Genomic DNA, 57671 nt, shown 5'->3' on the forward strand with positions numbered 1-57671 from the left:
GATGGTGCGGGAGGCTATTACGATCTACAACCAAGAGCGGCCGCACCTTTCCTTAAAATACAAAACGCCCGATGCGGTGCATCGGGCGTTGGGGTGAATAGGTGTAAACCTATTTCAGGACTAGACACGGTGTTATCGAGATTGCAAGCACCCTGAAAAGCCCCTCACCCTAGCCCTCTCCCACAGGGAGAGGGGACCGATCCGGGATTATTGCCGGAATACACCGACCTGCACGTCCTGCTTTGAATCCATAACCGCCAGGATCGTTCAGGTCGATGCATGGCGCCAGACATCTCGGTCGGCCCCCTCTCCCACAGGGAGAGGGCTGGGGTGAGGGGCTTTTGATCTTTCGCGCAGAACCCCAGACACAACAAAGCCCGCACAAGGCGGGCTCTGTTCTGACTCGATCCAGCTTAGAAGCGGAACACTTCCATATCTGTCCGAATCGGCGATGCCATCGGAATCTTCGGTTGTTTCTCTGATTCCGCCGCCGGCGCTGCCGGTTTTGGTGCCGCTTTACGCGGTGCCTCGGCCACCGGTGGCTGATTGGCCAACGGCTTGAGCGCTACCGACAATTGCTCGGCCAGACGCTGCAGCAAAATGCCCTGGGCCTGAACCTGCGAAGCGGTACTGCCGGCATGCAGTTCTTGCAGATGAACGATGCGGTTATCGCGCACCTGACCACGACGATCGATCAGACGCCATTGAGCATCGAGAATCGCCGGTTGTTTCTGGCCAGAGTCCAGACGCGTGATGGTCAGCAACACCTGCACATCCGGAGTGAACCCCGTAGTGGCCGGTGCCAGCACTACACGCTGGCTGTCCAGATGGCCAGCAACCTGACGCATCAGCAACTGATCGATATCCGACGAAAGGCTGCCAGCCCAACGACCGTCTGTCGCTGCCTGCAGACTGCCATCGGGTTGACGTTGCAGCAATGTCTCACGTTGCAGGTAATCGGCTACGACTACCGGACCCAAAAGAACCGCCATGCCCGCGCTTTGCGCAGGCTGAACCGGACTTCCGCTGTCCAGTTGATACAGCGACACCGGCTGGTGAACGCTGCAACCCGCCAGGCCCAAAACGCCGGCGAGCAGGAAAATAAGGGGGCGCAGAGCAGTCATCATCCCGTCCAGGTGGCCGCCACAAGGCTGACCACAGTGAAAATACTCAATAAATATGAAGAACGCTCGGCCACGCCGGCGCTTGGAAAGGCCATATCATCCGTGAATATGCGTTCCGACTCCAGCGCCAAAGCGTCGATCTACGCGTTAAATCGTAGATCCAACGCTCTAGGGCGCCTAATTGAGGTTTTCGACGAGCAGCGCATCCACTCTCTGGAAGCCCCTCGGCAGCTTATTGCCACGACGCCCACGCTCACCTTTGTAGTGTTCGAGGTCATCGGCCTTCAGCGACAGGGTCCGTTTTCCGGCCTGCAGCACCAACGTGGCGCCTTCCGGAAGGACGGCGATGTCCGTGACATATTCTTCGCGACTGGCCACACGCTCACCGGAAATACCGATGATCTTGTTGCCTTTGCCCTTACCTAATTGTGGCAGATCGCTGATTTTGAAGATCAGCAGGCGACCTTCGGTCGTGACCGACGCCAGCCAGTTGTGCTCACGATCGGCCACCGGACGCGGCGCGATGACTTTGGCGTTGTTCGGCAGACTCAACAGGGCTTTACCGGCCTTGTTCTTGGCTTGCAGGTCTTCGCCCTTGACCACAAAACCGTAACCGGCGTCGGAAGCGATCACGTACAACGCGTCGTCTTCCGGCATCAGCACGCATTCGAAGCTCGCACCGGGCGGTGGTGTCAGACGACCGGTCAACGGCTCGCCCTGGCCCCGAGCCGATGGCAGGGTGTGCGCGGCCACCGAGTAGCTGCGGCCGGTCGAGTCGATAAACACCGCAAACTGGTTGGAGCGCCCCGCTGCCGAGGTCTTGAAGCCGTCGCCGGCCTTGTACGACAGGCCGGTGGCGTCGATGTCATGACCTTTGGCCGAACGGATCCAGCCTTTTTCCGACAGCACCACGGTGACTTTTTCGTTCGGCAGCAGATCGTGTTCGGTCAGCGCCTTGGCTTCAGCGCGCTCGACGATTGGCGACCGACGGTCATCGCCGTAGGTTTCGGCGTCTTTCAACAGTTCAGTGCGCACCAGCTTCTTCAGCTTGGCTTCACTGCCCAGCAGGGCTTGCAGCTTGGCTTGCTCCTTGAGCAGTTCGTCCTGCTCGTCGCGCAGCTTCATCTCTTCCAGTCGCGCCAACTGACGCAGACGGGTGTCGAGGATGTAGTCGGCCTGAATCTCACTGAGGGCGAAACGCTCGATCAGCTTGGCCTTCGGATGCTCCTCGGTACGGATGATGTGGATCACTTCATCCAGGTTGAGGTAGGCGATCAGCAAACCGTCCAACAGGTGCAGACGACGCTCGACCTTGTCGAGGCGGAATTGCAGGCGGCGACGTACGGTCAGCACGCGGAATTCCAGCCACTCGACCAGCAGCGCTCGCAGGTTTTTCAGCTGCGGCTTGCCGTCCAGACCGATGATGTTGACGTTGACCCGGTAGGTCGACTCCAACTCGGTGCTGGCGAATAAGTGCTGCATCAGCGCTTCATGATCGACGCGGCTGTTGACCGGAATGATCACGATGCGGCACGGATTTTCGTGGTCGGATTCGTCGCGCAGGTCAGCGATCTGCGGGGCTTTCGACGGCTTGGCCTGCATCAGCGCGGCGATCTGTTCCAGTACCTTGGCACCGGACACCTGATGCGGCAGCGCGGTGACGATGATGTCGCCGTCCTCGACGTGGTACACGGCGCGCATGCGCACCGAGCCCTTGCCGGTTTCGTACATCTTCAGCAAGTCGGCGCGCGGCGTGATGATTTCCGCTTCGGTCGGATAATCCGGGCCCTGAATGTGTTCGCAGAGCTGCTCGACCGTGGCTTTCGGCTCATCGAGCAAGCGCACGCAAGCGGTGGCGACTTCGCGCAGGTTATGCGGCGGCACGTCGGTGGCCATGCCCACGGCAATGCCGGTGGTGCCGTTGAGCAGGATGTTCGGCAGGCGCGCCGGCAGCACCAGCGGCTCTTGTAAGGTGCCGTCGAAGTTCGGGCCCCAGTCGGCAGTGCCCTGGCCCAGTTCGCTGAGCAGTACTTCGGAATATCGCGACAGACGTGCTTCGGTGTAACGCATGGCGGCGAAGGACTTCGGATCGTCCGGCGCACCCCAGTTACCCTGACCGTCGACCAGCGTGTAGCGATAGCTGAATGGCTGGGCCATCAGCACCATCGCTTCGTAGCACGCCGAGTCACCGTGCGGGTGGAATTTACCGAGCACGTCACCGACGGTACGTGCCGATTTCTTGTGCTTGGAGTCGGCATCCAGGCCCAACTCGCTCATGGCGTAGACGATACGCCGCTGTACCGGTTTCAGGCCGTCGCCGATATGCGGCAGTGCACGGTCCATGATCACGTACATGGAGTAGTTGAGGTAGGCACTTTCGGTGAAGTCGGCCAGCGAGCGGCGTTCTACACCGTCCAGGCTGAGATCAAGGGGGTTGCTCATGCAGGCCTCATCGGTTCGTTGTCTGGCGCAGCAGCATGGTGCCACCGCGCTGAGTAAATTCAAGTTTGTTCAGGGCGCTCATGCCGAGCAGTACCTGATCGCCATGCAGCCCCGGCGCCACCAGTGCGCGGACGTCGCGCAGCACGATGTCACCGAGTTGCAGGCGGTCGATTTTGGTTCGATAGCCCTGGCTCAGGCCATTGGCCGTGCTCAGGGTCACACCGAAACCTTCTTCCAGCTTCAAACGCTTGGCCAGATCCGCCGGGATCGCCACATCGGTTGCGCCGGTGTCGAGCATGAACTCGACCGGTTCGCCGTTGATCTGACCGCTGGCGACAAAATGCCCTTGGGCATTGCCGGCCAGCTTCACCTCGATAAACCCTTCGCCCTGCTCCGAACTGACCACGACGTTCGGATTCTGCTGGCGTTGCTCCCACTGGCCAAAAAACCGCGTCGCCAGAAACAGCGCCGCACACCAGGCCAGAATCATCAGCACCCGACCGGCGCGCTTGCCCGGGGGTTGTTGTCGTTGTTCACCCATACTCATTGAATCCAGCCGCCCTCAGGCGCTGCAAAGCGCCACACAATTGGGCGAGACTCGCCATCGGCGCGGGTTGCAAAATTGTTGTCGACGCCAATCCACGCGCCTTGCGCGTCGACCAGCAACGCCTCGGTCAGTCCGTGTTCGGACGCATATTGACGATTCGGAACCAGTGCATCCGTAGCGAATGACCAGCAGCGTTCCTGTTTACCCGTCAACATTTCATGCCGACAGATTTTGAAAGCGTTGCGATCCAGGAGAAACAGTTTGTTATTGAATAGAGCAATATCCGAAAAATCCTTCTCTACCGGTTTGGAGCCTGGAAATTGCGGCGGTTGCGGCGCCAGTCCTCCCTCGGTCATGAGCACACAAATGGAAAAACAGTACCATTTGTTATCAAGGGGAGGAGTCAGTAGCCGCCTGATTTTGACCAACCCTCTTTTTTGCCGCTCTGCAGCCAGCCAGATTTCACTGCCAAGAATGCCGGAAACCGCCAAGCCTTCAAACAACGCATTGGCGTGCGTAGCCAGCCCAGCCTCTCGCGCCATAGTCAGCACCTGCGACGAGATGCGCAACCAGGCCAGTTCTCCACTGGGTGAGATCTTGAGAATGGCTGAATACGTTTCACTGAGAATGTAGCGATTCTGGCTAGCGTCGCAGGTGATCCCTTCAAAGTCCAACGCACCGTTACCCGCAAGCGACCTGAAAAAGCTCTGGGTTTTCATGGCCAACGTCCGGCCGGGATCTTCAGGCACCGGTGGAACATTAATCAAAACAGCCTCGGCCTTCCACACCTTGTCTTGCTTATCGAGCCGGTAGATCCGGTCGTCGTCACGATCCGACACCGTCCACAACTGCTCGCCACACTTGGCCAGCCCGGACAGATTGCCTCCGCGCATCCCCTCCACCGGATGCTCAGAAAGCAACCGCAGTTCCGGGTCGGCGGCCAGTCCCAGCGAACTCCAGACAAGCAAAAAACCCGCAATAAAGAGGTTGAGTTTCATCATTGAATCTCCCGCAGTCGGCGTTTCAAGTTTCCCCGAGCCTTGCACGACATGTCGGAATTCAACGATCACACTACTTTCTCGACAGCATTGCTTCAGAGCTTCATTGTCTGCACTTCATGGCTCGCTGTTCAATCAGCGGCCAGCGCAGCAAACCTGTAAATCATCCAGCGCGCCTTGCTTCCGGCACACCCTCCAAAACCTGCGCGAGTGAGCCACCTCAAGCGTTCTCACTCACAACGGCCAGGGCCGTCCCGATTGGAGTATTGCAGCAGTTTCCTGATCTGCTCACAGATCGGCAAATACCCGTCAGCAATACTCGGACGCAGTACGCTAAGGCTTGGCGCTCCAGCCACCGTCAGGCGCTGCGAAGCGCCAGACGATCGGCCGAACCTCACCGTCGGCCCGCGGGCCGAAATTATTGTCGACGCCGACCCACGCACCATCAGCGTCAACGATCAGCGCCTCTTCCAGCCCGAAGTTCTGCGAATAACGGCGGTTGGCCTGCAACAGTTCAGCGGCGTACGACCAGCAACGCTCGACCTTGGCGGTCTGCGCATCGCGCCGACAAATCTGAAAGGCGTTGCGCTCAAGGGTAAACAATTTGCCGTTAAACAATGAAAGGTCGGAAAAGTCCCGGTCGACCGCTCTGGCCTTCGGGAACTGCGGCGGCTGCATTTCCTTGCCGCCCTCGCTGAGCAGCACGCAACGACCGTCGCAATCCCACACCGTCTGCTGGCGCTTGATCAGCAGCAAGCCACGGCTTTGCCGTTCGGCAGCCAGCCACATCTGATCGCCCGCCGGATTGATCGCCAAGCCCTCGAAGATCGCATTGAAATGCAGGAGCATGCCGCTGGCCCGTGCTTCGCGAACCATCATCGGCGAGATCTTCAGCCAGTTGACCGGGCCGCTGACGGGCACCTGCAAGACTGCCGCATGGCCCTCGCTGACAATGTAGCGATTGCCGGCACTGTCGCAACTGATGCCTTCGAAATCCAGGTCGCCACCGCGCACGAACGATGCGGCCCAGTTGCGCGAGCGCAACCCCCACGGCAGACCGGTCTCCGGCACCAGGGGCACGTCGATGTGCAAGGCTTCGGCCTGCCAGACCTGATCGGCGGTATTGAGCCGATAGATCTGATCGTCATCGCGGTCCGACACCGTCCACAACTCGCTGCCGCACATGGCCAGCCCCGACAGGTTGCCGCCGCGCATGCCGTCGACCGGGTGCTCGGAGAGCACGCGCAATTCCTGCAACGGCTCGGCCGACACGCCCATCGCACTCAGCAGCAACGCACCCGCCAAGGCCCAGCCAAACCGCATCAGGCCAGCACCTCGGCGAGGTTGCCTTTGGATTCGAGCCAGGTCTTGCGGTCACCGGCGCGTTTCTTCGCCAGCAGCATGTCCATCATTTCCGAGGTTTCGGCGAAGTCTTCACCCAGTGTCAGTTGCACCAGGCGCCGAGTATTCGGGTCCATGGTGGTTTCACGCAACTGCGGCGGGTTCATTTCACCCAGACCTTTGAATCGGGTGACCTGGGGTTTGCCGCGTTTCTTCTCGGCGACCAGACGGTCGAGAATGCCGTCGCGCTCGGCTTCGTCGAGGGCGTAGTAGATTTCTTTGCCCAGGTCGATGCGGTACAGCGGCGGCATCGCCACGTAGACGTGACCGGCATCCACCAGCGGGCGGAAATGCTGGACGAACAATGCGCAGAGCAGCGTGGCAATGTGCAGACCGTCGGAGTCGGCGTCGGCGAGGATGCAGATCTTGCCGTAGCGCAGCTGGCTCATGTCCGCCGCACCCGGATCGACACCGATGGCCACGGCGATGTTGTGCACTTCCTGGCTGGCGAGTACTTCGCTGCCGTCGACTTCCCAGGTGTTGAGGATCTTGCCGCGCAACGGCAGGATCGCCTGGAACTCTTTGTCCCGCGCTTGCTTGGCGGAACCACCAGCGGAATCACCTTCGACCAGGAACAGCTCGGAACGCATCGGGTCCTGCCCGGCGCAGTCCGCCAGTTTGCCCGGCAACGCTGGCCCCTGAGTCACACGTTTACGCTCGACTTTCTTGCTTGCCTTAAGACGACGACCGGCGTTGTTGATCGCCAGTTCCGCCAGGGCCAGACCGGTTTCCGGGTTGGCGTTGAGCCACAGGCTGAACGCGTCCTTGACCACACCAGAGACGAACGCCGCCGCTTCACGGGACGACAGTCGCTCTTTGGTCTGGCCGGAGAATTGCGGCTCCTGCATCTTCATCGACAGGACGAACGCGATGCGCTCCCAGACGTCTTCCGGCGCCAGCTTGACGCCGCGCGGCAGCAGGCTGCGGAATTCGCAGAACTCGCGCATCGCATCAAGCAGGCCCTGACGCAGACCGTTGACGTGAGTACCGCCCTGCGCCGTCGGGATCAGGTTGACGTAGCTTTCCTGCACCGCGTCGCCACCTTCCGGCAACCACAGCAGCGCCCAGTCGACCGCTTCTTTATTACCGGCGAAAGCGCCGCAGAACGGCTCGTCCGGCAGGCGTTCGAATTCGCTGACGGCGTCGACCAGATAGGAACGCAGACCGTCTTCGTAATGCCACTCGACTTTCTCGCCGGTGCCTTTGTCTTCGAAGCTGACCAGCAGCCCCGGGCACAGCACAGCCTTGGCCTTGAGCACATGTTTGAGGCGGCTGATGGAGAATTTCGGTGAATCGAAGTATTTCGGGTCCGGCGCGAAGTACACGCTGGTGCCGGTGTTGCGCTTGCCGACGGTGCCGACGATTTCCAGTTCCGAGGCTTTGAAACCGTCGTTGAAGGTCATCTGGTATTCGTTGCCGTCACGTTTTACGCGCACACGGACTTCGGTCGACAAGGCGTTGACCACGGAAATACCCACGCCGTGCAGACCGCCGGAGAACTGGTAGTTCTTGTTGGAAAACTTGCCGCCCGCGTGGAGCTTGGTGAGGATCAGCTCGACACCCGACACGCCCTCTTCCGGGTGAATGTCGACCGGCATGCCGCGACCGTCGTCGCTGACTTCCAGCGAGTGGTCGGCATGGAGGATGACCTGTACCGATTTGGCGTGACCCGCCAGGGCTTCGTCGACACTGTTGTCGATCACTTCCTGGGCGAGGTGGTTCGGCCGACTGGTGTCGGTGTACATGCCGGGGCGTTTGCGCACCGGGTCGAGGCCCGAGAGGACTTCGATGGCGTCGGCGTTATAAGAGCTAGCGCTGGGAGTGGCCATAAGGTCTCGTCGTCAATGTTCGGTGAAAAAAGAATTCATGGGGCCACAGCTCACAATGCGGAGAAATCGATGGCCTGATACAAATCGGCGCCAATGCCGGCAAAACTCAGCAACGCCGGCAATTGCCCGGCGAAACCCTGAAAACTGTGGTCGCCGCCGGCCTGAATACGCAAGGCGCAGGCGCGGTAATACTGCTGGGCGAGGCGATAGTCCAGTGTTTCATCGCCGGTCTGCAACCACACCTGATAACGCTGCGCATCCTGCGGCGCCGGCACTTCCAGTTCAGCCAGGGCCGTGACGTGGTCGTGGGTCAAATCCCAGGTTTCATCGGTATACAGGTTTTTCTGCGTGCCCAGATAGCCGTCGAACATCCGGTGCGGGCTGACCGCCGGGTTGACCAGCAGGGCTTTCAGGCCATGGCGCTCGGCCAGGTGAGTCGCATAGTAGCCGCCGAGTGAGCTTCCCACCAGCAGCGGGCTGCCCAGTTCGGCAATCGCTTGTTCCAACTGACCGATGGCTTCGCGCGGGTGATGATGCAGGGCCGGGACACGCAATTTGTCGCTCAAACCCAGCTGCTCCATCACGGAGACCAGCTGACAGGCCTTTTTCGAGGCCGGAGCGCTGTTGAAACCGTGGATATAGAGGATCGAACCGGACATTTGAGCTCCCTGGGTGTCGGCGAAAGATAGCGGAGTTTACAGGGAGAAAGCCCCTCACCCTAGCCCTCTCCCAAAGGGAGAGGGGACTGAATGGGAGGTATTCAAGAGCTACACCGACTTGAGCGAGCTTCAGCGAATCCATAATCGACACATTCTTTCAGGTCGATGGATGACACAATACACCTCGGTCGGCTCCCTCTCCCTCCGGGAAAGGGCTGGGCGGGCGGCGTTCCGATGAGGGCTATGATTTGTCGCTCAATAGCCGTTGGAACCGTAATCAACCGTGAAGGCAAAATCGCTGACGCGTTCAACCCCGGTCTCCAACCGCCCATCCGGCAACAACCGCAACCAGCGATACCCCGGCGCCTGCTCACCCACCTTAAAGTCCACACTCCCCGGCTCAAACTGAATGCACGTCGACGGCGAAGCCAACAAACGTACGCCGTTGCGAGCGCAGTCAATCTCCTGATGCACATGCCCCCACAACACCGCCCGGGCCTGCGGAAAACGATCCAGCACTTCGAAAAATGCCTCGGGATTGCGCAAACCGATCGGCTCCATCCACGCACAACCAATCGACACCGGATGATGGTGAAAGCACACCAGATGATGGCGCTCCGGCGCTTCGCTCAGCGAGCGGACCAGCAGTTGCAATTGATCGTCCTGCAGAAACCCCGGCACCGAACCCGGCACCGCCGAATCCAGCAAAGTCACCCGCCAGTTACCGATATCGACCACTGGCTCCAGCAGCGTACTTTGCACGGCGGCCTGGGCCATGATCATCGGCTCATCATGATTACCGGGAATCCAGCGCGCCGGGGCAGTGATTTGGGCGCTCATCTGGCGAAACTGCTGATACGACTCCAGCGTGCCGTCCTGCGAAATATCGCCAGTGGCCAGAATCAGATCGATCTGCGGCTGCTGCCCCAGTACCAATTCAATGACCTTTTGCAGGCTCTCGCGAGTGTTCATGCCCAGCAGCGTGCCGTCCGCTTCAGCGAACAAGTGGCTGTCGGACAACTGCACCAGCAGCGCCGTATCGGCGGAGGTCAACGTGGATACGCTCGGCAAGGCGCTCTCCCAAGGCAAAAGCACGGAATCGATCAAGTGCCGCAATTATGCTGGGGGATCAGTGAAAGAGGAAACCGCCGAACCGGACGCAGTTCACAACTAGCGTACGACTTCGTACTCATGCCCCAACGCCAGACAGTGACTCAGCCATTCCCCCAGGAACAGATTGAGCTGAGCCTTTTCATCCGGCTGATGCATCGCCGCGTTCGGGTAAGGATAGATGCCGCGAAAGCGTCGTGCGTGTTCGGCGCTGATCACTTCGGCCATGCGCGCATCGTGGTAGACCTGGACTTCCAGTTGCGGCACCGGCAGCCATGGCAGGCTGTGTTCCTGACGCACCTGCAAAGTGGTGGTGTACGGGCAGGTTTGCAGCACTTCGAGGGCCAGCACGCCGAGCATCTGCTCGCCCTGAGTGACGGCGATGCGCCGCGCCTCGGGTTCGTTGCGCATGTCCGGAACTAGTCGCATCAGGCGCGCGTAGTTGGCCTCGCAGGCGGCTTGCAGCCCCACGAGGTCGACTCGATAACGATCGCGCAGCTTGTTTACGACCATAACCCCCTCACTTCGGCGCGGTTCAGCGCCAGCCATTGCAAGGCGATGATGCTCGCCGCGTTGGCAATGCGACCGTCACGGACGGCCTGCAAGGCATCTTCGAAAGCCCAGACCGTGACGCGGATATCTTCTGCCTCTTCTTCCAGGCCATGTAGGCCGCCAACGCCTTCGGTGCTGCAACGCCCCAGATACAAATGCACAAACTCGTTGCTGCCGCCCGGCGACGGAAAATATTTGGTCATCGGCCACAGGGCCTTGATGTCCAGCCCAGCTTCCTCCTGCGCCTCGCGGTGAGCAACTTCTTCCGGTTGCTCATCCTTGTCGATCAGACCAGCGACCAGTTCGACCAGCCACGGATTGTCGGTCTTGCCCATGGCGCCGACGCGGAACTGCTCAATCAACACCACTTCGTCGCGCTGTGGATCGTAGGGCAACATGCACACCGCATCGTGACGCACAAACACTTCACGGTTGATCTCGCGGCTCATGCCACCGGCGAACAATTCATGGCGCAGGTGCAAACGATCGAGTTTGTAAAAACCCTCGTAGCAGCGCTCGCGTCGCACGACGTCGACGGTGGTCGGAATGGCGTTGGCAAAATCAGTCATGAGCATCCTCTTTACTGCAGATCCATTACGAGGTTGCAGTTGGTGACTGGCAACCTCGACTTCGCGCCATCCTAACGCGCCCGAACGGTTTGATGCAGCCCCTTTACCGTCAGCGGGATGGACGGTGGAGGCGAAACCCACTCTAATTAGCTTAGTGGCGAACTGACTGCTTCTGCGAGAGTCGAAGCGGATATCTTTTTGCCTTCCCCTGCTTTCGAAAGGACGCCCATGTCGCTTTTCAAAATTGCCTCCGTGGCCGCCATCGCCCTGACCCTCGGCGCGTGCGCAAGCCTGTTCCAGCCCAACTACCGCACACCGCTGGAAACCACCCGCGATGCGTCGGAACAACTTAAGCCTGGATGTTCCAACCCTGATTGCCCGCTGGTGAACATCGACACCCTGCGCTTCCCGGCCGAACCTGCGCTGGACGGCATTATCGAAAAACGCCTGCTGCAAATGACCCGCACCGAGAAAAACACCCCGGTTGCGCCAACCCTGGCGGCCTACCGCGAGCAGTTTCTGGCCAGCGCCGGCCCACGCAACAGCAGCTACCTGCAAGCGAAAGTACGTGAGCAGCATGACGGCTTGGTGATCATCGAACTATCGAGCTACCTCGACACCGGCGGTGCGCATGGCACACCGGGTCGCGGTTTCATCAACTATTCGCGCCAGCAGCACAAAGTACTGAACCTGTCCGACATGTTGATGCCGGGTCAGGAAGAGGCATTCTGGAAAGCGGCACAAGTCGCGCACAACAGCTGGTTGATCAGCACCAAGCTCGACCAGGAAGCGGACTTTGTGAAGAGCTGGCCGTTCGTGAAAACCCCGAACGTGGCGCTGACCTATGGCGGTGTGATCCTCAAGTACGACGTGAGCACCATTGCGCCTTACGCACTGGGCCACGTCGAACTGAAGATTCCTTACCCGCGTCTGAACGGCATTCTCAAGCCCGAGCTGTTTCCCGGCCGTAACTGAAGGCCCGGCCCAGCACGAGCTGCAACAGCCCTGCCAGCACCAGCGCCGGCAGGGTTGCGCCGACATCCGGATACAGATTCGCCAGCAAGTGGTAGGTGCTCACGCCGCCCAGCCACGCCAACAACGCCGGCCAGCGCAACGCGGCTGACGCGACCTGAGCACTACGCTTGCGCAGGATGAAGTGATCGACCAGCACCACGCCGAACAGCGGCGCAAACACCGAACCGATCAGCAACAGGAAATTCTGGTACTGGGCCAATGGCGCCAGCAGGGCGATCAGCGTGCAGATCACGCCGATGGCCAAGGCCAGATGTTCGACTTTCAGGCGCAACAGAATCCCGCTCGATACCGCTGCCGAATGAATGTCGGCGAAGGCGTTTTCCGACTCATCGAGCAGAATCAGCAGCAGCGGAATGCCCAGACCGGCGCCAGCCAGAGCCAGCAACAGCGCGTTGACTTCACCGCTTGGCGCAAAGGCCAGGGTGTAGGCGACGCCAAGGCTCATCAGCCAGAAGTTACCGATGAAGAAACCGACCGCAGTGCCACCAAACACATTCTTCGCGCGCTTGCCGAAACGCGAGTAATCGGCGATCAGCGGCAGCCACGACAGCGGCATCGCGATAGCAATGTCGAAGCCCACGGCGAACGGCATCGAACCGTCACCGGCACGCGACCAGAGATCGGCCAGATCGGCTTTGGCGAACAGGTTCCAGGTCAGCCAGAGGCACGCCGCCAGCAACAGCCAGATGCCCCACTTGCGCAGGATCTGCCGGACGAAAGTCAGCGGGCCGCTGACCGCGAGCAACGTCGCCAACGCACCGAAAAACAGTGTCCACAACAGCGGGTTCGACCACAACGAACCTTCGCTGAACGCGCGGGTACCGAGCAGGCTGGCCGCATCGCGCATGACGATGATTTCGAACGAGCCCCAACCGATCAGTTGCAGCAAATTCAGCAGCGCCGGCAGGCTCGCGCCCTTGCTGCCGAGGCTGAGTTTCAGCGCGGCCATCGATGACAGGCCGGTGTCGCTGCCGATCACGCCGACGGCGGCCAGCAACAGTACGCCGACCAGCGTGCCGAGGAAAATCGCCAGCAGTGAACCGGACAAGCCCAGGCCAGGCGCGAGCAATGCGCCGGTTTGCAAAACCATCAGGCCGATGCCGAGGGAGAACCACAGGGAAAACAGATCGCGACCGCCGAATACTCGCTTGTCGGCGGGTACGGCGAGGTCGGGGGAATAGGTGCTGGGTTGAATGCTCAAGGGTGTTATCTCAGAGGGACATTTGTTGTTGTGTTGATCGCATTCGCGAGCAAGCTCGCTCCCACACTTGAATGCATTCCAAAGTGGGAGCGAGCCTGCTCGCGAAGGGGCCCTTGCAGGCCCACCCTTTCAGGTCAGATCAAACCTTCTTGTACAGCTGACTGCCTTCCTTCTTGAACCGCTCGGCCTGTTCCGCCAGGCCTTTGGCGACGTCCACGTCGACCGCGTCGATCCGCTGGTTGGCCGCGTATTCGCGGACTTCCTGAGTGATCTTCATCGAGCAGAATTTCGGCCCGCACATCGAACAGAAGTGCGCGACCTTGGCCGAATCCTTCGGCAGGGTTTCATCGTGATACGAACGCGCGGTGTCCGGGTCCAGACCGAGGTTGAACTGGTCTTCCCAACGGAACTCAAAGCGCGCCTTGCTCAAGGCGTTGTCGCGAATCTGTGCACCCGGATGCCCTTTGGCCAAGTCCGCTGCGTGTGCGGCGATCTTGTAGGTGATGATCCCGGTCTTCACGTCATCCTTGTTCGGCAGGCCCAGGTGTTCCTTAGGCGTCACGTAGCAGAGCATGGCGCAACCGAACCAGCCAATCATTGCCGCACCGATACCCGAGGTGATGTGGTCATAGCCCGGCGCGATGTCGGTGGTCAGTGGGCCGAGGGTGTAGAACGGCGCCTCGTCGCAGCACTCCAGCTGCTTGTCCATGTTCTCTTTGATCAACTGCATCGGCACGTGGCCCGGGCCTTCGATCATGGTTTGCACGTCGTGCTTCCAGGCGATCTTGGTCAGTTCGCCGAGGGTTTCCAGTTCGCCGAATTGCGCGGCATCGTTGGCGTCGGCAATCGAACCCGGACGCAAGCCATCGCCCAGCGAGAAGCTGACGTCATAGGCTTTCATGATTTCGCAGATTTCTTCGAAATGCGTGTAGGCGAAGTTTTCCTTGTGATGCGCCAGGCACCACTTGGCCATGATCGAACCACCACGGGAAACGATACCGGTCACGCGTTTGGCGGTCAGCGGCACGTAGCGCAGCAACACGCCGGCGTGAATGGTGAAGTAGTCGACGCCCTGCTCGGCCTGCTCGATCAGCGTGTCGCGGAACAGCTCCCAGGTCAGGTCTTCAGCCGCGCCGCCAACTTTTTCCAGCGCCTGATAGATCGGCACCGTGCCGATCGGCACCGGCGAGTTGCGGATGATCCACTCGCGGGTTTCGTGAATGTGCTTGCCGGTGGACAAGTCCATGATGTTGTCCGCGCCCCAGCGAATGCCCCAGGTCAGTTTTGCCACTTCTTCTTCGATGGACGAACCCAGTGCGCTGTTGCCGATGTTGCCGTTGATCTTCACCAGGAAGTTACGGCCGATGATCATCGGTTCCAGTTCGGTGTGGTTGATGTTGGCCGGAATGATTGCGCGGCCACGGGCGATCTCTTCACGGACAAATTCCGGGGTGATGATTTTCGGCACGCTGGCGCCGAAGCTGTGCCCCGGGTGTTGCTGATCCAGCAGGCCGGCGTCGCGGGCCACCTCAAGCTTCATGTTTTCGCGGATGGCGACGAATTCCATCTCGGGCGTGATGATGCCCTGACGCGCGTAGTGCATCTGCGTGACATTGCCACCGGCCTTGGCGCGGCGCGGGTTGTTGACGTGGGCAAAACGCAGTTTGGTCAATTCCGGATCAGCGAGGCGCTCGCGACCGAAGTTGGAACTCAGGCCCGCCAGGCGCTCGGTGTCGCCACGGTCATCGATCCACGCCGAACGCACATCGGCCAGGCCTTTGCGCACGTCGATCACCACGTTCGGATCGGTGTAGGGGCCCGAGGTATCGTAAACGGTCACCGGCGCGTTGATTTCGCCGCCGAAATCGGTCGGCGTCACGTCGAGGGTGATTTCGCGCATCGGCACGCGGATGTCCGGGCGAGAGCCCTGAACGTAGACTTTTTGCGAACGGGTGAACGGTTTGACCGATTGTTCATCGACCTTGGCCGAGTCACTCAGGTTGATCGCGTTTTTTGATTTTGTAGTCGTCATCACGGGCTCTCCAGACAGCATCCAGGCAGTGGATTGTCGGAGCAGAACCTGAAAGGCACGGACGCACCAGGACCGGTGCTGTGCCTCGTCGTCGAGCGTTCGATTGTCGAACAATTTCCCGGACGAAGCACAAGAGGACTCGCCGGGTGACGAGAAATCTTGTTCCCTACGCAGGCGCTAACCTGATCAGGTTCAACGGGATCCGAAATTATTCGATCTCAGCCTCATAGCAAGGCACCCCGACAAGAACCCGGCCAGTCTAGACACAACCGGCAAAGAACGCCAACACCGCAGCAAACACCATGATGAATGGCATAAATACAGGGGCTTGGCTGATTGTTGTGAGGCAAATGCGCAACTACACTCGCTTTGCCCCGCCACGCCTTGACGCTGTGGGGCCTGCGCCTTACCTTTGGCGCCCGGATTACTTCCATAATATTAATGCTAGGGATCGCCTCATGCTGCGCAAACTCTCACTGGCTCTTGCCGTGTCTTGTGCGTCCAACGCAATGGCCTGGGCAGCAGAAGCGCCCTTGTCGACCAAAACCGATCTGGTCAGCGTCTATCAGGAGGCGGTCGACAACAACGCCGACCTCGCCGCCGCCCGCGCGCAGTACGGCGCACAGAAAGAAGTGGTGCCACAGGCCCGCGCCGGTCTGCTGCCGAACCTGTCAGGCGGCGCTGAGGTGGCCAATGTGCGGACGTCGATCGATCAGCCCTCGGCCACTGCCAACCGCAGCGCTCACTCCTACCAGGCGACTCTGGCCCAGCCGTTGTTCCGCGCCGATCGCTGGTTCCAGTACCAGGCGGCCAAGGACGTCAACGAGCAAGCAGCGCTGCAACTGTCGGCGACCGAACAGAACCTGATCCTGCAATCGGCCGAAAGCTATTTCAACGTGCTGCGCAGCCAGGACAACCTCGCGTCGACCAAGGCCGAAGAAGCGGCGTTCAAGCGCCAGCTCGACCAATCCAACGAACGCTTCGATGTCGGCCTGTCGGATAAGACCGACGTGCTGCAATCGCAAGCCAGCTACGACACCGCACGGGCCAACCGCATCGTTGCCCAGCGTCAGGTCGATGATGCCTTCGAAGCGCTGATCACCCTGACCAACCGCCAGTACAACTCGATTCAGGGCATCGTCCACACGTTGCCGATCCTGCCGCCGGCGCCGAACGACGCCAAGGCGTGGGTCGATACTGCGGCGAAACAGAACCTCAATCTGCTGGCGAGCAACTTCGCCGTCAGCTCCGCCGAGCAGACCCTCAAGCAGCGCAAGGCCGGCCACTTGCCGACCCTCGATGCCGTGGCCAAATACGAAAAGGGTGACAACGACGCCCTCGGCTTTTCCAACCCGAACGCTTTCGGTGTGCCGTATCGCGACAACGTCGAACAGAGCACGGTCGGCCTGCAATTGAACATCCCGATCTACAGCGGCGGACTGACCAGCTCGCAAGTGCGCCAGTCGTATGAGCAACTGAATCAGAGCGAACAACAGCGCGAATCCCTGCGCCGGCAAATCGTCGAGAACACCCGCAACCTGCATCGCGCGGTGAACACCGACGTCGAGCAAGTGCAGGCGCGTCGCCAGTCGATCATCTCCAACCAGAGCGCGGTGGAAGCCACGGAAATCGGTTATCAGGTCGGTACGCGCAACATCGTCGACGTGCTCGATGCGCAGCGCCAGCTGTACACCTCGGTGCGCAACTACAACAACACGCGTTATGACTACATCCTCGACAACCTGCGCTTGAAGCAGGCGGCGGGAACGTTGAATCCTGGGGATCTGGAAGATCTACGGCGTTATCTGAAAGCCGACTACAACCCGGACAAGGATTTCCTCCCGCCGGATCTGGCCAAAGCGGCCGAGGCGCAGCTCAAGGCCCGGCCTTAAGCCTTAAAAACAAAAGATCGCAGCCTTCGGCAGCTCCTACAGGAAACGTATTCCAATGTAGGAGCAGCCGAAGGCTGCGATCTTTTTTGCTTTACTTGATCAGTCGGCCCAAACCATCCAGCAAACGCTGCAACGCGCCCTGATTTCGGCGCATCACCGCCAGCCCGGCGTCGGCCATACGCTGCGCATCGCGCGGCAACTCAAACAGGCGCTGCACTTCCACCGCCAGTCCTTCGGCATCATCGACCTCGGCCAACGCTCCGGCTTCGCGCAATTGCGCGGCGATGTCGAGGAAGTTGAACAGGTGCGGGCCGCTGATCACCGGTTTGGCCAAGGCTGCCGGCTCCAGCAGATTGTGCCCACCATTGGCCACCAGGCTGCCGCCGACAAACGCGCTGTCCGCCAAGGCATAAAGAAACAGCAACTCGCCCATGGTGTCGCCGAGCAGCACCGACGTCTGCGCATCGACATTGGCCCCAGTCGAACGCCGAACCGTGGCGAAGCCTTCGCGCTGGCACAGTTCGAACACCGAGTTGAAACGTTCCGGGTGACGCGGCACCAGAATCAGCAACGCATCCGGGTGATTGGTCAGCAAGCGCCGATGGGCGTCGAGGATCACTTCGTCCTCGCCTTCATGGGTGCTGGCGGCAATCCACACCGGACGCTCCAGCGCCTGCCATTGGCCACGCAAGTCAGCTGCCCGTTGCAGCAGTTGCGGATCGATGGTCAGGTCGAACTTGATCGAGCCGGTGACCTCAACGGTTTCCGGGCGCGCACCGAGATCGCGGAAGCGCTGGGCTTCGGCTTCGGTCTGCACGGCGAACAAACTCATTTCGGCGAGCATCGGCGCGGTCAGTTTGCCGAAGCGGCCATAGCCTTTGGCGGAACGCTCGGACAAGCGTCCATTGGCCAATGCCACGGCAATTCCGCGCTTGGCGCACTGATGAATGTGATTGGGCCACAGCTCGGTTTCCATGATCACTGCGAGCTTGGGCTGAATGCGATCAAGAAAACGCGCCGCCGCACACGGCAAGTCGTACGGCAGATAACAATGCTGGATGCGCGCCTCGTTAGCGAACAGCGCCTGAATCCGCTCCGAACCGGTCGGGGTCATGCAGGTCACGGTGATCGGCAGTTGTGGATAACGTTGCAGCAAAGCGCGAATCATCGGCGCGGCGGCAATGCTTTCGCCCACCGACACTGCGTGCACCCAGATGCCGCCGGGTTGCAGCGTCGGCATGCCGTAGGAGAAACGTTCGCCAATCCGCCTGGCATACGCCGGTGCCTTGCGCGCACGCAGCCATAGCCGAATCGCCACCAATGGCAGCCCCAGGTAAAACAGCGCGGTGTAGAGAGTTCTATTCATGGCGGCGGAGTTTATCGACTTTTGTCGCCGATCGCCCGCAAGTGCACGGCAAAACGTTCGGCCAGCCAGCGCGCGGCCGGGCCGAGCGGTTCGTCGCGGCGCCAGACCAGTTCCACCACCAGTGCCGGCGGGGTCCATTCGCTGTCGAGTTCGACCATCAAGCCCTGATACGCGGAGTATTGCACCACATGCCGGGGCAACCAGGCCCAGCCGAGGTCGCGCACCAGCCATTCGGACATCACGTAAAAACTGTCGGCGCGCCATACCTGCGGGCTGGCCGGCTCGTTGCCGGGATAGACACTGGTTTGCGTCGACATCAACAATTGCCGGTGCTGCGCCAGTTGCTGGCAGGTCACGTAAGACTGCTTCGCCAGCGGATGATTGATGCCGCAGACCGTGACCATTTCCACACTGCCCAGTACGCGGCGTTCCAGTGCTTCGGGGATTTCATCGTGATAGAACAGCAGACCGAGGTCGGCACGACGCTCAACCAGCTTGCGCGCGACTTCGCCTTGCGCGGCGCTGGTCAGTTGCACTTCAAGACTGGGAAACTGCTCGGCCAGTTCACCGAAACTTTCCACCAGCGCCTGATAGGGCATCGCCTCATCCTGAGCCACGCGCAGTTGTGCTTCCTGGCCGCGCAGCATCGCCATCGCCCGGCCATTCAGGCGCTCGCATTGACGCAGGACTTCACGTGCCTCTTCCAACAGCGCTTCGCCCGCCTCGGTGAGCGTTGGCTGACGGCCGCTGCTACGCTCGAACAGGCTGACGCCCAAGTCAACTTCGAGCATGGCAATCGCGCTGCTGATCGCCGACTGCGCTTTACGCTGCTGGCGCGCCACGGCGGAAAACGAGCGGTGTTCGGCGACGTCGACAAACACCCGCAGTTGATCCAGATTCCACTGCATGCTGATTCGCCTACCCATCTCTATAACAGATAGGTAATGACTTTACCCCATCTGGCGAGTCACTAGAATGCCGCCTCAGCAAGCAACGTTTCACATTGAGGATTTGAACATGAACGCCTACGCCTACTTGGCTATTGCCATCTGCGCCGAAGTGATCGCCACCGTGTCGATGAAAGCGGTCAAAGGCTTCAGCACGCCACTGCCATTGGTGCTGGTCATCGTCGGCTACGCGATCGCGTTCTGGATGTTGACCCTGGTGGTGCGCACCGTTCCGGTTGGCGTGGCCTACGCGGTCTGGGCCGGCATGGGCATTGTGATGGTCAGCGTGGCGGCGCTGTTCGTCTACGGGCAAAAACTGGATATCCCGGCGATGCTCGGGATGGCGTTGATCGTGCTGGGCGTCGTCGTGATTCAGCTGTTCTCCAAGACTGCCGGCCATTAACTGCCAGACACAATCCCCTGTGGGAGCGAGCCTGCTCGCGAAAGCGGTGTATCAGTCAACACATATGTCGACTGGCATTCCCTCTTCGCGAGCAGGCTCGCTCCCACATTGGCCCCTATGTTCAACCTGTTGATCATCGACAAATCCGCCCCTTCCCGAGTCTGTATACTGCGCCCTCGTCTTGAACACTGAGGTCGCTGCATGCCATCCGTTATTTCCACCGACGTTCTGATTGTCGGCGCTGGTGTCGCCGGCCTCTGGCTGAACGCGCGCCTGCGCCGCCAGGGTTTTTCGACCGTGCTGGTGGAAAGCGCCAGCCTCGGCGGCGGGCAGAGTGTGAAGTCCCAAGGCATTATCCACGGCGGCGCCAAGTACGCGTTGCACGGCGCGCTGACTGGCGCCTCGGAAGCCATCGCCGACATGCCGCGTCGCTGGCGTGAGGCGCTGGCCGGCAGTGGCGAACTGGATCTGTCCGGCGTACGCCTGCTGTCCGAGGCCCATTACCTGTGGTCGCCAGGCACCCTCGCCGGCAACCTCACCAGTTTCTTCGCCAGTAAAGCCGTGCGTGGCCGGGTCGATCAGGTCAAGGGCGAGCAACTGCCGCCGGCCCTGCAAGACAAACGCTTCAAGGGCAAGGTCTATCGCCTCGCCGAATTGGTGGTTGACGTGCCGAGCCTGATCCAGCGCCTGGCCGATCTGGCCGGTGACGGCCTGCTCGCCGGGCAAACCATCGAGCCGCTGCTGGAAGCGGGCGTGCTGGTCGGCTTGAGAGTCGACGGCCGCGAAATCCGCGCGCAACGCATTGTCCTCAGTGCCGGTGCCGGCACGGCTCAACTGCTCGAAGCCCTCGGCTTGAGCCAGCCGGCCATGCAACGCCGCCCGCTGCACATGATCATCGCCAAAGGCCCAGGTCTGAAGCCGCTGTACGCCCACTGCCTGGGCGGCGGCACCAAACCGCGCATCACTGTGACCACACATCCGGCCGCTGACGGCCAGTGGGTCTGGTACATGGGCGGCGACATCGCCGAAAGCGAAGGTGTGAACCGCGAGCCGGCCGAGCAGATTGCCACCGCGCAGAAAGAGATCGCCCAGTTGTTGCCGTGGATCGACCTCAGCACTACACAATGGGCGACCCTGCGGGTTGACCGTGCCGAGCCACTGCAAACCGGGCTGACGCGCCCGGACAACGCCTTCCTTGCCGAGCAAGGCCGCTTGCTGGTCGGCTGGCCAACCAAACTGGCGCTGGCGCCGGACTTCGCTGACCGGGTCATCGCCGCCCTGGAGCGCGACGGCATCCAGCCACAAGCCACCGAACCATTGCCCGCAATGCCAAAACCACCGCTGGGCGTTCCTGCCTGGGAGCAATTGCTGCCATGACCATTTCCACCCTGCACGATCTGCATCGTCCCTTAGGCAGCACCGGCCTGACGGTTTCGCCGCTGGGCCTGGGCACAGTCAAACTCGGCCGCGACCAAGGGGTGAAATACCCCAACGGATTTCAGATCCCCGGCGATGATGAAGCGCGGATGCTGCTGCGTCAGGCGCGCGATCTGGGCATCAACCTGATCGACACCGCCCCGGCCTACGGTCGCAGCGAAGAACGCCTTGGCCCGTTGCTACGCGGTCAACGTCAAGACTGGGTGATCGTCAGCAAGGTCGGCGAAGAGTTTGCCGATGGCCTCTCGCATCACGATTTCAGCGCAGCACACACACGGATGTCGGTGGAGCGTAGCCTGCAACGTCTTGAAACCGATTTTATCGACCTGGTGCTGGTGCATTCCGACGGCAACGACATGGCGATCCTCGAGCACGAAGAGGTCTACGCGACACTCGCCGCGCTCAAGGCCGAGGGCAAGATTCGCGGCTTCGGTTTTTCCGGCAAAACCGTCGAGGGCGGTTTGAAAGCGCTGGAGCAAGGCGACTGCGCGATGGTCACCTACAATCTGAACGAACAAAACGAGAAGGCTGTCATTGACTATGCTGCTGCCCACGGCAAAGCCATTCTGGTGAAAAAAGCCCTGGCCAGCGGTCACGTCTGTTTGAGTCCGGGCGTGGATCCGGTGCGCGCCAGCTTCGAATTGCTGTTCGCGCAACCTGGCGTGGCCAGTGCTATTGTCGGGACGATCAATCCGCTGCACCTCGCCCACAACGTTGCGACCGTTGCCCAGGTCCTACGTGGTCACTGACGCCGCTTCGCGGCCTTAAGCAGGAGCCGATATGCCGCGCACGCTCATCAGAAAGAACCCGAGCAACTTCAAGACCCTGCCGTTGTACGTCGAAGCCACCCCCGAAGGTCTGACCTACCAGAGCGTCGGCATGCCGCTGAACTTTGCGCAGACCTTGCAGCGGCGCAAACCGGTAATCGTGGCTGACACCGAGCGCTTCTCGCTGGAACTGGCCAACCTCGGGGTTTCCGTACGCCTGACCCTGCATTGGCAGAATCGCGATTACTGGGTGCTGGTGCGCCAGCGCCGTCAGGATCGTGGCGATGTCGTGCTCAAATTGATTTCCGGTTACGTGCCGGCGCATGAACTGAATATTCCGCTACACACGGCCATTCAGGAAATTGCCGAAGAGTGTTTGCTGGAAACACCGGAAGGCTGGCTCGGCGGACGTTTCAACGACACCTGGCTGCCGGCGCCCTACTCCGCTGCACTGCATTATCGCGAGGCCCTGCCGTTTCGCCTGACCCCGTTATCCGGCTCAGCGCGACCAATACGTAGCGCCAATCTGCAATTGCTCGAACGCCCACGGGCCTACGTGCATCTGCCGACCGCATCGCTGCAATTGATCTACGACTTGCGTCTGGATGTGCCCAAGGAAGCCAAGTCCCTGAGCCTGTTCCACGTCGACGAACGCCTGGAGGGTGATCAACTGGTGGCTCGACTCGACCGCAAACGGCCCGACCTGTACTTGATGCCACTCAAGGACGGCGCGCCACTGGCAGAGTTGTACACGCTCAAGCGCGACAAACTGGTACCGGCGAGCACCCGGGGTCTTTATCTGGCCGAGAGCTTTGCCACACAAACCGGCTGGGTTGTGCGCGAAGAGCGGATTCGCTGGAAGGACTGGTTGGTGCAGCAGGGCCTGCAACCGGCGAAGGCCCCGCGTCAGGGACTCAAGCAACTGAGTATCAAGGCGCTGCGACTGGTCGGTCTGGGCAAGAAAACCGGTAAATAACGGTTTAGCGGCGACGGTCCCACCAGGTGCGCAACCCGGCGAAGAAATGAAAGTAGCGGTTTTCGCGCTTGCCCATGCCACGCTTGGGCGAGAACGATTCCTCGGCAAATGCACCGGTAATGCGTACCCGCGATGCCTGCGTCGGCAGCGTGCAGATTTTGGCATCGACCTGCTGCAGGGCATATTTAAGCAAGCGTTCGGAATGCAGCTTTCGGCCTGTTGCCTTGCAGAAATCGAAAATACACTCGATGCGCTTGCCGTACGCGACATACGTGTCGCGCCCGCACACGGCAAAACGGTCGTTCAAACCGCCCCACCATTGCCAGTCAGGAATATAAGCGTTGTGCTTGCGAGCCTCGGGGTGAGCGAAGACATAGGCAGGCAATGCGCTGTGAAAGAAATTGTCCGGGCGCACGAACACAACGAAATCCGGATTGAACGGCTCGATCATGCTGGTCACGGTATGCAATGAGTTGAGCTGAAAGATCAAATTGCGCAATGACGCAAAGTCATCTGCCCAGGTATCGCCCTGTGCTTTGACCTGTTCGAAATCCCAGCGCTCCAGCACGCCCTCGGTCGAGGTGAGTGTGCCGGTCATCGATTCGAATGGCTGGTAGTTGTCCGCCTTCAGTTCGCCTTTCTCACCGGATCGCGAGTTCTGCACCTCATCAATCTTGTACAGATGGTAGAAGCACTTTACGTCGCTGCCTGCAGGCAACTGCGCCAGCACATTCTGCTCGATGGAGGGGAAACAGATCGGCGAATTTCTCGGGATCCCGAAAAAAGCCACGGCAATTTTCAACACTCAACAGCACCTTTTGAAAGTAGTTCGGGCCTGCTGGCAACCGGATAGACGATATCGCTTACTTTGGCCGAAACAGCTTTTGCCACCAGCGACGGGTTTGCAGCGGCACCACAATGATGTCCGACTTCTGCAGCCAGTCACGCTCATAGTCCCAGGCATGGCCGCCCCACAGTTTTCCTGCTTCGTTGGAAAAGCCCAGGGTCATGAGCTGATAGGTATAACCGGCATGAGCGCGCAACCAGTCAAACAGCACCAGCGTGTTGAAACCGGTGGAAGGCCCAACGTAGCGCTTGCCGCCCGGGCGGTCGACCGGGTAGTTCCACAGTGGCGGCAGTGGAATGCGATCCCAATACATGGCCACGCGTGGCAGTGGACACATCGGTGCGGCGCAGCCCACCAGCATGCTGAAACAACGTTCGCTCGCCTGTTCGAACATCTGCTGGACCGGCGGCGCGTAAGGCAGACCAAAAAAATACGCGTCCGGCGCGTTGTAGCCATGCACAAAGACATTGACGCTTCGCTTGTTGAGCAGCGCCGCTTTGATGCAGGTATTGAAGCTGACGACGACGTCATCGACGCCAATGTTCAACGCCTGAAAGTCCGCCGCGGTGATGGCCGGGTTGTTGGCAATCAGCACCACCCGAGGCGCACGGCTCAGACAGTCGAGAAGTTCTGTCGGTAACGCCCCCAGTACGGACTGATCACCACCGGGCAGCGCATCCAGCGCCATGTGTTCGTCCTTCATTCAGACCGGCACCTTCATCCCGTAACGCAGCCTCACCCAGAATCGCGTGAACGCCGAGGGCGGCTGCCATGGGCGCATCTCACGCTGGATTTCCGTAGCCAGTGCCTGACCGACACGGGCAAAGGAATAACGGCTTTGCGCGAACTCCTGGCCATTGCGGGCGATGCGCTCTGCCAGTTCCGGGTCGCTCTGCAGCAGCTGGATCTTTTCCACCGCTTCATCTGCGCTACGGTAGAACACGGTGTTGTGCATGTCTTCAAAGCCGAGCAGACGGTCTTCTTCGCCCTGACTCCAGGCCAGCAGCACACAACCGCAGGCCATGGCCTCATAGTTCTTGATCATGAACTCGTTCATGCCGATGTCGGCGCTGACGAAAATCCTGATGCGATTGAGCGTCTGCAGGTATTCCGCACCCGACTTGGTACGGGTCACCAGCATCCCGGTTCGCTGCGAGAGCGACTCGAGCATGGCTTTGCGCTCGGCATATTCGGTGCTTTTCAAGCTGCCAAGAAAACCGATGGGAATGTCCCGCTCGACGCCGGTGTTGTGCAGCATCTGCTCGTCATAACCTTTGGAGACAAACACCGTGTCGATGCCTTCAGCGAGCATCTTGCGCGCGACCACGGCACCGGACACCAGCGCCCGGCAACTCGGCAGGCGACGGTAGAGCCGTGAATACACGCCGCGGTATTTACTCGCTGGCATGTAGTTCTGGTAGGCGTCGTGTTCGAGGAAGACCAGCCCGGGGATGCATTTGAGCACCTGCAGTTGCGTGGCCAGGCGTTTGACCCGGGAGAAAATCACCACGCGATCGAAGGTCTGGTAATCGACCGAGGCCAGAAACGAGCCCAGATTCAACTGCTGTTTTTTGCTCAAACGATAGATGAAACACTCATCACAGTTCTGCTGCACGATGTCGTAGAGCCGGTCGAGAATGACCCGCTGCTCGTCCATCACCAGGAGCATGACTTTCATAGGTTAATTGACCACGCGACGTAGGCAGGCAAGCGCATCGGATTCAAAGCTGCCTACATCAACGGAAACGGTAAAATCCCCAAGGCAAAATCCGTTCACACGCAGTACACAACGGTAAAAATTCATCTGATCAACGACTGCGGATCTTCTCGACAATCGCAGTTGTCGAGCTGTTTTCCACCAGTCCCAGCACCTTTACGGTACCGCCATAAGCAGTGACGATATCAGCGCCGACTACCTGATCGATGCCGTAATCGCCGCCCTTGACCAGCACGTCCGGTTTGACCTCGCGCAGCAGGTTCTCCGGGGTGCCTTCAGGGAAACTGATCACCCAGTCCACAGCGCCGAGGCCCGCGAGAACCGCCATGCGTCGGTCAACACTGTTGATCGGGCGGCCCGGGCCTTTGAGACGGCTGACCGAAGCATCATCGTTAACCGCGACAATCAGCCGGTCGCCCTGTGCCCGTGCCTGCTCCAGGTAGGTCACATGGCCGGCATGGAGGATGTCGAAGCAGCCATTGGTGAAGACGATCTTCTCGTTGTGCGCACGGGCATCGGCCACGGCGAGCAGCAACTGCTCCAGACCCAGGACACCCCGTTCAGAACCCTCCTCGCGCTGAATGGCGCGACGCAGTTCCGGGGCGCTGATGGCGGCCGTACCGAGTTTGCCGACCACGATGCCGGCGGCCAGGTTGGCCAGTGCAACGGCGTGGGGCAGGTCTTCACCGGCGGCAATCGCTGCCGCCAGGGTGGAGATCACCGTGTCACCGGCACCGGTGACATCAAACACTTCACGGGCACGGGCCGGCAGGTGCAGCGCCGGCTGATCCGGACGCAACAGGGTCATGCCGTGTTCGCCGCGCGTTACCAGCAGCGCACCGAGTTCGAGGTCGTGCATCAGGGCGGCGCCCTTGCTCACCAGCTCATGCTCATCGACGCAACCGCCGACGATGGCTTCGAATTCGCTGAGATTGGGGGTGATCAGGCTGGCGCCGCGATAAATCGAGAAGTCCTTGCCCTTTGGATCGGCCAGCACCGGAATGTTCTTCGCGCGGGCGGCCTGGATCAGCGCCTGATGGTTTTTCAGGGCGCCTTTGCCGTAATCGGAGAGTACCAGCACCTTGATGCCTTCGAGCAGGTCGTCGACCTGCGAACCAAGGGCCAGAGCGTCGGTGGCGAACGGTTCTTCAAAGTCGATACGCAGCAGTTGCTGGTGCCGGCTCATGACCCGCAGCTTGACGATGGTTGGCTGGTGAGCGATGCGCTGGAACAGGGCACGTACGCCCGCGCCTTTGAGACTGTTGCTCAGGCTGTCGGCGGCTTCGTCATCGCCGGTCACACCAACCAGCGACGCCGGCGCACCCAGCGCGGCAATGTTCAAGGCAACGTTCGCGGCACCGCCCGGACGGTCTTCGATCTGCTCGACCTTAACGACCGGCACCGGCGCCTCAGGGGAAATCCGTGAGGTTCCGCCATGCCAGTAACGGTCGAGCATGACATCGCCGACTACCAAGACCGGGGCTTGATCGAAACGCGGCATGGACAACTTCATGGAGCAACCCACATACAAAATGAACAGGGGCGCGATATTAACACAGGGTAAAGCGCCGTCCGCCTCAATCTGAAAGGTCGCGCACCCAGAACAACTCGTGACGCCGGACCGCCTTGCGGAAAAACTCGTTACTGCCCGTTTCAGGCCAGCGACGGCCGGCCAGAGCCTGCTGGATCCTGCGGCGCAATTGCCGTTTGAACGCCTGTCCGCCCTGCAGATCGTGCTCCATGGCCAGCGCCATGGCTTTGTCCAGTTGCACGTCCGCCGACAGCAGCGGACTCCACAGGCGATCAGCCGGTAGCGGCTCGATGGCGGGAGGCAGCGGAACACCCGCACCGGCAGGCCCCATCGGCCAGCGATCATTGTCGTGCAGGTGATTGGCGTACAGCAGCAGGGTCGCCGGTTTCCAGCTACTGCGTTCGATAGCCTCAAGCAACGCTTGGGTCGACGCTACATGATCACTGTGGGGATCGAGTTCAGGATGCGGTGTAACGACCACTTCCGGGCGATAGTGCTCAAGCAGGGCCGTCAGATCACCCAGCAGGTTTTGCCAGGTCGGCTGCCCGTCAACGTCGGCGGGCAGGGTCAACGGGTTATGCTGGCGCACACTGCGAATATCGTTTTCCTGCGATTCCCGGGAGCCGAACGCCTGGGTGGGCGCTTCGACCATCGACGGCAGTTGCAGGCAGTAATAGCCCAATTGCACACAACGCTCGGCAGGCACGCCCCCCCACAGCGGAATCACCAGGCTGTCCCAACTGCGCAAGCGGCCCTTCAATCGAGCGGCTGCGGCTTGATCAAGGCCCAGCCGCTGAAAGTCTTCAGCCTCGATCTCACCCTGGGTCAGGGTGACGATGCTGACGTCTTCGCATCGACTGTACAGACCGAAGGCGGCGAGCTCTGCATCATCGGCATGGGGCGCGATGACCATGACCCGCTGGCGGCTGTAGTCCGGATTGGCCATGACCCACAACACGCCCGTCGCAGCAGGTACGCAATATCGGCCACGCAGCGTCAGAGTCCCTTGCACCAGCGCATCGACCTGCCCCGACAGATTGAGGAAACGCCGCCCTCTGACGCCCCGCTCCAGATCCTGACGATCATCGCCCACCTCAACATAGGGATCGAGCCAGCGCCCCAGCCAGGTGGACTTCACTTCGAGTTCGAGTGCCAATGTCTCGCCCTGCGCCAGCGGTTCGCTCAGGCCTACCACGCCGCCCTCAAGACTCACGGCCTGCCGCGCGGTTTGCGGCGGAAAGTCGTATTGATAGTCGTCGGTAGGCCGGTAGAACAAATGGTCGGCAAACCAGGCCTCGTGAGCAACCCAGGCCAGCACCAGCAACAACGGCACCAGCCACCACGCGATCAGCACGCCGATCAGCAACAGCGCCAGCACAAAGGCGATCAGGAACAGACGCTTGTTGCGCCGATGGGCCTTGAGAAGCTGTTGCTTGCGAGCGCTCATGAATTCAGACCTTGTAGACCGGCACCGTGTGGCACCAGCGATCCTTGTACTCTCGGTCGGCACGACCGAATGAGTAACGCAGAGGTTTGCCCAGCGCTTGCGCGTGCGCCCAGGCCTCTTGGGTATTGACGAAACTCAGCACACTGCCGGGGCTGAACTCGCGGCTCTGCGGGTCGACACCACCGTTGACGTATTCCAGCGAAACCCATTGCGGGGCCTCGACGCGATAGAGCACCTGAATGGCGACGGGCGCCGATTCGAGCATCACCACCGAACCGGTCATGAACTCGCGCAGCAAGGTAAAGACCTCAACCAGCCCGGCCTTGCCCGGCACCTCGAAGCCCCAGCGACGCTTGAATAAATCGCCGTAAGCGGCAGCCTGTTCCTGCGTCGTAAAGTCGGACATCGGCACCAGCGATCCGCCCGCCTCTTCCAGCAGGCGCTGTTCGCGACGCTGGTTGTAGCGGAACTTCTTCGAATATTCTTCCGGCAACCGGGCCAGCGCCAGGCCCTCAGGCTGTGGCTTCAGCGTGCTGATCTGCCCGGCATTGAGCTGGGACACATAAGCCACGCGCTGGCGCACCGGCACGATGACGTCTGGCGCGATCGGCAGAATGATTTCCGCATTGCCCATGTCCAGCAAGCCACGCTTGCCGTCGCGCTTGAGCACTTCCTTGGACAAGGCAACATGCCGCCCCCAGCAAGGGATGGCGGCCAGCACATCTCCGCCAACGACCCAGCCCAGGTAGCGCAACTCGATGCCAAGGAACGTTGACAAGCGCTCGACGACTTCGGGGTGTGTAGCAAAACTGCCGCCGAAACGTTGCCAGGCACGGGCGTAGCTGTCCCGGTCGATTTCGGTCCAGCCACGCTCGCGAAAGCTGCGAAACATCGTCAGCATACGTCGGTCGCGTGTGCCGGCTGAGGCTCGTCACCCTCTTCAAACTCTTTGGCGTGCAGACGGGCGTAATAGCCGTTCTGCTCGAGCAATTGTGCGTGAGAGCCGCGCTCGACGATGCGACCTTCGTCCATGACCAGAATCAGGTCGGCTTTCTCGATGGTGCTCAAACGGTGGGCGATCACCAGGGTCGTGCGGTTTTTCACCACATGATCCAGGGCAGCCTGGATATGCCGCTCCGACTCGGTATCGAGCGCGGAAGTGGCCTCGTCGAGAATCAGCAGCGGTGCATCCTTGAGCAACGCCCGGGCAATAGCGATGCGCTGACGCTGGCCGCCGGACAGCAGCACACCGTTTTCGCCGACCATGGTTTCGTAGCCTTGCGGCATCTTGATGATGAACTCATCGGCATAGGCTTCGGTGGCCGCGCGCTTGACCTCATCGAACGGCGCACCGGCCAGATCACCGTAGGCGATGTTGTTGGTCACCGTATCGTTGAATAGCGTGACCTGTTGGGTCACCAGAGCAATCTGCCGACGCAGGCTGCGCAAGGTGAAGTCCTGCACCTGCACGCCATCGAGCAAGATCTGGCCCTGCGCATCATCATGCTGATAAAAGCGCGGAATCAGGCTGGCCAGGGTCGATTTGCCACTGCCCGAGCGGCCGACCAAGGCAACCATTTGCCCCGGTTCGACGACGAAACTGATGTCATTGAGCACCGCTTTGTCGGTGTCAGGATAGTGGAAGCTCAGATTGCGCACTTCCAGACGGCCTTCGAGACGATCTTGCTCGACCGTGCCCTGATCCACTTCCGCCGGCTCATCCAGTTGCTCGAAAATACTTTCGGCACCGGCGACACCCTTCTGAATCGTCGAGCTGACCTCCGACAACTGACGGATCGGCTTGGGCAACAAGCCAGCCATGGTGATGTAGGCCACCAGATCACCCGGCGATGCATCGCCGCGAAGGTACAGGACGAGGAACATGACCACCGCCATGGCGCTGTAAGTCACCAGCTGCAGCATCGGCGTGTAAACGGCGCCGGTCTTGGTCATCGTCAACTGCTTGTCGGTGTTGCTCTGGCTGGCATCGCGAAAGCGATCCTTTTCGTACTGCTCGCCGCCAAAACTGCGCACGACGCGATAGCCATGAATGGTCTCGGACGCGACGTGCGTGACGTTGCCCATCGAGACCTGGATCTTCTTGCTTTGCTTGCGGAATTTTTTGCTGGTGCTGTTCACCATCAAACCGATCAACGGCAGGATGGCGACCATCACCAGCGTGAGCTTCCAGTTCATCCACAACAGTGTGCAGAACAGGAAAATCACGGTCATGCCTTCACGGATGACGACTTTGATTGCATCCGTTGCCGCGCCGGTGACCATGGTCACGTTGAAGGTGATCCGGGAAATCAGGTGGCCGGAATTGTTCTTGTCGAAGAAGCGATTGGGCAACTCCAGCAATTTATTGAACAACACCACCCGCAGGTCATGCACCAGGCCCAGAGAAACCCGCGCCAGGAAGAAGTTGCCCAGGTAAGAACCCACGCCCTGCCACAACGCGATGAAGACGATCATCAGTGGCACGGTTTCGAGCAACTGCAGCTTGCCCAGATAAGGGTTGCCCGGGAACAGACTGGCTTCAGGATTGGCCAGACCGTCGACAAAGTACTTGAGGATGTAAGCGAGCATCGGCTGAGTCGATGCGAAAATCAGAAACCCGACGATGCTGAGAAGGAAAAGGCCGGCATAAGGCCGCACGTAAGCCAAAAGGCGGAAATAGATCGCCAGCGTGGACTGGGCTTTCGGTTCAGGACTGCTCATGGTGATCCGCGCAATTCAGTGAGGCGCCGATGATATCACACGCGTTTTTGCCCCGATAAACATGACTGCAAGCCAGCTTTCGACCAAGTCGGTTAAGATACCCCGCTAATGATGGGGAGCCGGATATGCAATCGATTGATCACAGCACTTACGAGGCACTGCGCGAGGGTGCACACGTATTGGAAGCCGACGGTTCCGGCGACAAGGTGCTCAGATTGGCCGATGGACGCATGCTCAAGCTGTTCCGCCGCAAGCGGCTGCTCAGTTCGGCGCTGTTCTACCCCTATGCACAACGCTTTGCCGACAATACCCGGGCCCTCGAACAACGCGGCATCCTCTGCCCCAAAGTCATCGCGGTCTACCGCATCCCGAGCATCGAACGTGACTGCGTGTATTACAGCCCGCTGGAAGGCAATACAGTGCGTCAGCTACAAGGCACTGACGAAGAGGCTGACACACTGAGATTCCAGCTGGGCGGGTACTTCGCCCTGCTGCACGAAAAAGGTGTGTACTTTCGATCACTGCACTTTGGCAACGTCGTGCAGACCCCCGACAAGCGTTTGGGCCTGATCGATATTGCCGACCTGCGCTGCCAGAAGCACGCGCTCAGTGACAGTAAACGCCTGCGTAACTTCGCGCATTTGCTGCGCTACAAGGAAGACCGCCAATGGCTGCTCGGCCAGGACGCCGGCGACACGTTTATCGAGGGCTATCGGCAGGCACTGCCGAGCAACCGGCAAGCGCCGCTGATCTCGCGCCTGCGTCCGCTGCTCGGTTAAGCCTTAGCGGCCGATGACCACTACAGTGGCACCTTTGCGATTGGCGAAATGCTCGATGATCCGCAGCTTGTGCGCCACCAGCCACTCATTCAGCCAAGGCTCGTCACCTTTGGCCTCGATGAGGAAATATTGATAGTCGCCAGCGTGCGCTGCCGACATCGCCTCCTCTGCGGTCAGTACCGGCATCACGTAGCCACGACCGGCGTAATAGCTGATCCGCCCATCCTCGAAATAGGTCTTCGCACCCGGCTCGACATGGGCCGACAACCAGCGTCCGGCCTCGACGTAATGGGTTTTGCCGGCCCCGGTGGAGATGACGTTCGACAGCATCACCAGCAAACACAGAACCACCAGCCACCTGCCCCAACGCGGGAACTCGCGAACAAACGCCGCCAGCCCCATCGCCAGCACGGGCACAAACAACAGATTGAGAAAGCTCAGGTAGCGCGTATTCATGAACTGTTGCTTGATGAAAAACAGCACCAGCACGATCAGATACAGCAACGCCGCCCAGGCGAAGGGTCGATAGTCGCGCCAGTAGACGCCTAGCACCCCCCAGTTACGCCGCAGAATGAAGGGAACGGCGAAAGGCCCCATCAACTTCACGAAACTGATGGTCATGGTCGCCAGGATGCCGAAGAAAATGATCCGCCCGGCTTCATCCTGGGAGTACTTGTTGATGAGCGAATTGGCAAACTGATCGCACAGCATTTGAAAGGACGCAAACACACTGTGCGGGGCAATCATGTCCAGATACAGCATCACTCGCGCCGACATGAGTACACCGGTTGCCGAAATGGCCAGCAGCCCCAAAACCGGCAGCAGCGAAAACTGGGCAAACTGCATCCGTCGGCCAGATGACCACAGGTTGGGCAACTGCCACAGAGCCAACGCCGGCACCAGCAATAAGGCCTCCAGCCGAAACAAGGCTGCTGCGACGATTGCCAGGTGGATGAATGCCGCGCGCAACCAGCCGCCACGGGCTTGCCAGCGCAGCGCGAGCCAGAGCGTCAGCGTGCAGAAGAACCAGAAACCGCACTCACGGATGATGTCGTTTCGAAAGGCATTCACCGCCGGCATGGCCAATACCACCAGGCACGCCCAACCGGTGACCTGCGCAGACCGCTGACGCACGCAGTCCACCATCAACGCGCTGGTTCCGGCAAAAAAGAGTGCACACCAAAGATAGGCACTCAGCTCCAGCGGCAAATGCAGGATGGAATGCGTAGCGGCCAGCAGAAAGGAAAACCAGGGCCAGTCGAAAGAAGCCCAAGCCACATTCGGCCCGTGCTCGGTGACCTGTTGCGCAATATCGATGTACAGCGCGGCATCACGCCCCACTGTTGCAGTGCCCAGGACGGCTATCAGCGATAACAGCGCGCTGCCCACAAACGCCAGCCAGACCGGGTATTTGTCGATGATTCTGGAGACTCGAGTTGCCACGCTACCGCCCGTACCTTTCACCCAGCCACCTCACCGACATCCGTTACAAGGTACGCGCACATCACCGCGACCCACTTACCGAAACAGCAACCGCAAAGCCTTGCGGGTGTATGACCAGCGTGAAAACGTCCGCCAGTCTGCACGCAAAGCCTGGAAATAGAACGACCTGGCCAGCTTGTACTCGCCATGGGAATAACAGTCGCGAAACAGCGACAAACAGCGCTGTGCCAGAAACGCCTGGCGCAGATCACACATTTCTTCGGGCATTCTTCGACTGGAAAACACTTCGCTGACGACCTGCTCCGTACCGGCAGCAAGACTCTGGCGCAAATCATGGCGCATGCTGTCGGCGTGCTTGTAGATCAGTGCCAGAGGCTTGTCCAGAACGGTGCAGGGGTAGCGCGCCAGCACTTGGGCAAACACTGGCAGGTCCTCGACGTTGCGCAAATGTTCCGGGTAATTGCCCTGAGCGAACACTTCGCGGTGCATCGCACAGGCACCGTTGGAAATCGACAACGTCTTGTTCAGCAGGTAACCCTGCAGGCGCTGGCGGGGCGTCACAGGCAAAGGCTTGGCCGCCTGCAAACTGCGGCGCCCGTCAGCGAACACTGACCAGTGCGCACCGATCACCATAAGGGTCTGCGGATGACTGGCAATGTGCTGCGCAAGCGCAGCCAATGCACCGGGAGCCATTTCATCGTCAGAGTCGAGAAACACCAGATACCGCCCGGTTGTCTCTTCCAGCCCCCGATTGCGTACCGACGACAATCCGCCGTTGCTTTTACGCAGCGCGCGAAAACGACCGCCATGCTTGAGCAGGAGCCTTTCCACTACCTCAGGCGTATCGTCCGTCGACCCGTCGTCGATGACCAGCAGATCCGCCGTCGTTTCATCCAGTTGCGCCAACACCGACTCCACTGCACGAGGCAGCGTTCGCGCATAGTTGTAAACCGGAATGACGACGCTGATCAGTGTTTCAGTCAAGTTCGTATCCTTTCACACCCTCTTTTACGACCAGAATATCTTCCATGATCAGGTATTCCAGATCCGAACCGAAAAACATGTTCAGCGCGTCGGTCGGCGAGCAAATCATCGGTTCGCCACGACGGTTGAGCGAGGTGTTCAGCGATACGCCGTTACCGGTCAGGTTTTCCAGCGCCTTCATCATGTCGTAGTAGCGCGGGTTGTATTCACGCTTGAGGACCTGGGCACGAGAAGTGCCATCTTCGTGAACGACTTCCGGCACACGGGTCTTCCACTCGTCCGCCACTTCGAAAGTGAATGTCATGAACGGCGCCGGATGATCGATCTTGATCATCTGTGGCGCAACGGTGTCGAGCATCGACGGGCAGAAAGGCCTCCAGCGCTCGCGGAACTTGATCTGATGGTTGATGCGGTCGGCCACGCCGGCCACGCTCGGGCAACCAATGATCGATCGACCGCCCAATGCACGCGGACCGAACTCCATACGTCCCTGGAACCAGGCCACGGGATTACCATCAACCATGATTTTGGCGATCTGTTCCGGCATGTTATCGAGCTTGCGCCACGCTGGCTTGTTCTCGTGACGGGCGCAGGCGGCGATCACGTCCTCGTTGCTGTACGACGGGCCGAGGTAGACATGCTCCATCTTCTCGACCGGCACGCCACGGGCGTGGGACACATAGGCAGCTGCGCCGACCGCCGTACCGGCATCGCCGGACGCCGGTTGCACGAACAGTTCCTTGATGTCGTCGCGGGCGATGATTTTCTGGTTCAGTTTGACGTTCAACGCACAGCCACCGGCGAAGGCCAGTTTGCCGGTTTCCTTGAGCACGTCGCCCAGGTAGTGATCGATCATCTGCAGCGCCAGTTTCTCGAACAGCGCTTGCATGCTCGCGGCGTAGTGAATGTACGGTTCGTCAGCAATATCGCCTTCGCGCTTCGGCCCCAGCCACTCGATCAGCTTCGGCGAGAAGTAGAAGCCTTTACCCTTCTCTTTATAGCGGCGCAGGCCGATAACGTTGGCGTAGTCGGTGTTGATCACCAGCTCACCGTTTTCGAACGAGGCCAGACGCGAGAAATCGTACTTGCTGGCATCGCCGTACGGCGCCATGCCCATGACCTTGAACTCACCGTCGAGCATCTCGAAGCCGAGGAACTCGGTGATCGCGCCATACAGGCCGCCGAGGGAGTCCGGATCGAAGAATTCCTTGATCTTGTGGATCTTGCCGTTTTCACCGTAGCCAAAGAAGGTCGTGGCGTACTCGCCCTTGCCGTCGATACCGAGGATCGCGGTTTTTTCTTTGAAACCGGAGCAGTGGTAGGCGCTGGAGGCGTGAGCCAAGTGGTGCTCGACTGGTTCGATCTTGATCTTCTTCGGATCAAAACCCAATTGCTCCAGGCACCAGACAATCTTGTTGCGGTAGCGCTTGTAGCGGCGGTTGCCCATCAGGATCGCATCCAGGGCGCGATCCGGTGCATACCAGTAACGCTTGGCGTAGTGCCAGCGCGCCTTGCCGAACAGGCTGATCGGAGCGAACGGGATCGCAACTACGTCAACGTCGGACGGCTTGATGCCGGCCTGCTCAAGACAGAACTTCGCCGATTCGTAGGGCATGCGGTTCTTTGCATGCTTATCGCGTACGAAGCGCTCTTCTTCAGCCGCCGCCACCAGCTTGCCGTCGATGTACAAGGCTGCTGAAGGGTCATGGCTAAGGGCGCCGGACAGGCCAAGAATCGTCAATGCCACAGGGGTCTAGCCTCTTTAGTCTGCGTGCAGGCGCAATGCGCCTTGAAAATTGATGTGCCCTCGCACAGGGCGAGTGACAGCTAAAGGGCGGGATTATAGCGTAAACGAGTAGGGAATTACCCTGTGCGATTGCCCTCTGGGTGAATGGCCTGGAGAAACCTTACCCTGCTACTCAATAACTGCCCTTGCGCCAGTAAATACCAAGATTGCCGTCGGTGAGCTGACGATAAACCGTATAGGGCAACGCTACTGTATCGAATACTCCGGACAATGGCAGATCCAGCAACACGAATGGCACCAGAAAACCGCTGGGATCCGGCGGCGCGTTCAACACGCAGAAGTCGAAGGCCAGACCGCTGTAAATCCGCGGAATGGACTGGCAATAGGTTTTTTGTTTGCGCATGTCCCGCGCCACGTCGGCATCGTCCTGCAAGACAGTCATGGCGCTGCCACAGCCAGCCAGAATCCATGAAAATACACCCAGCGTTGCAGCCTGTTTAATGGTCAAAATTCGCCCTCCAAGGTCGTTGGGCAAATTAGCATCGGGACTGAACAGGGCACAGTTCATGGCTTCTGGCGAAGCTGTAGGACAAGTCGCTGAATCTTGTCCTCTACTGCTGGTTTGTCTCAGGCCACGCTGGAAATATCTTTCGGCAACCGCAGATCAATAATCTGATACAGCGCGCTGCTTTCGGGCCAGTTGCGCATGAATCGCGCACGGTCACGGGCATAGGCCGGCGCGAAACTGCCGACAGATCCATGCTGGCACATCGAGTCCAGATCGATCAGCGCCCAGCGATCCTGCTGCCAGAACAGATTATGTCCCTTGAAGTCGCCATGGCTGATCCGCTCGTCAATCAATCTGGCGAACAACTGATCCAGCGCCTGCAACTCCGCTTCCGGCGCTTCACCACTTTCAACGTACGGCGCAAAGCGCTCGATGATATCCGGCCCCGGCAGGAACTCGGTCACCAGATACGCACGGCTGCGCAGCCACAAAAAGCGCTTTTCCAGCACCGCCAGCGGTTTGGGTGTGGCGATGCCGAGAAACGCCAGGCGATTGCCTTCGCGCCACGAATGCCAGGCCCGACTTGGCCGCCAGAAACGCTTGAGCCAATGCGCAAAGCCCTTGATGTTGTAGCGCTTGATCACCAGCGTGCGCGCACCGGCCTGAACCTTGCCAACGCTCGCCGCACCACCGGTCTTGTACAGGTGACCCTGATCAAGCAACGCATCAGCCTGCTCCAGCACCGGCAGCATGGCTGACTCTTCTTCGCGGCGGATTGCGCGCAGAGCGAACGCTCCACGCTGCACACTGAACAGCGTGCACTCGCGACCGACCTTGATCAGGAAGTCTTTCAAACGCCAGCGCCGCACTTTGTCGATCTGTTTCTGCAAGGCCTCCAGCGGCAACGCATGCTCGCTGTTGCTCAACAGGTAATACACCAGCAGCTCTTCAGTGAACGGTTCCAACGCCTTGGGTAACTGGGCGAAAAACACCCCGAGATTTTCCAGGACTTTTTGTCGCGACAACGGCTGGCCGGCGGTTTCTGCGCAAATCCCGGCACCGTCAATCAAGTACAACTGGTCGCCGTGGCGCAACAGATTGTCCAAGTGCAGGTCTTCCTGCCAAAGCCCTTTGCCGTGCAATTGGCCGATAGCGCCCAGCGCCTCAGCCAGCACCGCCGATTGCTCATCGGCCAACACCGGCAGCGACTCGACTTTCGCCCAGGCATCGCCAAGGCTTTCGGCACCCTCAAGGAAATCGAACAGCAACCAGCCACCTTCACCATTTTGCAAACCATCGGCCAGTAGCAGCGGCGTGGTCAGGCCTTGCGCAGCCAGCAAGCGCACGCCTTCCAGCTCGCGCTGAAAATGCCGGGCAGCTTTGCCGCCGACCAGCAATTTGGCCAGCACCGGACGCCCGCGCCAGACACCGGCGCCAACGTAACGCTGTCCCGGCAACACCCGCAGCAGACTCAGCAATTGCAGATCAGCACTGCCGGCGGCATCAGCCAGCGTCACCGTCAGTGGCAGTTGCGGGGCTCGCCCAGCACCGGCCAGCTCGGACAATTGCATCAGCGGGTCTCCTTGTGGCTGCGACGCGCGGTCAGCCGGGCGAGCCAGCTGTCCAGCAGCGCGCTGTCAGTGGGCTGATCGAGATAAGCCGCGAGCATTTCACGCAGTTGCGCCTCGTTCCATTCCGGCGCACGGCGTTGCAACGGTTCCAGATCCTTGATCCGGTCGCGCATGCCAAACAACAACGGTCGGGTCTTTTCCAGGTCGATCAATTGCGCCTGATACCCGTCACCGCTGGCTCGCAGAAAAATATGTTTGGGATAGAAGCAGCCGTGCACCTGACGCACGCCGTGCAGATGCCGCGCGAGCAATCCGCAAGCCTTGAGAATGGCTGAATGCTGCGCGGTACTGAGCTGCGCCCAGCGCTGCAACAGCGATTCCAGATCACTCCAGCCATCGAGTGCCCGAGTCAGCAGAATGGCACGGACTTCGCCGTTGACCTTACGCTCACCGAAAAACGCTGCTTGCAGCGCCGGGATACCGAGCTTGCGATAGCGACTGATATTGCGAAACTCGCGGGCAAAGCTTGGCTCGCCGAAAGGCGCATGCAAGGTCCGCGTCAGGTAGTTGCTCTGGCGCTTGAGGTAATAACCTTGCCCCTCCAGATCCAGACGGAAGACGCTGCTCCAACCGCCACGGGCGGTATTGGGTTCGTCCACGGCCTCAAGCTGCTTCGCCCAAAGCGCGTCAAAAGTGCCGAGACCATGGCGCTCAAGCAGTGCGCGGTCTTCAGCGGCGAGAAAATCAGTCATTCGCGTCCCTCGAAAAATCTCACCACGTGCCGAATCCGTTTCTTGTCGGCGCTATCAAGCCGATCGCACTGGCGGTACTGCTTATAGAAGCGCAGGCGTTGGGTATTGGACAGGTGGTATTTGGCGAGTTTATCGAGACAGGCCAGATCCTTGGTGATCCGATACTTGAGCCAGAAGCCGCGCCAGAACTCGCCGTTAGGGCAATCGATCAGAAATATCCGCGCCTGATCATCGATCAACAGGTTGCGCCATTTCAGATCGTTATGGGTAAATCGGTGATCATGCATCGTCCGGGTATAGCCGGCCAATTGCCGACTGACGCCGTCAACCCAGGCGCGATCCTTGAGTTTCGGATCCTTGCGCTCGGCGAGCGCCGAAAGGTCTTCGGTGTCGGGCAGTTCACGGGTGATCATCGCGCCACGATCATACGCCGCGCCACGTCGTTCCAGGCCCCAGGCCACCACTTCAGCGGTGGGAATGCCCCACTTGGCGAAGCGCTTGAGGTTCTGCCATTCCATCTTCACCCGCGGCTTGCCGAGGTAACGGCGCAAGCCTTTACCGGCGCCGACATAGCGTTTGACGTAATAATTGACACCGTTGCGCTGCACGCGGATCACTTCCGACAGCGGATCACGGGTCAGGCGTTCGCCCTGCAACGCAAATACCGCTTCGAGACTGCCGAAGTCTTCGGCGAGCTCGCTGTATTGCGGCTCGAGAGTCCAACCCGCCATCAGAGCGCATCCCCGTAACGCTGTTTACGCGCGTAGAGTTTGTTGGCCTTGCCTTCCAGCCAGCTCAGCAGTGGCGCTTCTTCAGCCAAAATCTGGCGCAGCGGTTGCTGGAAATAGCCTTTGAGGAAACGCAGTTTGTCGCGGCGGGTCAGGCCGATGTCCAGCGCGGAAAAGTACAACGCAGCCAGATCTTTATTGCGCCAGCGCTGCGTGATTTTCGTGCGGGTCTGGGCGCGGTGCAGGTCGATCACCGAGAGTTTGAAGTCGTCTGGCGTCACCGGTTTATCGGTGTGCAGCAGGAAGTGGCAGATATAGCAGTCACGATGGTTGACGCCAGCGCGGTGCATCATGCCGGTCATGCGTGCGACTTCGGCGATCAACGCGCGCTTGAGTTTCGGCTCGGGCGGCTGCTTGACCCAATCGATGCTGAAGTCTTCGAGGCTGATGGTCGGCGCCAGTTCTTCGGTGACGATAAACGAGTGCTGATCTGCCGGGTTACTGCCCTTCTCGCCGTAAGCCACGGCAGTCATGGTCGGCACGCCGACTTCCTGCAGACGTTGAATGGCTTGCCACTCCTGGCCCGCGCCGAGAACCGGCAGCTTGGCGGTCAGCAGATTCTTGAAGATCTCGCCCCAGCCGATACCTCGGTGGATTTTCACGAAAAATCCGTTGCCGTCGACTTCCGTGCGCAGCGTCCGGCGTGCTTCCAGCTCGCGGTATACCTCGCCCTGCAAGCCTTCGACTTCAGCGAACGGGTCGCGGCCGGCCCACAGGCTTTTGAACGGTTCAGCCAGCATCAACTTCATTAAGCGTGCTCCGCCAGAATCACATCGGCCGCGTGCTGCGGCATGCTGTAGAGGTCGGCCGTCTCGGCGAAGGCCAGACCATTGCGGCTCCAGGCCGCCCGTGCAGCGTCGTCATGCAACATTTCAGTCAAGTATTGCGTCAGTTGCGCCTGATCGAACGGTTCGTCCAGCACTCGCCCGGCATCCGCCTCGGCAATGTAATGGGCGTAACCGCAGACCGCGCTGACCAGCACCGGCAAACCGGCGACCAGCGCTTCGAGCAACACAGTACCGGTGTTTTCGTTGTAGGCCGGGTGGATTAACAGATCGGCGCCGAGCAGGAAACGCGGGATATCACTGCGCCCCTTGAGGAACGTTACGTTATCGCCCAGCCCCAAGGTTGCGCTCTGCATCTGGAATAATTTGGGGTCATCCTGGCCGATTACAAACAGCCGGGTGCGTTTCTTCAGTTCGGCAGGCAATGCAGCCAGCGCTTTCAGGCTGCGATCGACGCCTTTGGTCTTGAAGCCCGAGCCGATCTGCACCAGCAGCAGTTCGTCGTCCTTGAGATTGAATTCAGCGCGGAAACCGGCGCGAATTTCAGCGGCATCCGCCGGGCGGCGACGATCCTGGGCAATGCCCGGTGGCAGCAGGTGGAAACGCTCCAGCGGCGTGTCGTAATGCTTGATGAACAGCGGCTGCTGCACTTCGGAAATCATCAGCACTTCGGTCTTCGCGTCTTTGGCGAACACCGCGCGCTCGTACTCGGCGAAGTGGCGATAGCGACCCCAACGACGGTACAGCGAATTGCGCAAGTTCTGCGCCTTGTCTTCGAAGCAGCCATCGGCGGCGTAATAGACGTCCAGCCCCGGCATCTTGTTGAACCCGATCAGGCGATCGACCGGGCGCTTGGCCAGGTCGGCTGCCATCCACGCGCTGAGTTTTTCATTGCGACGATGGTTGAAGAATGCCTTGACCGGCGCCACCAGCACTTCGAAACCGGGCGGCACGTCGCCTTCCCAGATCAGCGTGTAGACGCGAATCTGGTGACCACGCTTCTGGCATTCAAGGGCGATGCGCATGAAGTCGCGCTGCAAGCCACCGAACGGGAAATATTTGTACAGGACGAATGCCAATTGCATCAGCGCAGCTCCTCAGCCATTAACAACGTGCTCAGTCGGCTGGCGACACGCTCGGGGTTCAGACGCGTGAAGCACAGCGGCTGTTCACGCTTCAGGTCAAACTGACGGGCATCCTGCGCGGTCGGTTGATAGGTACATTTCTTTTGCAGGCATGGCGCGCACGGGAAGTCGCTGGCCAGGTGAATCTGCAGCTTGCCGTAAGCGCCGGTCAGGCCTGGGTTGGTCGGGCCGAACAGCGAGATGGTCGGCACGTCCAGCGCGGCGGCCAAGTGGCCGAGACCGGTGTCCACCGCGACGCAGGCTTGCGCACCGGCGAGGACTTTGCCGACGCCGGCCAGATTGAGCTTCGGCAGCACTTCGGCGTGTTTGAAACCGGCGGCGATGCGTTCGGCGCGGGCCTTTTCCTGCGGGTTGCCCCACGGCAGTTTGACACCGACGCCGAGGTAGCCGACGCGCTCGGTCAGTTCACGCCAGTAACTTTCCGGCCAGTGTTTGGTGTCCCAGGTGGTGCCATGCAGGAATACCACAAAGGCATTTTTGCGCGGCAGTTCGACCAGACGTTCGACGTTGAGGCCGTAATCGCCCAAGCCTTTTGGCAAGTCGTAGCCGAGAGCGATGGCGAACAGTTGGCGCACCCGCTCGACGGCGTGCTGACCGCGGGCCACTGCCAGTTTGCGATCATAGAAACGCGAAGCCATCGGCTCGCGCGCCGAACCTTTATCGAGACCGGCCACCGGCGCTTTGACGTAACGGGTCAGCCAGGCGCTTTTCAGCAGGCCTTGAGCGTCGATCACCAAGTCGTATTTATTGGCGCGCACACTTTGTTTGAAGCGTTTCCACTCGCCGCTGGTGATGGTTTTCCAGAGGTTTTTGCGCCAGCGACGGATCGCCACCGGAATCACTTTGCCAACGGCCGGGTGCCAGGTCGGAATCTCGGCGAAACCTTCTTCCACCACCCAGTCGAACTTGATTCCGGGAATGGCCCGGGCGGCGTCGGTCAGCGCCGGCAACGCATGAATCACGTCACCCAGCGATGAAGTCTTGATCAGCAGTACCCGCAACTTAATGAACCTCGACCACAGAGCCCTGCAACTTCTGCAAGGCATCGTTGACCGCATCCGGCATCAGCTGGCGCAGGCAGTTGTAATGACCGAAACGGCAGGTGCGGTCGAAGCAGGGGCTGCAATCGAGGCCCAGACGAACCACTTCGACATGCTCGGCCAGCGGCGGGGTAAAACCCGGCGAAGTCGACCCGTAGACCGCCACCAGTGGACGGTTCAGCGCAGCGGCAACGTGCATCAGGCCGGAGTCGTTGGAGACCACCGCGTCGGCGCAGGACATCAGGTCGATGGCCTCGGCCAGCGAAGTGCCGCCGCTGAGGTTGACCGATTCTTCACGCAGGCCAGGAATCAGTCGAGCGCGGATATCTTCACCGACCGCATGATCGTTCTTCGAACCGAACAGCCACACCTGCCAGCCTTCACGAATGCGCGCTTCGGCGACTTTGGCGTAGTGCTCGGACGGCCAGCGCTTGGACTCACCAAACTCGGCGCCAGGGCACAGGGCCAACACCGGGCGGTCGAGGGTCAGGCCGAACTTGGCCAACGCTGCTTCGCGAGTGACCGGGTCGATTTGCAGGCTTGGGCGCGGATAAGGCTTCGGCAGCTCGGCGTTCGGCTCATAGGCCAAAGCCATGAACCGCTCGATCATCAACGGATAGCGTTGTTTGTCGAGGGTGCGCACATCGTTGAGCAGGCCGTAGCGGAATTCGCCGCGCCAACCGGTGCGTTTCGGAATGCCGGCGAAAAACGGCACCAGCGCCGACTTCAGCGAGTTGGGCAGCAGGATCGCCTGATCGTACTGACCACGCAGGGATTTGCCGATGCGCCGACGCGTCGCCAATTCCAGCGCGCCGTGGCCGAGCGGGAAGCTCAAGGCCTTGCGCACTTCGGGCATGCGCTCAAGGATCGGCCGGCTCCACTCAGGGGCCAGGACGTCGATTTCGCATTGCGGGTGGCGCTGTTTGAGACACTGAAACAGTGTCTGCGCCATCACCATGTCACCGACCCAACTGGGCCCAACGATCAGAATATTCATGTGGTTTCCAAAAACGAACCGGGGAGGCATTTACGCCTCCCCGCCTCGAGAATCACTGAGGGAGCGGCACTGCTGGCGATGGGTCATTACCTTCAACATGACTGTCGACTGTCACTCCGCTATCGCGAGCAGGCTCGCTCCCACATGGTTTTTTCGTCCTGCTTCAGATCTACAGACACTGTAGATCCACTGTGGGAGCGAGCTTGCTCGCGAAGGGGCCAGCACATCCGACATCGGTGTCGTCTGACACTCCGTCTTCGCGAGCAAGCTCGCTCCCACAGGGTATTGGGTGCTGTACAAACCGGTTTTAGCTTAGCCCCATCTCTTTCCATATCCGCAAAACCTGCCGCCGTTCTTCGGCAAACTGATCGCCCGATATCACCCCGGCGTCCTTCTGCAAGGCCTGCCGGTGAGCGGCGGAGCGGTAGGCTTTATAGGCCTCGCGCAACAGGCTGGCATCTTCGGCAGGCATCAGCCCTTCGTGTTCCAGCTCTTCCAGAATGCGGATGTTATCGGTCCAGCGCAGCAATGGCGGGTGGCTTTGCGACCACGCCAGAGCCGCGTATTGCACCATAAATTCAATATCGACGATACCTCCGGCGTCCTGCTTGAGGTCGAAGGGCGCTGTGGCGTCGAAGGCATTTGCCGCCGTACCGGCCGCGGTGCTCTTGGTGCCGAGGTTATCGCGCATCTTCGCGCGCATCTCACTGACTTCCTGTTGCAACTTGGCCAGATCGCGCGCCTTGCCCAAGACCTGCGCGCGGACGCTCTCGAACGCTTGGCCGACATCCTGACTGCCGACCAGCACCCGAGCCCGCACCAACGCCTGATGTTCCCAGGTCCAGGCTTCATTTTCCTGATAGCGGGCAAACGCACCCAACGAACTGACCAACAGCCCCGAAGAACCGGATGGGCGCAGACGCATGTCCACTTCGTAGAGCTGACCGGAGTTGGTCTGCGCCGTCAGCAAGTGAATGATCCGCTGCCCCAGGCGCGTGAAAAACTGCGCGCCATCAATCGACTTCGGCCCGTCGGTTTCCGCCTGTGGATCGCCGTCGTGGATAAACACCAGGTCCAGGTCCGAACCATGGCCCAATTCCAGACCGCCGACTTTGCCGTAACCGACAATGATGAAACCTGGATCGCACAAGGTGCCGTCGGTGCGCAGCGGCGTGCCGTACTTGGCCACCGTCTGGCGCCAGGCCAGGGCCAGCACTTGTTCAAGAATCGCTTCGGCCAGCCAGGTCAGGTAATCGCTGACTTTCATCAGCGGCAGGCTGCCGGCAATTTCCGAGGCGGCGACGCGCAAGCGGTGCGCCAGTTTGAAATGGCGCAGGGCTTCCATTTGTTGTTCGAGGTCATCTTCGGGAATCCGCGTCAACCGCTCGCGCAACTCGGCAGCCAGTTCCGGCGCCAAGGGCGGCTTGAACAAACGACCTTCGTTAAGCAATTCATCCAGCAGCAGCGGGAAGCGGGTGATCTGCTCGGCGATCCACGGGCTCGCTGCACACAGTGTCAGCAAGCGTCGCAGGGCGCCGGGGTTTTCCGTCAGCAAGACCAGATAAGCCGAACGCCGGGCAACTGCTTCCACCAGCGGCAGCACGCGTTCAAGCACCAGATCCGGGTTGGCGTGCTCCACAGCCTGTGCGAGCAGACGCGGAATAAAGGCATCCAGACGCTCACGCCCCAACCGCTGCATCGCGCGCAATTGCGGGCTGCTGCGCAATCCGGCCAGCGCTTTCAGAGCTTTGCTGGCATCGCTAAAGCCGCCTTCCTCCAACTGCCGGCATGCCGCCTCTTCGTCTTGCGCCTCTTCCCACAGCGGCAGCCATTCACCGCCAACCACTACTTCACTTTCGGTGTTTTCATCCTCGTCGGGATCGGCAATCACCTGGGCGAAGTGCCAAGCCACGCGGCCGCGCCAGAACATCAACTTCTCTTGGAAGGCGTCCCAATCGGCAAAACCGAGCATAAACGCAATGCGCGCCTGATCCTGCGCGCCATCCGGCAGCATCTGGGTCTGGCGGTCGGCGATCGCCTGAATGGCGTGTTCGGTGTAACGCAGAAATTCGTAGCCCTCGCGCAATTCGCTGATCACCGCTGGCGGCAGATAACCCTGCCCTTCCAGCGTGCTCAGCACCTTTAATAGAGGACGCTGTTGCAGGCTCAGATCGCGGCCACCATGGATCAACTGAAAAGCCTGCGCGATGAACTCGACCTCGCGGATGCCGCCAGAGCCGAGCTTGATGTTGTCGGCCATGCCCTTGCGCCGTACTTCCTGCTGGATCAACTGCTTCATGGTGCGCAGCGCTTCGATCGCCGAGAAGTCCAGATAACGGCGGTAAACGAACGGCCGCAGCATGTCGAGCAACTGCGCACCCGCCACCTGATCGCCGGCCACCACCCGCGCCTTGATCATCGCGTAGCGCTCCCAGTCCCGGCCCTGATCCTGGTAATACTGCTCCAGCGCATTGAAGCTCAGCACCAGCGCGCCGGATGAACCGTAAGGGCGCAGGCGCATGTCGACGCGGAAAACGAAGCCGTCGACGGTCATCGGATCCAGCGCCTTGATCAAGCGCTGGCCGAGACGAATGAAGAATTCCTGATTATCCAGCGAGCGCTTCACGCCAACGGTCTCGCCACCCTCGGGGTAGGCGAAAATCAAATCGATGTCCGAAGACAGGTTCAACTCGACCGCGCCGAGCTTGCCCATGCCGAGGATGACCATTTGCTGCGGCTCACCGCTGCGGCGGCCGGTCGGCGTGCCGAACTGTTCGCAATGGCGGCTGTACAACCATTGATAGGCCTGGTCGATGGTGGCGTCGGCCATGTCCGAGAGATCCCGGCAGCTCTGTACCAGATCGGCCTGGCGGGTGAGATCGCGCCAGATGATCCGCACTTGATGACGGGCGCGCTGGCGGCGCAGGGCGCGACCGAGTTCATCTTCATTCCGGGCAGCGTTCACCGCAGCGGCAATCTGCGCACACAATTCACCCGGCGCGAAGGCCCGGTCGAGTTCGCCGGACTGCACCAGTGTGAGCAACATCAAAGGGTCACGAACGCTCTGTTCAATGACGAATTCGCTGGCGGCGGTGACGCGGGCGAATTGCGCCCAGCGCTCTGGCGTCCAGTTCGCCAAGCCGTGATCGTCTTCCAGCGCGGCGACGGCCGTACGGAACGACTGCTCGGATCGAGTGACCAACGGCAGGAGAATGGCGGGCAGTTCGGCAAGCACGGGCAGGGTCATGGTCTATCCTTGATCGGCGTGTAAATGGCCGCTTGTAGTGATTGGTGAAAAGCCGCTACCCGGAAGACTGTCGAACAAAAGTTAGAAATAGCTGAAATTTCTTTCTCGTTGGCAGCGAACATCAAAGTTTCACCTTTTTCGGATGGTAAAAGACCAACCTTAACGATTATTCTCACAACGCAGCCGGAGGCCACAAGCCATTCTTCTGTAGTTTTACTACTCGTCTATACATTCGAAAGGCTGAAATGCCGGAAGATTTGTAGTAAAACTACACGCCGCCGGAACAACCTATCGGCAATCCAAGAATTTTAAATCGTCTGCCCACAAGGCCAGTCGCAAACTCAGGCAACCGATTCTGGAAGCCTTTCCGCCCTGGAGCAAGCCATGCAAGACCTCGATCCCGTCGAAACCCAGGAATGGCTGGACGCCCTGGAATCGGTTCTCGACAAAGAAGGCGAAGACCGTGCTCACTATCTGATGACCCGTATGGGCGAACTCGCGACCCGCAGCGGCTCGCAGCTCCCTTACGCCATCACCACGCCTTACCGCAACACCATCCCGGTAACCCACGAAGCACGCATGCCTGGCGACCTGTTCATGGAACGCCGCATTCGCTCGCTGGTACGCTGGAACGCGATGGCCATGGTAATGCGTACGAACCTGAAAGATTCTGACCTGGGTGGTCACATCTCCAGCTTCGCTTCCAGTGCGACCCTGTATGACATCGGCTTCAACTACTTCTTCCAGGCCCCGACCGACGAACACGGCGGCGACCTGATCTACTTCCAGGGCCACACTTCGCCAGGCGTTTACGCCCGTGCGTTCATGGAAGGCCGCATCACCGAAGACCAGATGAACAACTTCCGCCAGGAAGTCGACGGTCAGGGCCTGTCGTCCTACCCGCACCCTTGGCTGATGCCTGACTTCTGGCAGTTCCCGACCGTATCGATGGGTCTGGGTCCAATTCAAGCGATCTACCAGGCACGCTTCATGAAGTACCTGGAACACCGCGGTTTCATCCAGCCGGGCAAACAGAAAGTCTGGTGCTTCCTGGGCGACGGCGAGTGCGACGAGCCGGAATCCCTGGGCGCGATCTCCCTGGCCGGCCGCGAGAAGCTGGATAACCTGATCTTCGTCATCAACTGCAACCTGCAGCGCCTCGACGGCCCGGTTCGCGGCAACGGCAAGATCATCCAGGAACTCGAAGGCGTGTTCCGTGGTGCTCAATGGAACGTGACCAAAGTCATCTGGGGCCGTTTCTGGGACCCACTGCTGGCCAAAGACGTCGACGGTATCCTGCAACGTCGCATGGACGAAGTCATCGACGGCGAGTACCAGAACTACAAAGCCAAAGACGGCGCGTTCGTCCGTGAACACTTCTTCAACACGCCAGAACTCAAGGCGATGGTTGCTGATCTGTCCGACGACGAGATCTGGAAACTCAACCGTGGCGGCCACGACCCGTACAAGGTCTATGCGGCGTACCACGAAGCGGTCAACCACAAAGAACAACCAACCGTTATCCTGGCCAAGACCATCAAGGGTTATGGCACCGGTGCCGGCGAAGCGAAGAACACTGCGCACAACACCAAGAAAGTCGACGTCGACAGCCTGAAGTTGTTCCGCGATCGTTTCGACATCCCGGTCAAGGACGAAGAGCTGGAGAACCTGCCGTTCTTCAAGCCAGAGCCAAACAGCGCCGAAGCCCGCTACCTCAGTGAGCGTCGCACTGCACTGGGCGGTTTCGTGCCTCAGCGCCGCGCACAAAGCTTCAGCGTACCGACGCCGGATCTGGACACCCTCAAGGCCATCCTCGATGGTTCCGGCGACCGTGAAATTTCCACCACCATGGCTTTCGTGCGAATCCTCGCGCAACTGGTCAAGGACAAGGAAATCGGCCCGCGCATCGTTCCGATCATCCCGGACGAAGCCCGTACCTTCGGTATGGAAGGCATGTTCCGTCAGCTCGGCATCTACTCGTCCGTCGGCCAGCTCTACGAGCCAGTCGATAAAGACCAGGTGATGTTCTACAAGGAAGACCAGAAAGGTCAGATCCTTGAAGAAGGCATCAACGAAGCAGGCGCCATGAGTTCCTTCATCGCTGCCGGTACCTCGTACTCCAGCCACAACCAGCCGATGCTGCCGTTCTACATCTTCTACTCGATGTTCGGCTTCCAGCGTATTGGCGACCTGGCCTGGGCTGCTGGCGACAGCCGTACCCGTGGCTTCCTGATCGGCGGCACCGCCGGCCGGACCACCCTGAACGGTGAAGGCCTGCAACACGAAGACGGTCACAGCCACCTGTTGGCTGCAACCATCCCGAACTGCCGCACCTACGATCCAACCTACGGCTACGAGCTGGCGGTGATCATTCAGGACGGCATGAAGAAGATGACCGAAGAGCAACAGGACATCTTCTACTACATCACCGTGATGAACGAGTCGTACCAGCAGCCAGCCATGCCGGCCGGTGCCGAAGAAGGCATCAAGAAAGGCATGTACCTGCTCGAAGAAGACACCCGCGATGCGGCGCACCACGTCCAACTGATGGGCTCCGGCACCATCCTGCGTGAAGTGCGTGAAGCGGCGAAGATCCTGCGTGAAGAGTTCAACGTTGGCGCCGACGTATGGAGCGTTACCAGCTTCAACGAACTGCGTCGCGACGGCCTCGCTGTCGAGCGCAGCAACCGTCTGAAGCCTGGCCAGAAGCCTAAGCTGAGCTACGTCGAAGAGTGCTTGAACGGCCGTAAAGGTCCGGTCATCGCGTCTACCGACTACATGAAGCTGTTCGCCGAGCAGATCCGTCAGTGGGTACCGTCCAAGGAATTCAAAGTCCTGGGCACCGACGGTTTCGGCCGCAGCGACAGCCGCAAGAAACTGCGTCATTTCTTCGAAGTCGACCGTCATTTCGTGGTGTTGGCAGCCCTGGAAGCACTGGCTGACCGTGGTGATATCGAACCTAAAGTCGTGGCTGAGGCCATCGTCAAGTTCGGCATCGACCCGGAAAAACGCAACCCACTGGACTGCTGAGGAGACATTTTGTGAGCGAACTCATTCGCGTACCTGACATCGGCAGCGGTGAAGGTGAAGTAATTGAACTGTTTGTGAAGGTCGGCGACCGTATCGAAGCCGACCAGAGCATCCTGACCCTGGAATCGGACAAGGCCAGCATGGAAGTGCCGGCCCCGAAAGCCGGCGTCATCAAGAGCCTGAAAGTGAAGCTGGGCGACCGTCTGAAAGAAGGCGACGAACTGCTTGAGCTGGAAGTCGAGGGCGCCGCTGAAGCGGCCCCTGCTCCTGCCGCTGCGCCGGCTGCAAAAGCGCAGGCCAAACCGGCTGCCGCGCCTGCTGCCGCTGCACCAGCCGCTGCCCCTGCTGCCGCTTCGGTTCAGCAAGTGCACGTGCCGGACATCGGCTCTTCGGGCAAGGCACAGATCATCGAGATCCAGGTCAAGGTCGGCGACACCGTCGAAGCTGATCAATCTTTGATCACTCTGGAATCCGACAAGGCGAGCATGGAAATCCCGTCGCCTGCCGCTGGCGTGGTTAAAGCCATCAGCGTCAAGCTCAACGACGAAGTCGGCACTGGCGACCTGATTCTGGATCTGGAAGTGGCGGGTGCTGCGGCCCAGGCTGCTGCACCGGCCGCTGCCGCTGCGCCTGCTCCGGCAGCCGCGCCAGCAGCACCGGTGGCTGACAGCGTTCAGGACATCCACGTTCCGGACATCGGTTCGGCTGGCAAAGCCAAGATCATCGAAGTGTTGGTCAAGGCTGGCGACAGCGTTGAAGCCGACCAGTCGCTGATCACCCTGGAATCCGACAAAGCGAGCATGGAAATCCCATCGCCTGCCGCTGGCGTGGTGGAAAGCGTTTCCATCAAGCTGGATGACGAAGTCGGTACCGGCGACCTGATTCTGAAGCTGAAAGTCAAAGGCGCAGCGCCTGCTGCTGCCCCGGCTCCAGCTGCCGCCGCTGCTGCTCCGAGCGCTCCGGCACCTGCCGCTGCTGCTCCGGCTGCCGCTGCACCTGCTGCAGCTCCAGCCGCCGCACCGGCCAAGCCGGGTGCCAAAGTTCACGCCGGCCCTGCCGTGCGTCAACTGGCCCGTGAGTTCGGCGTTGAGCTGAACGCTGTCGGCGCCAGCGGCCCGCACGGTCGTATCTTGAAAGAAGACGTGCAGGTTTACGTCAAAGCGATGATGCAGAAGGCCAAGGAAGCACCGGCCGCTGCAGCGGGCGCAACCGGTGGCGCGGGCATCCCGCCGATTCCGGTCGTCGACTTCAGCCGTTTCGGCGAAATCGAAGAAGTGCCGATGACTCGCCTGATGCAGATCGGCGCGTCGAGCCTGCATCGCAGCTGGCTGAACATCCCGCACGTGACTCAGTTCGATTCGGCTGATATCACCGAGCTGGAAGCCTTCCGCGTGGCGCAGAAAGCCGTTGCAGAGAAGGCTGGCGTCAAGCTGACCATCCTGCCGCTGCTGCTCAAGTCGTGCGCGCACATGCTCAAGGAGCTGCCGGACTTCAACAGTTCGCTGGCGCCAAGCGGCAAAGCGATCATCCGCAAGAAGTACGTGAACATCGGCTTCGCCGTCGACACCCCGGATGGCCTGCTGGTACCGGTGATCAAGAACGTCGATCAGAAGAGCCTGTTGCAACTGGCAGCCGAAGCCGCTGCGCTGGCCGCCAAAGCCCGCGACAAGAAGCTGACTGCTGACGACATGCAGGGCGCCTGCTTCACCATTTCCAGCCTCGGCCACATTGGCGGCACCGGCTTCACGCCGATCGTCAACGCGCCGGAAGTGGCGATCCTCGGTGTTTCCAAGGCAACCATCCAGCCAGTCTGGGACGGCAAAGCCTTCCAGCCGAAACTGATGCTGCCGCTGTCGCTGTCCTACGATCACCGTGTGATCAACGGCGCCGCTGCCGCACGCTTCACCCAGCGTCTGGGCAGCCTGCTGGCGGACATCCGCACGATCCTGCTGTAACTCGATCGGCCCTCCGGCAACGGAGGGCCGATTGCTGCACCCTTTCGAGCGCCACACGCTCGTACCTCAACCCCGTCAGTTTGGCGGGGCTTTTTTTTGCCTGAAGAATCACCTCCCTCGTCTTTTTCCCACACGTCGCGCTGACATCGGCCACAACTCCGGTCGACTTGGCACCGATCTTTTTTATTCGATACGCAACTAACCTAGGCGCAACCAATTCAACTAAGAAAACTTAGTTAAACCCTGTTAATTCAAGTTAATTCGAATGGAATCGACATGTTAAAACCAACTATCGGCCCAATTACCGGCCACGTTACAACTGATCATGTGCGTATCTTCATGCGTGGCGATCGTCAGAACAACTCGCCGGTATTTGCCGGGATTCGTTATCGCGCTTCCAGCACACAACATTGGTCCAAAGGTAACTTTGCGCAACTGAGTGAATTACGCGACATGTCACATGTGTTCGCCCTTAACAACTTGAGTGCCGACACCGAATATGAATATCAGACCGGTTGGTTCAGCCCGATGAATCCGGTACATACGCCAGACAGCGTTGCCGAGTTGCCGTTGCAATGGCCACGGGAAATCTATCGCCTGCGCACCCGCTCCAGCAAAGCCCTGCACCCCAGAGCCTACATCGTCGGCTCCTGCCGCTACTTGCGCATGACCGCAGGCATCGCCTCCCTGCCGCAACTGGGTGACCGGATCTTTGCATCCATCAATCAGCTCATCGAGGGCATACAACCTCCGATCAACGCGGTATTGATGACAGGCGATCAAATTTATGTGGACGACTTGAACCTGGTCGCACCGGATCGCGAATACAAAGACATTCTCAACAAGTACCGCGCCGCGTTTTCCCAACCCAACATTCAACGGTTGATGTCTGGCACGTCGACTTACATGATTCTCGATGATCACGAAATCGAAGATAACTGGCCTGCCAATGCCAGCAAGTCCGACGGCGACTTGTACCGTAACGCAATGGCTGCCTATGAGTTGTATCAGGCCAGTCATAGCCCGGTACATCCGCTGACAAGTAACGGTGAAATAGATCACTCGACACTTGAGCATTACTGGTATCAATTCAGCGACGGCGATATCGAATGGTTTGTCACCGATAGTCGCACCCGCCGCAACTTGTCAGCCGATGACCGACGCATCCTCGACGAGGCACAGGAACAGGCCCTGCTCAAATGGCTGAGCCACAGCACAGCGCGGGTCAAGTTCGTGGTCACCAGCGTGATGTTCTATCCCGATCGCAAACGCCACGGCGATGACGCCTGGAAAGCCTTTCCCGAACAACGTCTGCGCCTGCTGGAAACCATCCGCACCCGGCGAATCAAGAATGTCGTGTTCATTTCCGGGGACGTGCATGGCTCGCTGACGGCTCGTTTGACACACAGCGAAGACCCGGACTTCGAAATCCACACGGTGGTGTCCTCGCCGCTGTGCAACAGCAAACTGCTGCCATATGCCAAAGCGTCCACGTTCATCCTGGATCAGCCGCTGGTGCGCACGGCGGCGGGCGATTATCGGCATGAACTGACCAGCACGGTGGTGAGTGAAGACAATTTCGCCCACTTGGTGGTCGAGGCTGATCAGCTTATGGTCAATTACCATGATCGGGATGGAAAACGGCTGCAGTCGATCGCCATAAAGCTGCGCTAAGCCTTAAAGATCGCAGCCTTCGACAGCGCCTACAGAGGGCGCATTCCCCTGTAGACACTGCCCAAGGCTGCGATCTTTTACTCTTTTCAACGACGTGCTGGAGAAATGCCCGACGCAGCCGACATATTCTTATAGCACTTGGCCTTCATGTCTCTTGTCAGTCAGTGCCGCAATGATGCAACCTTGCCGCAGGCAACAGTAAAGAGGGCGAGAGCCCGGCGCGTTCAGCATATTTCCAAGCGAGTTCCCTTCATGAAGAGCCAACCCGATGCCGCCAGCCGTATGGCGGCCGAGGTAGTGACGCAGTTGCCTGTGCCCTCGCGGCTCGGCATGCTGCGTTTCGAGCGCTTGAATGAAGCCAGCTGGGCGATGCTGTTTCTCGATCCCAACTGTGAACGCCAGTTCGGCCAGCCAGCCGTTGAGCTTTGCGCCCTGGTCGGTTCACCCTACGCCAGCCTGATGGAACCCGAAGCGCGCTATCAACTGCACGACGCGATCCAGCAGCAACTGCGCGACAGCCCGCATTATCTGGTGCGCTATACCCTGCACACCGCCGCAGGCAAGCTGAACATCCTCGAATTGGGCGAAGCGTATAAACAGCACAATCGTCATCTGCTGCGCGGCTATCTATTGGCGGTCGATGATGTGTTCGACGAAGTGCCGCAGGTGCCCTGCGTCGACCTCGAAACCCAGAATTCGCGCCTGCAAATCGCCCTTGAACTCAATCAACGCGCCCAGCAGGAACAACTGCAGCACTTGGAACGCGTGCGCGCCCAGCAGGACCTGATTCTGCTGCTCGCGCGCCAGCGCTACAGCACGCACAACTCGTTGCAGGAAGCCGCCGAGCTGATCACCCGCTGCGCCTGCGATATCTATGAAATCGACTGCGCCAGCTTGTGGAACCTCGAAGGCCAGCATCTGGTGCCGATCTCCGCGTACCACCGCGCGACCCAGGAATACATCCTTCCGGACGTGATCGACATCAGTAGCTTCCCGGATTACATGGACGCCCTGCACGGCAGTCGCGCCATCGATGCGCACAACGCGATGCGCGACCCGCGTACTCGGGAGATGGCCGAAGCCCTGCGCCCGCGCGACGTCAACGCCATGCTCGACGCCAGTATTCGCGTCGACGGGCAAGTGGTCGGCGTGCTGTGCCTGGAACAGACCGGCGTCACCCGCGCCTGGCAGTCCGATGAAATCGCCTTTGCCGGCGAGCTGGCTGACCAGTTCGCGCAAGTCATCAACAACCACAACCGCCGCACAGCCACCAGCGCCCTGCACCTGTTCCAGCGTGCAGTCGAGCAAAGCGCCAACGCGTTTTTGCTGGTCAATTGCGACGGCGTGGTCGAGTACGTCAACCCCAGTTTCACCGCAATCACCCAATACACCACCGAAGAAGTCCATGGCCAGCGTCTGTCCGAGCTGCCGGCGTTGGAAAACCTCAGTGAACTGTTGTTCGACGCGCCCTCGGCGCTGGCCAAGAGCAACAGCTGGCAGGGCGAATTCAAAAGCCGCCGCAAGAACCTCGAACCGTACTGGGGTCAGCTGTCGATCTCCAAAGTCTACGGTGACAACCGTGAGCTGACGCATTACATCGGCATCTACGAAGACATCACCCAGACCAAACTGGCGCAGCAGCGCATCGAGCGACTGGCCTACACCGACAACCTGACCAACCTCGGCAACCGCCCGGCGTTTATCCGCAATCTGGACGAACGCTTCGCCCGCGACAGCGACACGCCGATCAGCCTGTTGTTGGTCGACATCGACAATTTCAAGCGGATCAACGACAGCCTCGGTCACCAGACCGGCGACAAGCTGCTGATCAGTCTGGCCCGGCGTCTGCGCAACAGCCTGAGCCCAAGTGGCAGCCTCGCGCGGTTCGCCAGTAACGAGTTTGCCGTGCTGCTCGACGACACCGACCTGGCGACCGGTCAGCAGATCGCCAACCAATTGCTGGCGACCCTCGACAAGCCGATGTTCGTCGACAACCAGTTGATCAGCGTCACCGGTTCGGTCGGCCTGGCCTGCGCGCCGCTACACGGTCGCGATCCGCAAACGCTGATGCGTAACGCCGGCCTGGCGCTGCACAAAGCCAAGGCCAACGGTAAACATCAGGTGCAAGTCTTCACCGAAGCACTGAACGCCGAGGCCAGCTACAAACTGTTCGTCGAAAACAACCTGCGCCGCGCCCTGACCCAGAACGAGCTGGACGTGTTCTACCAGCCCAAGCTGTGCCTGCGCAGCGGGCGTCTGCTGGGCATGGAAGCGCTGCTGCGCTGGAACCACCCGGAACGCGGCATGATTCGCCCGGACCAGTTCATCAGCGTCGCCGAAGAAACCGGCCTGATCATTCCGATCGGCAAGTGGATCGCCCGTCAGGCCTGCCGCATGAGCAAGGCACTGACAGCCGCCGGCATGGGCAATCTGCAAGTGGCGATCAACCTGTCGCCGAAACAGTTCTCCGACCCGGATCTGGTGGCCTCGATCGCCAACATCCTCAAGGAAGAAGCGTTGCCGGCCAATCTGCTCGAACTGGAGCTGACCGAAGGCCTGCTGCTGGAAGCCACCGAAGACACGCACTTGCAACTCGACCAGCTCAAGCGCCTTGGGTTGACGCTAGCCATGGACGACTTCGGCACCGGGTATTCATCGCTGAGTTATTTGAAGAAATTCCCGATCGACATCATCAAGATTGATCGCAGCTTCATCCACGAAATTCCCGACAACCAGGACGACATGGAAATCACCTCGGCGGTGATCGCCATGGCGCACAACCTGAAACTCAAGGTTGTGGCCGAAGGCATCGAAACCGCCGAACAACTGGCGTTCCTGCGCCGCCACCGTTGCGATGTCGGACAGGGTTACCTGTTTGACCGGCCCATCCCCGGCGGCGAACTGATCCAGGCGCTGAAGCGCTACCCGCGCGGCCCGCTCTGCCTCTGATCACCACAAGCTGTTCCTCTAGAAGACACTCCCCTGTGGGAGCGAGCCTGCTCGCGAAAGCGGAGTGTCAGTCGACATCAACATTGCCTGACCCACCGCTTTCGCGAGCAGGTCGAATCGTCGCACCGTCGCCCCCACATTTGGAGAGTGCGAAGTCGGGCATCATTCGGCACACTGGCGGTCTGACTTTTCACATCCAACCTGACTGAGAGGAACGATCATGGTTCTGCGCTCGGAAATTCTGGTGAACAAGAACGTGCTCCCGACTAAAGAACAAGCTCTGCCCGGCCGCGAAACCGCGATGACCCTGCCTGAAAAGCACTTCGTGTTTGAAGAAACCCCGCTGCTTGGCCCGTTTTTCCAGGACGTCGACTTTGCGATCTTCGGTCTGGGCTGCTTCTGGGGCGCCGAGCGCCGCTTCTGGCAGCGTGAAGGCGTGGTCAGCACGGTCGTCGGTTATGCCGGCGGTTTCACGCCGAATCCGACTTACGAAGAAGTCTGCTCGGGCCTGACCGGCCACGCGGAAGTGGTGCTGGTGGTGTATGACAAGGCCAAGGTCAGCTACGAAGAGCTGCTGGCGATGTTCTGGGAACTGCACAACCCGACGCAGGGCATGCGCCAAGGCAATGACATCGGCACGCAGTACCGCTCGGTGATCTACGCAACCTCGCCTGAGCATCTGGACGCGGCTCTGAAAAGCAAAGCTGTGTATCAGGCGGAACTGTCG

At 60.0% G+C, this 57671-nt stretch carries 46 protein-coding genes and 1 riboswitch (1 of these 47 running past the window's edge); of the genes, 13 read left to right on the top strand and 33 right to left on the bottom strand.

Annotated features, from left to right (window positions below; genetic code table 11):
- Nucleotides 1–97: integrase core domain-containing protein (locus AC0ZWN_RS24480; protein WP_476336960.1), on the top strand; the 97-nt coding region annotated here is incomplete at its 5' end.
- A 316-nt stretch (nt 98–413) separates the two neighbouring features.
- Here AC0ZWN_RS24480 and AC0ZWN_RS24485 read toward each other — a convergent pair.
- The 10 genes from AC0ZWN_RS24485 to AC0ZWN_RS24530 form a co-directional block, all read right to left on the bottom strand.
- Nucleotides 414–1124 (bottom strand): PqiC family protein, encoded by a 711-nt coding sequence (locus tag AC0ZWN_RS24485; RefSeq protein WP_093430158.1) that lies wholly within the window; start codon nt 1122–1124, stop codon nt 414–416.
- Between the two features lie 177 nt (nt 1125–1301).
- Nucleotides 1302–3566: a DNA topoisomerase IV subunit A gene (gene parC, locus AC0ZWN_RS24490; protein WP_093430157.1), complete on the bottom strand. Its 2265-nt coding sequence runs from the start codon at nt 3564–3566 to the stop codon at nt 1302–1304.
- 7 nt (nt 3567–3573) lie between these two features.
- Nucleotides 3574–4107: a retropepsin-like aspartic protease family protein gene (locus AC0ZWN_RS24495; protein WP_460089646.1), complete on the bottom strand. Its 534-nt coding sequence runs from the start codon at nt 4105–4107 to the stop codon at nt 3574–3576.
- 2 nt (nt 4108–4109) lie between these two features.
- Nucleotides 4110–5111: an esterase-like activity of phytase family protein gene (locus AC0ZWN_RS24500; RefSeq protein ID WP_476336921.1), complete on the bottom strand. Its 1002-nt coding sequence runs from the start codon at nt 5109–5111 to the stop codon at nt 4110–4112.
- A 333-nt stretch (nt 5112–5444) separates the two neighbouring features.
- The gene (locus AC0ZWN_RS24505; protein ID WP_093430156.1) at nt 5445–6434 is read right to left on the bottom strand and encodes an esterase-like activity of phytase family protein; all 990 of its coding nucleotides are present in this window, start codon (nt 6432–6434) and stop codon (nt 5445–5447) included.
- On the bottom strand, nt 6434–8341 hold the full coding sequence (gene parE, locus AC0ZWN_RS24510) for a DNA topoisomerase IV subunit B (protein ID WP_095047278.1): 1908 nt from the start codon (nt 8339–8341) through the stop codon (nt 6434–6436). Before parE ends, AC0ZWN_RS24505 begins: the two co-directional genes overlap by 1 nt.
- 50 nt (nt 8342–8391) lie before the next feature.
- Complete coding sequence (locus AC0ZWN_RS24515; protein ID WP_476336923.1) at nt 8392–9000, bottom strand: YqiA/YcfP family alpha/beta fold hydrolase; 609 nt, start codon at nt 8998–9000, stop codon at nt 8392–8394.
- Nucleotides 9001–9255: 255 nt separating this feature from the next.
- The gene (gene cpdA, locus AC0ZWN_RS24520) at nt 9256–10071 is read right to left on the bottom strand and encodes a 3',5'-cyclic-AMP phosphodiesterase (protein ID WP_476336925.1); all 816 of its coding nucleotides are present in this window, start codon (nt 10069–10071) and stop codon (nt 9256–9258) included.
- Nucleotides 10072–10170: 99 nt separating this feature from the next.
- Nucleotides 10171–10623 carry a DUF1249 domain-containing protein gene (locus AC0ZWN_RS24525; RefSeq protein WP_042557354.1) on the bottom strand — a complete coding sequence of 151 codons (453 nt, stop codon included), beginning with the start codon at nt 10621–10623 and terminating at the stop codon, nt 10171–10173.
- Entirely contained in the window at nt 10614–11231 is a 618-nt protein-coding gene (locus AC0ZWN_RS24530; protein ID WP_093430152.1) for an NUDIX domain-containing protein, read from the bottom strand. The genes AC0ZWN_RS24525 and AC0ZWN_RS24530 overlap by 10 nt, the downstream gene beginning before the upstream one ends.
- Before the next feature lie 228 nt (nt 11232–11459).
- On the opposite strand from AC0ZWN_RS24530, the gene AC0ZWN_RS24535 reads away from it, so the two are divergent.
- Nucleotides 11460–12206 carry an RsiV family protein gene (locus AC0ZWN_RS24535; RefSeq protein ID WP_476336926.1) on the top strand — a complete coding sequence of 249 codons (747 nt, stop codon included), beginning with the start codon at nt 11460–11462 and terminating at the stop codon, nt 12204–12206.
- Here the strand turns inward: AC0ZWN_RS24535 and cytX are convergent.
- On the bottom strand, nt 12175–13467 hold the full coding sequence (gene cytX, locus AC0ZWN_RS24540; RefSeq protein ID WP_016985682.1) for a putative hydroxymethylpyrimidine transporter CytX: 1293 nt from the start codon (nt 13465–13467) through the stop codon (nt 12175–12177). The genes AC0ZWN_RS24535 and cytX overlap by 32 nt on opposite strands.
- 139 nt (nt 13468–13606) lie before the next feature.
- Entirely contained in the window at nt 13607–15499 is a 1893-nt protein-coding gene (gene thiC / locus AC0ZWN_RS24545) for a phosphomethylpyrimidine synthase ThiC (RefSeq protein WP_476336927.1), read from the bottom strand.
- Nucleotides 15500–15645: 146 nt separating this feature from the next.
- Nucleotides 15646–15751, bottom strand: a riboswitch (TPP riboswitch).
- 206 nt (nt 15752–15957) lie between these two features.
- On the opposite strand from thiC, the gene AC0ZWN_RS24550 reads away from it, so the two are divergent.
- A complete protein-coding gene (locus AC0ZWN_RS24550; RefSeq protein ID WP_093430148.1) occupies nt 15958–17391 on the top strand; it encodes a TolC family outer membrane protein in 1434 nt (477 codons plus the stop codon).
- Between the two features lie 91 nt (nt 17392–17482).
- Here the strand turns inward: AC0ZWN_RS24550 and waaA are convergent, their stop codons facing one another.
- Both waaA and AC0ZWN_RS24560 read right to left on the bottom strand, forming a co-directional pair.
- Nucleotides 17483–18757, bottom strand: a complete 1275-nt coding sequence (gene waaA / locus AC0ZWN_RS24555; RefSeq protein WP_476336928.1) for a lipid IV(A) 3-deoxy-D-manno-octulosonic acid transferase — start codon at nt 18755–18757, stop codon at nt 17483–17485.
- 11 nt (nt 18758–18768) lie between these two features.
- The gene (locus tag AC0ZWN_RS24560; protein ID WP_476336929.1) at nt 18769–19665 is read right to left on the bottom strand and encodes a LysR family transcriptional regulator; all 897 of its coding nucleotides are present in this window, start codon (nt 19663–19665) and stop codon (nt 18769–18771) included.
- 109 nt (nt 19666–19774) lie between these two features.
- Here AC0ZWN_RS24560 and AC0ZWN_RS24565 point away from each other — a divergent pair, with 109 nt between their 5' ends.
- The 4 genes from AC0ZWN_RS24565 (at nt 19775) to AC0ZWN_RS24580 (ending at nt 23287) form a co-directional block, all read left to right on the top strand.
- Nucleotides 19775–20107 (top strand): DMT family transporter, encoded by a 333-nt coding sequence (locus AC0ZWN_RS24565; RefSeq protein WP_476336931.1) that lies wholly within the window; start codon nt 19775–19777, stop codon nt 20105–20107.
- A 201-nt stretch (nt 20108–20308) separates the two neighbouring features.
- Nucleotides 20309–21484 (top strand): NAD(P)/FAD-dependent oxidoreductase, encoded by a 1176-nt coding sequence (locus AC0ZWN_RS24570; protein WP_476336932.1) that lies wholly within the window; start codon nt 20309–20311, stop codon nt 21482–21484.
- Nucleotides 21481–22293, top strand: coding sequence for an aldo/keto reductase (locus AC0ZWN_RS24575; protein WP_476336933.1), 813 nt, complete (start codon nt 21481–21483; stop codon nt 22291–22293). The genes AC0ZWN_RS24570 and AC0ZWN_RS24575 overlap by 4 nt, the downstream gene beginning before the upstream one ends.
- A 31-nt stretch (nt 22294–22324) precedes the next feature.
- On the top strand, nt 22325–23287 hold the full coding sequence (locus tag AC0ZWN_RS24580; RefSeq protein WP_476336934.1) for a metal ABC transporter ATPase: 963 nt from the start codon (nt 22325–22327) through the stop codon (nt 23285–23287).
- A 4-nt stretch (nt 23288–23291) separates the two neighbouring features.
- Here AC0ZWN_RS24580 and AC0ZWN_RS24585 read toward each other — a convergent pair whose 3' ends face one another.
- The 7 genes from AC0ZWN_RS24585 to msbA all read right to left on the bottom strand — a co-directional run bounded on the left by AC0ZWN_RS24585 (nt 23292) and on the right by msbA (nt 31550).
- Nucleotides 23292–24092 (bottom strand): hypothetical protein, encoded by an 801-nt coding sequence (locus AC0ZWN_RS24585; RefSeq protein ID WP_093430142.1) that lies wholly within the window; start codon nt 24090–24092, stop codon nt 23292–23294.
- A 58-nt stretch (nt 24093–24150) separates the two neighbouring features.
- Nucleotides 24151–24837 carry a hypothetical protein gene (locus AC0ZWN_RS24590; protein WP_476336935.1) on the bottom strand — a complete coding sequence of 229 codons (687 nt, stop codon included), beginning with the start codon at nt 24835–24837 and terminating at the stop codon, nt 24151–24153.
- Nucleotides 24838–25812 carry a glycosyltransferase family protein gene (locus AC0ZWN_RS24595; protein WP_476336936.1) on the bottom strand — a complete coding sequence of 325 codons (975 nt, stop codon included), beginning with the start codon at nt 25810–25812 and terminating at the stop codon, nt 24838–24840. It lies immediately after the preceding gene.
- A 130-nt stretch (nt 25813–25942) separates the two neighbouring features.
- On the bottom strand, nt 25943–27364 hold the full coding sequence (gene hldE, locus AC0ZWN_RS24600) for a bifunctional D-glycero-beta-D-manno-heptose-7-phosphate kinase/D-glycero-beta-D-manno-heptose 1-phosphate adenylyltransferase HldE (RefSeq protein ID WP_093430139.1): 1422 nt from the start codon (nt 27362–27364) through the stop codon (nt 25943–25945).
- A gap of 64 nt (nt 27365–27428) precedes the next feature.
- On the bottom strand, nt 27429–28829 hold the full coding sequence (locus AC0ZWN_RS24605) for a PIG-L deacetylase family protein (RefSeq protein WP_476336938.1): 1401 nt from the start codon (nt 28827–28829) through the stop codon (nt 27429–27431).
- Between the two features lie 4 nt (nt 28830–28833).
- The gene (locus tag AC0ZWN_RS24610; RefSeq protein ID WP_476336940.1) at nt 28834–29730 is read right to left on the bottom strand and encodes a GNAT family N-acetyltransferase; all 897 of its coding nucleotides are present in this window, start codon (nt 29728–29730) and stop codon (nt 28834–28836) included.
- Nucleotides 29724–31550: a lipid A export permease/ATP-binding protein MsbA gene (msbA, locus tag AC0ZWN_RS24615; protein WP_095047262.1), complete on the bottom strand. Its 1827-nt coding sequence runs from the start codon at nt 31548–31550 to the stop codon at nt 29724–29726. Before msbA ends, AC0ZWN_RS24610 begins: the two co-directional genes overlap by 7 nt.
- 125 nt (nt 31551–31675) lie before the next feature.
- Here msbA and AC0ZWN_RS24620 point away from each other — a divergent pair, with 125 nt between their 5' ends.
- Nucleotides 31676–32329, top strand: a complete 654-nt coding sequence (locus AC0ZWN_RS24620) for a toluene tolerance protein (protein WP_186621213.1) — start codon at nt 31676–31678, stop codon at nt 32327–32329.
- A gap of 3 nt (nt 32330–32332) precedes the next feature.
- Here the strand turns inward: AC0ZWN_RS24620 and AC0ZWN_RS24625 are convergent, their stop codons facing one another.
- The 12 genes from AC0ZWN_RS24625 to glnE form a co-directional block, all read right to left on the bottom strand.
- Nucleotides 32333–33772 (bottom strand): hypothetical protein, encoded by a 1440-nt coding sequence (locus tag AC0ZWN_RS24625; protein WP_476336941.1) that lies wholly within the window; start codon nt 33770–33772, stop codon nt 32333–32335.
- A gap of 75 nt (nt 33773–33847) precedes the next feature.
- On the bottom strand, nt 33848–34756 hold the full coding sequence (locus AC0ZWN_RS24630) for a glycosyltransferase family 2 protein (protein WP_476336943.1): 909 nt from the start codon (nt 34754–34756) through the stop codon (nt 33848–33850).
- Entirely contained in the window at nt 34749–36503 is a 1755-nt protein-coding gene (locus AC0ZWN_RS24635; RefSeq protein WP_093430132.1) for a carbamoyltransferase family protein, read from the bottom strand. The genes AC0ZWN_RS24630 and AC0ZWN_RS24635 overlap by 8 nt, the downstream gene beginning before the upstream one ends.
- Nucleotides 36504–36675: 172 nt before the next feature.
- Complete coding sequence (locus tag AC0ZWN_RS24640; RefSeq protein WP_093430131.1) at nt 36676–37011, bottom strand: YceK/YidQ family lipoprotein; 336 nt, start codon at nt 37009–37011, stop codon at nt 36676–36678.
- A 119-nt stretch (nt 37012–37130) separates the two neighbouring features.
- On the bottom strand, nt 37131–38582 hold the full coding sequence (locus AC0ZWN_RS24645; RefSeq protein ID WP_476336944.1) for a lipopolysaccharide kinase InaA family protein: 1452 nt from the start codon (nt 38580–38582) through the stop codon (nt 37131–37133).
- A complete protein-coding gene (locus AC0ZWN_RS24650; RefSeq protein WP_476336946.1) occupies nt 38582–39334 on the bottom strand; it encodes a lipopolysaccharide kinase InaA family protein in 753 nt (250 codons plus the stop codon). Before AC0ZWN_RS24650 ends, AC0ZWN_RS24645 begins: the two co-directional genes overlap by 1 nt.
- A complete protein-coding gene (locus AC0ZWN_RS24655; protein WP_093430128.1) occupies nt 39331–40065 on the bottom strand; it encodes a lipopolysaccharide kinase InaA family protein in 735 nt (244 codons plus the stop codon). The genes AC0ZWN_RS24650 and AC0ZWN_RS24655 overlap by 4 nt, the downstream gene beginning before the upstream one ends.
- Nucleotides 40065–40871, bottom strand: a complete 807-nt coding sequence (gene rfaP, locus AC0ZWN_RS24660) for a lipopolysaccharide core heptose(I) kinase RfaP (protein WP_093430127.1) — start codon at nt 40869–40871, stop codon at nt 40065–40067. Before rfaP ends, AC0ZWN_RS24655 begins: the two co-directional genes overlap by 1 nt.
- On the bottom strand, nt 40871–41992 hold the full coding sequence (locus AC0ZWN_RS24665) for a glycosyltransferase family 4 protein (RefSeq protein WP_095047255.1): 1122 nt from the start codon (nt 41990–41992) through the stop codon (nt 40871–40873). Before AC0ZWN_RS24665 ends, rfaP begins: the two co-directional genes overlap by 1 nt.
- Nucleotides 41992–43053, bottom strand: a complete 1062-nt coding sequence (gene waaC, locus AC0ZWN_RS24670; protein WP_077570514.1) for a lipopolysaccharide heptosyltransferase I — start codon at nt 43051–43053, stop codon at nt 41992–41994. The genes AC0ZWN_RS24665 and waaC overlap by 1 nt, the downstream gene beginning before the upstream one ends.
- 1 nt (nt 43054) lies before the next feature.
- Entirely contained in the window at nt 43055–44089 is a 1035-nt protein-coding gene (gene waaF / locus AC0ZWN_RS24675; protein ID WP_093430125.1) for a lipopolysaccharide heptosyltransferase II, read from the bottom strand.
- Nucleotides 44090–44396: 307 nt separating this feature from the next.
- Nucleotides 44397–47336: a bifunctional [glutamate--ammonia ligase]-adenylyl-L-tyrosine phosphorylase/[glutamate--ammonia-ligase] adenylyltransferase gene (gene glnE, locus AC0ZWN_RS24680; RefSeq protein WP_476336950.1), complete on the bottom strand. Its 2940-nt coding sequence runs from the start codon at nt 47334–47336 to the stop codon at nt 44397–44399.
- Nucleotides 47337–47720: 384 nt separating this feature from the next.
- Between glnE and aceE the strand changes: the two genes are divergently transcribed.
- From aceE to msrA, 5 genes are all read left to right on the top strand, one after another.
- Entirely contained in the window at nt 47721–50366 is a 2646-nt protein-coding gene (aceE, locus tag AC0ZWN_RS24685) for a pyruvate dehydrogenase (acetyl-transferring), homodimeric type (RefSeq protein ID WP_007915682.1), read from the top strand.
- 11 nt (nt 50367–50377) lie between these two features.
- A complete protein-coding gene (gene aceF / locus AC0ZWN_RS24690; protein WP_476336952.1) occupies nt 50378–52321 on the top strand; it encodes a dihydrolipoyllysine-residue acetyltransferase in 1944 nt (647 codons plus the stop codon).
- Nucleotides 52322–52597: 276 nt separating this feature from the next.
- A complete protein-coding gene (locus AC0ZWN_RS24695) occupies nt 52598–53995 on the top strand; it encodes an alkaline phosphatase D family protein (protein ID WP_476336954.1) in 1398 nt (465 codons plus the stop codon).
- A 252-nt stretch (nt 53996–54247) separates the two neighbouring features.
- The gene (locus AC0ZWN_RS24700; protein ID WP_116255762.1) at nt 54248–56944 is read left to right on the top strand and encodes a putative bifunctional diguanylate cyclase/phosphodiesterase; all 2697 of its coding nucleotides are present in this window, start codon (nt 54248–54250) and stop codon (nt 56942–56944) included.
- A gap of 220 nt (nt 56945–57164) precedes the next feature.
- On the top strand, nt 57165–57671 hold the 5' portion of the coding sequence (msrA, locus tag AC0ZWN_RS24705) for a peptide-methionine (S)-S-oxide reductase MsrA (RefSeq protein ID WP_476336955.1). It continues 159 nt past the right edge of the window; 507 of the gene's 666 nt are visible here — the first part of the coding sequence; its start codon is at nt 57165–57167; its stop codon lies off the right edge, out of view.

The sequence above is a fragment of the Pseudomonas sp. 3B-A001-10F genome (assembly GCF_056313565.1).

Bases quoted from the DNA above. Each gene is read 5' to 3' on its own strand.
- AC0ZWN_RS24560 (WP_476336929.1), bottom strand. From the start codon at position 19,665: ATGCAGTGGAATCTGGATCAACTGCGGGTGTTTGTCGACGTCGCCGAA.
- glnE (WP_476336950.1), bottom strand. From the start codon at position 47,336: ATGACCCTGCCCGTGCTTGCCGAACTGCCCGCCATTCTCCTGCCGTTG.
- msbA (WP_095047262.1), bottom strand. From the start codon at position 31,550: ATGAGCAGTCCTGAACCGAAAGCCCAGTCCACGCTGGCGATCTATTTC.
- AC0ZWN_RS24500 (WP_476336921.1), bottom strand. From the start codon at position 5,111: ATGAAACTCAACCTCTTTATTGCGGGTTTTTTGCTTGTCTGGAGTTCG.
- AC0ZWN_RS24575 (WP_476336933.1), top strand. From the start codon at position 21,481: ATGACCATTTCCACCCTGCACGATCTGCATCGTCCCTTAGGCAGCACC.
- AC0ZWN_RS24695 (WP_476336954.1), top strand. From the start codon at position 52,598: ATGTTAAAACCAACTATCGGCCCAATTACCGGCCACGTTACAACTGAT.
- AC0ZWN_RS24495 (WP_460089646.1), bottom strand. From the start codon at position 4,107: ATGGGTGAACAACGACAACAACCCCCGGGCAAGCGCGCCGGTCGGGTG.
- AC0ZWN_RS24525 (WP_042557354.1), bottom strand. From the start codon at position 10,623: ATGGTCGTAAACAAGCTGCGCGATCGTTATCGAGTCGACCTCGTGGGG.
- parC (WP_093430157.1), bottom strand. From the start codon at position 3,566: ATGAGCAACCCCCTTGATCTCAGCCTGGACGGTGTAGAACGCCGCTCG.
- hldE (WP_093430139.1), bottom strand. From the start codon at position 27,364: ATGAAGTTGTCCATGCCGCGTTTCGATCAAGCCCCGGTCTTGGTAGTC.
- AC0ZWN_RS24550 (WP_093430148.1), top strand. From the start codon at position 15,958: ATGCTGCGCAAACTCTCACTGGCTCTTGCCGTGTCTTGTGCGTCCAAC.
- aceE (WP_007915682.1), top strand. From the start codon at position 47,721: ATGCAAGACCTCGATCCCGTCGAAACCCAGGAATGGCTGGACGCCCTG.
- AC0ZWN_RS24610 (WP_476336940.1), bottom strand. From the start codon at position 29,730: ATGCTGACGATGTTTCGCAGCTTTCGCGAGCGTGGCTGGACCGAAATC.
- AC0ZWN_RS24570 (WP_476336932.1), top strand. From the start codon at position 20,309: ATGCCATCCGTTATTTCCACCGACGTTCTGATTGTCGGCGCTGGTGTC.
- AC0ZWN_RS24535 (WP_476336926.1), top strand. From the start codon at position 11,460: ATGTCGCTTTTCAAAATTGCCTCCGTGGCCGCCATCGCCCTGACCCTC.
- thiC (WP_476336927.1), bottom strand. From the start codon at position 15,499: ATGACGACTACAAAATCAAAAAACGCGATCAACCTGAGTGACTCGGCC.
- AC0ZWN_RS24620 (WP_186621213.1), top strand. From the start codon at position 31,676: ATGCAATCGATTGATCACAGCACTTACGAGGCACTGCGCGAGGGTGCA.
- AC0ZWN_RS24515 (WP_476336923.1), bottom strand. From the start codon at position 9,000: ATGTCCGGTTCGATCCTCTATATCCACGGTTTCAACAGCGCTCCGGCC.
- rfaP (WP_093430127.1), bottom strand. From the start codon at position 40,871: ATGAAGTTGATGCTGGCTGAACCGTTCAAAAGCCTGTGGGCCGGCCGC.
- waaA (WP_476336928.1), bottom strand. From the start codon at position 18,757: ATGAATAGAACTCTCTACACCGCGCTGTTTTACCTGGGGCTGCCATTG.
- AC0ZWN_RS24665 (WP_095047255.1), bottom strand. From the start codon at position 41,992: ATGCAATTGGCATTCGTCCTGTACAAATATTTCCCGTTCGGTGGCTTG.
- AC0ZWN_RS24655 (WP_093430128.1), bottom strand. From the start codon at position 40,065: ATGGCGGGTTGGACTCTCGAGCCGCAATACAGCGAGCTCGCCGAAGAC.
- AC0ZWN_RS24590 (WP_476336935.1), bottom strand. From the start codon at position 24,837: ATGAAGGACGAACACATGGCGCTGGATGCGCTGCCCGGTGGTGATCAG.
- AC0ZWN_RS24645 (WP_476336944.1), bottom strand. From the start codon at position 38,582: ATGCAATTGTCCGAGCTGGCCGGTGCTGGGCGAGCCCCGCAACTGCCA.
- parE (WP_095047278.1), bottom strand. From the start codon at position 8,341: ATGGCCACTCCCAGCGCTAGCTCTTATAACGCCGACGCCATCGAAGTC.
- AC0ZWN_RS24650 (WP_476336946.1), bottom strand. From the start codon at position 39,334: ATGACTGATTTTCTCGCCGCTGAAGACCGCGCACTGCTTGAGCGCCAT.
- AC0ZWN_RS24485 (WP_093430158.1), bottom strand. From the start codon at position 1,124: ATGACTGCTCTGCGCCCCCTTATTTTCCTGCTCGCCGGCGTTTTGGGC.
- AC0ZWN_RS24700 (WP_116255762.1), top strand. From the start codon at position 54,248: ATGAAGAGCCAACCCGATGCCGCCAGCCGTATGGCGGCCGAGGTAGTG.
- AC0ZWN_RS24605 (WP_476336938.1), bottom strand. From the start codon at position 28,829: ATGAGCGCTCGCAAGCAACAGCTTCTCAAGGCCCATCGGCGCAACAAG.
- AC0ZWN_RS24580 (WP_476336934.1), top strand. From the start codon at position 22,325: ATGCCGCGCACGCTCATCAGAAAGAACCCGAGCAACTTCAAGACCCTG.
- AC0ZWN_RS24565 (WP_476336931.1), top strand. From the start codon at position 19,775: ATGAACGCCTACGCCTACTTGGCTATTGCCATCTGCGCCGAAGTGATC.
- waaF (WP_093430125.1), bottom strand. From the start codon at position 44,089: ATGAATATTCTGATCGTTGGGCCCAGTTGGGTCGGTGACATGGTGATG.
- AC0ZWN_RS24530 (WP_093430152.1), bottom strand. From the start codon at position 11,231: ATGACTGATTTTGCCAACGCCATTCCGACCACCGTCGACGTCGTGCGA.
- AC0ZWN_RS24595 (WP_476336936.1), bottom strand. From the start codon at position 25,812: ATGAAAGTCATGCTCCTGGTGATGGACGAGCAGCGGGTCATTCTCGAC.
- AC0ZWN_RS24505 (WP_093430156.1), bottom strand. From the start codon at position 6,434: ATGCGGTTTGGCTGGGCCTTGGCGGGTGCGTTGCTGCTGAGTGCGATG.